59 protein-coding genes (2 of these 59 cut by a window edge) are annotated in these 57,671 nt (G+C 38.6%); 33 read left to right on the top strand and 26 right to left on the bottom strand.

All coding sequences use genetic code 11. The features are described from left to right. Positions 1–558: the 5' portion of an SDR family oxidoreductase gene (locus K319_RS0115595; protein ID WP_027384438.1), read on the bottom strand. It extends 204 nt beyond the left edge of the window; only the first 558 of its 762 coding nucleotides appear in the window; its start codon is at positions 556–558; the stop codon falls past the left edge of the window. Between the two features lie 84 nt (positions 559–642). Then, entirely contained in the window at positions 643–1,203 is a 561-nt protein-coding gene (locus tag K319_RS0115590) for a Crp/Fnr family transcriptional regulator (RefSeq protein ID WP_027384437.1), read from the bottom strand. Positions 1,204–1,643: 440 nt separating this feature from the next. Here K319_RS0115590 and K319_RS0115585 point away from each other — a divergent pair, with 440 nt between their 5' ends. Continuing rightward, complete coding sequence (locus K319_RS0115585) at positions 1,644–2,507, top strand: T9SS-dependent choice-of-anchor J family protein (RefSeq protein ID WP_027384436.1); 864 nt, start codon at positions 1,644–1,646, stop codon at positions 2,505–2,507. Between the two features lie 138 nt (positions 2,508–2,645). On the opposite strand, the gene K319_RS0115580 is transcribed toward K319_RS0115585, so the two are convergent. Continuing rightward, entirely contained in the window at positions 2,646–2,987 is a 342-nt protein-coding gene (locus K319_RS0115580; protein WP_027384435.1) for a hypothetical protein, read from the bottom strand. Between K319_RS0115580 and K319_RS0115575 the strand changes: the two genes are divergently transcribed. The 5 genes from K319_RS0115575 to K319_RS0115555 all read left to right on the top strand — a co-directional run bounded on the left by K319_RS0115575 (position 2,987) and on the right by K319_RS0115555 (position 7,641). After that, positions 2,987–3,976, top strand: coding sequence for a helix-turn-helix transcriptional regulator (locus K319_RS0115575; RefSeq protein ID WP_027384434.1), 990 nt, complete (start codon positions 2,987–2,989; stop codon positions 3,974–3,976). The two genes, K319_RS0115580 and K319_RS0115575, sit on opposite strands and share 1 nt — an antisense overlap. 119 nt (positions 3,977–4,095) lie before the next feature. Next, on the top strand, positions 4,096–4,734 hold the full coding sequence (locus tag K319_RS0115570) for a hypothetical protein (RefSeq protein WP_027384433.1): 639 nt from the start codon (positions 4,096–4,098) through the stop codon (positions 4,732–4,734). Between the two features lie 75 nt (positions 4,735–4,809). Beyond that, positions 4,810–6,600: a hypothetical protein gene (locus K319_RS20605; protein ID WP_156907115.1), complete on the top strand. Its 1,791-nt coding sequence runs from the start codon at positions 4,810–4,812 to the stop codon at positions 6,598–6,600. 135 nt (positions 6,601–6,735) lie between these two features. Then, positions 6,736–6,978 carry a hypothetical protein gene (locus tag K319_RS0115560; RefSeq protein WP_027384432.1) on the top strand — a complete coding sequence of 81 codons (243 nt, stop codon included), beginning with the start codon at positions 6,736–6,738 and terminating at the stop codon, positions 6,976–6,978. A 99-nt stretch (positions 6,979–7,077) separates the two neighbouring features. Further along, a complete protein-coding gene (locus tag K319_RS0115555; protein ID WP_027384431.1) occupies positions 7,078–7,641 on the top strand; it encodes a hypothetical protein in 564 nt (187 codons plus the stop codon). 207 nt (positions 7,642–7,848) lie between these two features. Here K319_RS0115555 and acs read toward each other — a convergent pair whose 3' ends face one another. The 9 genes from acs to K319_RS0115510 all read right to left on the bottom strand — a co-directional run bounded on the left by acs (position 7,849) and on the right by K319_RS0115510 (position 17,698). Continuing rightward, positions 7,849–9,756, bottom strand: a complete 1,908-nt coding sequence (gene acs, locus K319_RS0115550; RefSeq protein ID WP_027384430.1) for an acetate--CoA ligase — start codon at positions 9,754–9,756, stop codon at positions 7,849–7,851. Positions 9,757–9,868: 112 nt separating this feature from the next. Next, on the bottom strand, positions 9,869–10,231 hold the full coding sequence (locus tag K319_RS0115545) for a response regulator transcription factor (protein ID WP_027384429.1): 363 nt from the start codon (positions 10,229–10,231) through the stop codon (positions 9,869–9,871). 113 nt (positions 10,232–10,344) lie between these two features. Beyond that, the gene (gene tnpA / locus K319_RS0115540) at positions 10,345–10,791 is read right to left on the bottom strand and encodes an IS200/IS605 family transposase (protein ID WP_027384428.1); all 447 of its coding nucleotides are present in this window, start codon (positions 10,789–10,791) and stop codon (positions 10,345–10,347) included. Positions 10,792–10,893: 102 nt separating this feature from the next. Continuing rightward, positions 10,894–13,599, bottom strand: a complete 2,706-nt coding sequence (locus K319_RS0115535; protein WP_027384427.1) for an ATP-binding protein — start codon at positions 13,597–13,599, stop codon at positions 10,894–10,896. Beyond that, complete coding sequence (locus tag K319_RS0115530; RefSeq protein ID WP_027384426.1) at positions 13,592–13,786, bottom strand: hypothetical protein; 195 nt, start codon at positions 13,784–13,786, stop codon at positions 13,592–13,594. The genes K319_RS0115535 and K319_RS0115530 overlap by 8 nt, the downstream gene beginning before the upstream one ends. A 75-nt stretch (positions 13,787–13,861) precedes the next feature. Continuing rightward, positions 13,862–14,089: a DUF6814 family protein gene (locus tag K319_RS0115525; RefSeq protein WP_027384425.1), complete on the bottom strand. Its 228-nt coding sequence runs from the start codon at positions 14,087–14,089 to the stop codon at positions 13,862–13,864. A 36-nt stretch (positions 14,090–14,125) separates the two neighbouring features. Beyond that, complete coding sequence (locus K319_RS0115520; protein WP_027384424.1) at positions 14,126–15,706, bottom strand: MFS transporter; 1,581 nt, start codon at positions 15,704–15,706, stop codon at positions 14,126–14,128. A gap of 28 nt (positions 15,707–15,734) precedes the next feature. Beyond that, positions 15,735–17,114, bottom strand: a complete 1,380-nt coding sequence (locus K319_RS0115515) for a hypothetical protein (protein WP_027384423.1) — start codon at positions 17,112–17,114, stop codon at positions 15,735–15,737. 167 nt (positions 17,115–17,281) lie between these two features. After that, on the bottom strand, positions 17,282–17,698 hold the full coding sequence (locus tag K319_RS0115510; protein WP_027384422.1) for an IS1/IS1595 family N-terminal zinc-binding domain-containing protein: 417 nt from the start codon (positions 17,696–17,698) through the stop codon (positions 17,282–17,284). 161 nt (positions 17,699–17,859) lie between these two features. Between K319_RS0115510 and K319_RS20600 the strand changes: the two genes are divergently transcribed. The 8 genes from K319_RS20600 (at position 17,860) to argH (ending at position 26,938) form a co-directional block, all read left to right on the top strand. Further along, the gene (locus K319_RS20600) at positions 17,860–18,438 is read left to right on the top strand and encodes a GNAT family N-acetyltransferase (protein ID WP_034671966.1); all 579 of its coding nucleotides are present in this window, start codon (positions 17,860–17,862) and stop codon (positions 18,436–18,438) included. Next, a complete protein-coding gene (locus K319_RS0115500) occupies positions 18,431–19,624 on the top strand; it encodes an argininosuccinate synthase (RefSeq protein WP_027384421.1) in 1,194 nt (397 codons plus the stop codon). The genes K319_RS20600 and K319_RS0115500 overlap by 8 nt, the downstream gene beginning before the upstream one ends. 100 nt (positions 19,625–19,724) lie before the next feature. After that, entirely contained in the window at positions 19,725–20,690 is a 966-nt protein-coding gene (gene argC, locus K319_RS0115495; RefSeq protein ID WP_027384420.1) for an N-acetyl-gamma-glutamyl-phosphate reductase, read from the top strand. Between the two features lie 375 nt (positions 20,691–21,065). Then, positions 21,066–22,235 carry an aspartate aminotransferase family protein gene (locus K319_RS0115490; RefSeq protein WP_027384419.1) on the top strand — a complete coding sequence of 390 codons (1,170 nt, stop codon included), beginning with the start codon at positions 21,066–21,068 and terminating at the stop codon, positions 22,233–22,235. A 125-nt stretch (positions 22,236–22,360) separates the two neighbouring features. Further along, a complete protein-coding gene (locus K319_RS0115485; protein WP_027384418.1) occupies positions 22,361–23,314 on the top strand; it encodes a Rossmann-fold NAD(P)-binding domain-containing protein in 954 nt (317 codons plus the stop codon). Between the two features lie 104 nt (positions 23,315–23,418). Then, entirely contained in the window at positions 23,419–24,210 is a 792-nt protein-coding gene (argB, locus tag K319_RS0115480; protein ID WP_027384417.1) for an acetylglutamate kinase, read from the top strand. After that, positions 24,185–25,267, top strand: a complete 1,083-nt coding sequence (locus K319_RS0115475) for a M20 family metallo-hydrolase (protein ID WP_027384416.1) — start codon at positions 24,185–24,187, stop codon at positions 25,265–25,267. Before argB ends, K319_RS0115475 begins: the two co-directional genes overlap by 26 nt. Before the next feature lie 366 nt (positions 25,268–25,633). Beyond that, positions 25,634–26,938, top strand: coding sequence for an argininosuccinate lyase (argH, locus tag K319_RS0115470; RefSeq protein ID WP_034671963.1), 1,305 nt, complete (start codon positions 25,634–25,636; stop codon positions 26,936–26,938). 149 nt (positions 26,939–27,087) lie between these two features. Here the strand turns inward: argH and K319_RS0115465 are convergent, their stop codons facing one another. Further along, positions 27,088–27,549, bottom strand: a complete 462-nt coding sequence (locus tag K319_RS0115465) for an Lrp/AsnC family transcriptional regulator (protein ID WP_034671959.1) — start codon at positions 27,547–27,549, stop codon at positions 27,088–27,090. 253 nt (positions 27,550–27,802) lie between these two features. Here K319_RS0115465 and K319_RS0115460 point away from each other — a divergent pair, with 253 nt between their 5' ends. The 4 genes from K319_RS0115460 to carB all read left to right on the top strand — a co-directional run bounded on the left by K319_RS0115460 (position 27,803) and on the right by carB (position 33,596). Further along, positions 27,803–28,705 carry an aspartate carbamoyltransferase catalytic subunit gene (locus K319_RS0115460; protein ID WP_027384413.1) on the top strand — a complete coding sequence of 301 codons (903 nt, stop codon included), beginning with the start codon at positions 27,803–27,805 and terminating at the stop codon, positions 28,703–28,705. A gap of 131 nt (positions 28,706–28,836) precedes the next feature. After that, positions 28,837–29,910 (top strand): carbamoyl phosphate synthase small subunit, encoded by a 1,074-nt coding sequence (locus K319_RS0115455; RefSeq protein ID WP_027384412.1) that lies wholly within the window; start codon positions 28,837–28,839, stop codon positions 29,908–29,910. Positions 29,911–29,952: 42 nt separating this feature from the next. After that, entirely contained in the window at positions 29,953–30,306 is a 354-nt protein-coding gene (locus tag K319_RS0115450) for a four helix bundle protein (RefSeq protein WP_027384411.1), read from the top strand. Between the two features lie 110 nt (positions 30,307–30,416). Beyond that, positions 30,417–33,596 (top strand): carbamoyl-phosphate synthase large subunit, encoded by a 3,180-nt coding sequence (gene carB / locus K319_RS0115445; protein WP_027384410.1) that lies wholly within the window; start codon positions 30,417–30,419, stop codon positions 33,594–33,596. Positions 33,597–33,647: 51 nt separating this feature from the next. Here the strand turns inward: carB and K319_RS0115440 are convergent, their stop codons facing one another. Both K319_RS0115440 and K319_RS0115435 read right to left on the bottom strand, forming a co-directional pair. Beyond that, positions 33,648–33,941, bottom strand: a complete 294-nt coding sequence (locus K319_RS0115440; protein WP_027384409.1) for a type II toxin-antitoxin system RelE/ParE family toxin — start codon at positions 33,939–33,941, stop codon at positions 33,648–33,650. Further along, the gene (locus K319_RS0115435; protein ID WP_034671956.1) at positions 33,931–34,170 is read right to left on the bottom strand and encodes a hypothetical protein; all 240 of its coding nucleotides are present in this window, start codon (positions 34,168–34,170) and stop codon (positions 33,931–33,933) included. Before K319_RS0115435 ends, K319_RS0115440 begins: the two co-directional genes overlap by 11 nt. A 77-nt stretch (positions 34,171–34,247) precedes the next feature. On the opposite strand from K319_RS0115435, the gene K319_RS0115430 reads away from it, so the two are divergent. From K319_RS0115430 to K319_RS0115400, 6 genes are all read left to right on the top strand, one after another. Beyond that, the gene (locus K319_RS0115430; protein ID WP_027384407.1) at positions 34,248–34,550 is read left to right on the top strand and encodes a hypothetical protein; all 303 of its coding nucleotides are present in this window, start codon (positions 34,248–34,250) and stop codon (positions 34,548–34,550) included. A 153-nt stretch (positions 34,551–34,703) separates the two neighbouring features. After that, positions 34,704–35,480: an SDR family oxidoreductase gene (locus K319_RS0115420; RefSeq protein WP_027384406.1), complete on the top strand. Its 777-nt coding sequence runs from the start codon at positions 34,704–34,706 to the stop codon at positions 35,478–35,480. A gap of 5 nt (positions 35,481–35,485) precedes the next feature. Next, on the top strand, positions 35,486–35,932 hold the full coding sequence (locus K319_RS0115415) for a DUF2147 domain-containing protein (RefSeq protein ID WP_027384405.1): 447 nt from the start codon (positions 35,486–35,488) through the stop codon (positions 35,930–35,932). Positions 35,933–35,949: 17 nt separating this feature from the next. Further along, a complete protein-coding gene (locus K319_RS0115410; RefSeq protein ID WP_027384404.1) occupies positions 35,950–36,144 on the top strand; it encodes a hypothetical protein in 195 nt (64 codons plus the stop codon). Between the two features lie 7 nt (positions 36,145–36,151). Continuing rightward, positions 36,152–36,505, top strand: coding sequence for a hypothetical protein (locus K319_RS0115405; RefSeq protein ID WP_027384403.1), 354 nt, complete (start codon positions 36,152–36,154; stop codon positions 36,503–36,505). A 5-nt stretch (positions 36,506–36,510) separates the two neighbouring features. Further along, positions 36,511–37,425, top strand: a complete 915-nt coding sequence (locus K319_RS0115400; RefSeq protein WP_027384402.1) for a helix-turn-helix domain-containing protein — start codon at positions 36,511–36,513, stop codon at positions 37,423–37,425. Position 37,426: 1 nt separating this feature from the next. Here the strand turns inward: K319_RS0115400 and K319_RS0115395 are convergent, their stop codons facing one another. Together K319_RS0115395 and K319_RS0115390 are read right to left on the bottom strand one after the other, a co-directional pair. Then, entirely contained in the window at positions 37,427–37,618 is a 192-nt protein-coding gene (locus K319_RS0115395; RefSeq protein ID WP_027384401.1) for a hypothetical protein, read from the bottom strand. A gap of 43 nt (positions 37,619–37,661) precedes the next feature. Further along, on the bottom strand, positions 37,662–39,251 hold the full coding sequence (locus tag K319_RS0115390) for a class I SAM-dependent methyltransferase (RefSeq protein WP_027384400.1): 1,590 nt from the start codon (positions 39,249–39,251) through the stop codon (positions 37,662–37,664). A gap of 133 nt (positions 39,252–39,384) precedes the next feature. Here K319_RS0115390 and K319_RS21885 point away from each other — a divergent pair, with 133 nt between their 5' ends. From K319_RS21885 to K319_RS0115365, 4 genes are all read left to right on the top strand, one after another. Then, complete coding sequence (locus K319_RS21885; protein WP_027384399.1) at positions 39,385–40,428, top strand: bifunctional transcriptional activator/DNA repair enzyme AdaA; 1,044 nt, start codon at positions 39,385–39,387, stop codon at positions 40,426–40,428. Between the two features lie 175 nt (positions 40,429–40,603). Next, on the top strand, positions 40,604–40,966 hold the full coding sequence (locus tag K319_RS0115375; protein WP_027384398.1) for a nuclear transport factor 2 family protein: 363 nt from the start codon (positions 40,604–40,606) through the stop codon (positions 40,964–40,966). A 146-nt stretch (positions 40,967–41,112) separates the two neighbouring features. After that, on the top strand, positions 41,113–41,625 hold the full coding sequence (locus K319_RS0115370) for a GNAT family N-acetyltransferase (protein WP_027384397.1): 513 nt from the start codon (positions 41,113–41,115) through the stop codon (positions 41,623–41,625). Positions 41,626–41,628: 3 nt separating this feature from the next. After that, a complete protein-coding gene (locus K319_RS0115365; RefSeq protein ID WP_027384396.1) occupies positions 41,629–41,991 on the top strand; it encodes a cupin domain-containing protein in 363 nt (120 codons plus the stop codon). Between the two features lie 14 nt (positions 41,992–42,005). Here K319_RS0115365 and K319_RS0115360 read toward each other — a convergent pair whose 3' ends face one another. The 7 genes from K319_RS0115360 to K319_RS0115330 form a co-directional block, all read right to left on the bottom strand. Then, on the bottom strand, positions 42,006–42,215 hold the full coding sequence (locus tag K319_RS0115360; RefSeq protein WP_027384395.1) for a hypothetical protein: 210 nt from the start codon (positions 42,213–42,215) through the stop codon (positions 42,006–42,008). Positions 42,216–42,272: 57 nt separating this feature from the next. Next, positions 42,273–42,506 carry a hypothetical protein gene (locus tag K319_RS0115355; RefSeq protein WP_027384394.1) on the bottom strand — a complete coding sequence of 78 codons (234 nt, stop codon included), beginning with the start codon at positions 42,504–42,506 and terminating at the stop codon, positions 42,273–42,275. Between the two features lie 82 nt (positions 42,507–42,588). Beyond that, positions 42,589–43,107, bottom strand: a complete 519-nt coding sequence (locus K319_RS0115350) for a hypothetical protein (protein WP_235696119.1) — start codon at positions 43,105–43,107, stop codon at positions 42,589–42,591. A 64-nt stretch (positions 43,108–43,171) separates the two neighbouring features. Beyond that, positions 43,172–48,295, bottom strand: coding sequence for an Ig-like domain-containing protein (locus tag K319_RS0115345; RefSeq protein ID WP_156907114.1), 5,124 nt, complete (start codon positions 48,293–48,295; stop codon positions 43,172–43,174). A 492-nt stretch (positions 48,296–48,787) separates the two neighbouring features. Further along, a complete protein-coding gene (locus K319_RS20595) occupies positions 48,788–49,438 on the bottom strand; it encodes a DUF4469 domain-containing protein (RefSeq protein ID WP_262487833.1) in 651 nt (216 codons plus the stop codon). Positions 49,439–49,548: 110 nt separating this feature from the next. Continuing rightward, complete coding sequence (locus K319_RS21800) at positions 49,549–51,516, bottom strand: autotransporter outer membrane beta-barrel domain-containing protein (RefSeq protein ID WP_027384391.1); 1,968 nt, start codon at positions 51,514–51,516, stop codon at positions 49,549–49,551. A gap of 151 nt (positions 51,517–51,667) precedes the next feature. After that, complete coding sequence (locus tag K319_RS0115330) at positions 51,668–52,252, bottom strand: hypothetical protein (protein WP_156907113.1); 585 nt, start codon at positions 52,250–52,252, stop codon at positions 51,668–51,670. A 406-nt stretch (positions 52,253–52,658) separates the two neighbouring features. On the opposite strand from K319_RS0115330, the gene K319_RS21155 reads away from it, so the two are divergent. Beyond that, entirely contained in the window at positions 52,659–54,329 is a 1,671-nt protein-coding gene (locus tag K319_RS21155; protein WP_084403461.1) for a helix-turn-helix domain-containing protein, read from the top strand. Positions 54,330–54,332: 3 nt separating this feature from the next. Here the strand turns inward: K319_RS21155 and K319_RS0115320 are convergent, their stop codons facing one another. Then, the gene (locus tag K319_RS0115320; RefSeq protein ID WP_027384389.1) at positions 54,333–54,716 is read right to left on the bottom strand and encodes a DUF3037 domain-containing protein; all 384 of its coding nucleotides are present in this window, start codon (positions 54,714–54,716) and stop codon (positions 54,333–54,335) included. Continuing rightward, positions 54,694–55,482 carry a HipA family kinase gene (locus tag K319_RS0115315; protein ID WP_027384388.1) on the bottom strand — a complete coding sequence of 263 codons (789 nt, stop codon included), beginning with the start codon at positions 55,480–55,482 and terminating at the stop codon, positions 54,694–54,696. Before K319_RS0115315 ends, K319_RS0115320 begins: the two co-directional genes overlap by 23 nt. Before the next feature lie 56 nt (positions 55,483–55,538). Here K319_RS0115315 and K319_RS0115310 point away from each other — a divergent pair, with 56 nt between their 5' ends. The 4 genes from K319_RS0115310 to K319_RS0115295 form a co-directional block, all read left to right on the top strand. Further along, on the top strand, positions 55,539–55,721 hold the full coding sequence (locus tag K319_RS0115310; RefSeq protein WP_027384387.1) for a hypothetical protein: 183 nt from the start codon (positions 55,539–55,541) through the stop codon (positions 55,719–55,721). A gap of 266 nt (positions 55,722–55,987) precedes the next feature. Then, positions 55,988–56,971, top strand: coding sequence for an NAD(P)H-dependent flavin oxidoreductase (locus tag K319_RS0115305; protein WP_262487831.1), 984 nt, complete (start codon positions 55,988–55,990; stop codon positions 56,969–56,971). Positions 56,972–57,082: 111 nt separating this feature from the next. Beyond that, positions 57,083–57,511: a DUF4268 domain-containing protein gene (locus K319_RS0115300; protein ID WP_027384385.1), complete on the top strand. Its 429-nt coding sequence runs from the start codon at positions 57,083–57,085 to the stop codon at positions 57,509–57,511. A gap of 79 nt (positions 57,512–57,590) precedes the next feature. Further along, positions 57,591–57,671: the start of a hypothetical protein gene (locus K319_RS0115295; protein ID WP_027384384.1), read on the top strand. It continues 156 nt past the right edge of the window; the window shows 81 of its 237 coding nt (coding positions 1–81); the start codon lies at positions 57,591–57,593; its stop codon lies beyond the right edge, outside the window.

Genomic DNA, 57,671 nt, shown 5'->3' with positions numbered 1-57,671 from the left:
GGCCAGATTCACAGTGTACATATTAAGAGCGGCTTTGGAAGAAAGATAGACCGCGCCTTTGAAGTTGTAATATTTGTAGGTTAGGTCGCTGTGTAGCGTAATAGATCCCTGGCTGGAGCTGACCATCACAATTCTCGGCGCGTCCGATTTTTTCAGCAGGTCCAGGAATGTCTGGGTCACCCTTATCACACCATACACATTGATCTCGTAAACTTCTTTAAAGACTCCGATACTTGTATGTTCGGCAGTCTGCGGGATGTAATCGCCATTTTCATCAAACTGCGCTCCCGATATTCCCGAATTGTTGATGAGAACATCCAGAACATCTGTTTTGCTTCCGATTTCTTTTCTGGCATTTTTCACCGATTCTTCGTCAGTGACATCGATTTGGATAACTTCTACATTAACTAAACCTTCTGACTTTAGCTGCTCAACGGCTTGCTGTCCATTTTCCAGGTTTCTGCTTCCGAGATAAACATAATATCCTTGTTGCAATAGTTGTCTTGCGGTTTCGAAGCCGATACTTTTGTTGGCTCCTGTTATGAATGCTTTTTTCATTTTTTCTGATGATTTAAAATTGATATTGCAAAGTTGTCACAATCAGAGATGACCTTATTTACCATTTGGTAAAAAGCACTTTTATTAGCGGATGTTTTTTCGGATCCTGCTCAGGGATTGTTGTGTGATGCCCAGATATGATGCGATATAAGATAGTGGAACACGGTTGGCAAGGGTCGGGAATTTCTCCAGAAATTCCAGATAACGCGTAGTGGCATCTTCGGAAACCAGAGAACTTCTTCTGTCCAGTTTTTCCATCATCGCTTTCTGGAAGATCTTGTTGACAATAACATCCCAGCCGATAATGGTGTTGGAAAGTTCCTGCCAGTCTTTCTGCGAAAAGATCAGAAATCTGCAATCTGTGGTCGCTTGGATATATTCTGTCATCGGTTCCCCTTGGTATGGATTGGCGAGGAGATGGTTTTCATCTACGAAATACTTTGTGATCTCGTCTCCTTCATTATTGTAATAGCAGATACGCAAAATACCTTCCAGAATGAAGATCACATCATTGAACATCCTTCCTGCCTCCACAAAATAGTCATCTTTCCGAAGTTCCTTTTCAACAGCTTTTTGAGCGATGAGGTCGATCTGCTGCGGGTTCAGGTTCCCAAATTGTAAAAGATAATTAATAAGTTCTTTCATGCTGCCAAATTAAAGAACTTAATTGAAGATTGATTTACCAATTGGTAAAAATAGTCGAAGGTTGGCCTCAGTTTTTTATGATGCTTTTTTATACTTTTATATAGAAGATAATGCGGTTTGGCAAATCTTGGTTTTGATACTTAAAAAATTACACTTCCTAAAGTATGCTTTGCTTTTGCGGGTATGGATTGCAGATTCTCGCTATATATATATCACAATTGATCAGAGATCTTTTAAGTTATTTCTTGATATCCTACTTTTCTACGAAATCCTTGATCTGATTAGCTCTCTATTTGTGATGTCTTTATTTTATAATTTGTTAATTAAAGTTAAAATTTAAAATAAAATTCAAATAATCAAATTGTTTTATAATAATAATTTGATTATAAATGTTTCTATTTAAAAATAATGTAAATTTGATATCAATAAAAAATTATATTATGAAAAAAATTTACTTAGTTCTCTTGGCGTTAATCGCTAATTTGTTTTCTTCACAAATCATTTTTCAAGAAGATTTTGATGGTATTGCCGGTCCCACAGCCGGAGGGGCGGGGACATATACTTTTCCTTCCGGCTGGTTACTTAGAAATGTAGATAATAGAACACCGGCTTCGGCAGTAGCATATGTCAACGATGCTTGGGAAAGGAGGGAGGATTTTTCCAACAACGTATTAGATTCGGTAGCAATAAGTACCTCTTGGTATAACCCTTTTGGCGCAGCTAATGACTGGATGTGGACGCCGGAAGTTACCTTGCCATCAACCGGAAACTTTAAAATGAAATGGAATGCCATCGCCTATGATCCAGAATATAGGGATGGGTATGAAGTAAGAATCATGCTAAGCCCCAATGTTCCCACAGGAGGTTCAGGAACTATAGGTAACCAGATTACAAATTCTACGGTTTTGACCAGTGTTGCAGCAGAAAACTCTGCCTGGACAGCGCGCGAGATCGATCTTACAAGCTATCTGGGAAGTACCTTTAGAATCGCTTTTAGGAATAATTCCAATGACAAATTCCTGTTATTGATTGATGATGTGGTCATTGGTGAAAATTCGACGTTGGATAATATGGAAGTGCCACGAAAGAATAATTTCTTTATATCACAAAATCCTGTAAAAAACAAGACTCTGATGGTTCATAGCTTAGAAGCTGCCAGTGCAACCTTATACGATGCAACAGGTAAAAAAGTAACCTCTTTTGATTTGATAAAAGGAAGCAATAGTATTAGCCTAAAAATACCCAAAGGCAATTATATCCTGAAAACTAATGGCGGATTCTCGTCCAAGCTCATTGTGGAATAATTCTTTGACTATCAACGTAAACGAAACCGCTCTAGCAGAGCGGTTTTATTGATTTAAAAGAAACTTATCTGGAAATTCTTAAGTTGATAGACTGTCTATTATCAGATCAATGTCAAGTGATTTTGTTTAACAGGATATTCAGTAAATAATTAAAATATTTTGAAAAGTTTTAAAACCAGATTTCTGACTAATATTTAATAAAATTTGATTCATAATGTAAATGGTTATCTTTGCAATACTTAAATTTATATAGTAATTTGAAATAAAATCATTTAAAATATAGCGTTTCGCTTTTGATCCTGTTGCGGAAATACGACCAAATTTTTCAAAGTGACACGGGAAGAAAAGTTGAAGTGCCTGCGGTATTCGTGGGCGTTCCTTTTGCTTTGTGTTATTGCCTTTGGTCGGGCTTCCGTAACAAGCAGGGAATTTGCCCACGTTTTTTTTGTGACTTTTCAGATAAATTAAATAATTGACCAATGAGTAAAATTTTTCTTCGTTTGTACGAGCGGGTTTCATATTGGGGACTAGAAGAATCGGGATTATCTCTTAAAAACAGGGATTCGATTATATTGACGAACCAGTATCTCTTTCTGCTTGCCATTATTTTTTCGGTCCAATGCTTTTTTAGCTTTTTGTTCATAGGTTTTGGCACAACTACATACATTCTTCTCGCTGTATCTTCGCTGTTTTATGCATCTTTTGCTTTTTTCAAATCACTGAGAACTAATAAATATGCAATCTCGTTTATATTTTTATTGTTGTGCAGTATTACGACCTACTATTCTTCTTTATGCGGACTGGAAAGCGGAATCTTCCTTTTCTATTTCCCTATGCTGTCTGCCGTATTTATCTTTTTCTCCATAAAGGAAAACAAAATGTTTGTTATCTTTATCCTTTTATTTATTCTTTCCAACCTGTATCTCTCTGCAGGAAGCAACTTCACATTGATAAGGAACAGTGAAAAATATTTTGGTTTCAGAAATACTTTATTACTTCTCAACATTAGTTGTATGCTGTCTATCCTGATGCTGAATTCCTATTTTTTTCAGGTCAAAAGAGAAGAATATTATTTTACATTAAACAGGAATCTTTACAAGCGGGAACAAATTGAGAATTTAAAAAATGAATTGGTTCGTGTAAGAGAATTAATCAGTGCGGATGACATTACTGAGGAAAGTCTCAAGCATCTTGTAGAATCGGCTCAAATAAATGATGCGCTTTTTGTCGAAAAGTTCAATAAATTCTTTCCGGATTTTTATAATAAAATAAACAATACTTCTTCCGTCCCCTTAACTCTTTCCGATTTAAAATACTGCGGTATGCTAAAACTTGGTTTCACAACAAAACAGATTGCTATCTATACAAACTCATCTATAAAATCGGTGGAAAGTAAAAAGTACAGGTTGAGGAAAAAATTGGCGATACAAATTGATGAAAATTCAAAGGATTGGTTTTCAAATATTTAAAAATGAAATAATCCCCTCGTTTTCACTCGCAAGCGTGACCGAGAGGGTTCCAGAGCCTCTTTTTATTCTGCCCTAAAATACTTTTGTATCAATCTTTATCAAAATAAAAGATTTAGGAATTGATACATCAGGACGATTTTAAAAATTACAGACACCAGCTACTCTTATTTGATGCATTTAAAATTGAGAGAACTTGTGCTGTATATATTTTTCTGTTCTTTCTCATCTACTTTCCAGGTCAATCCCAGATTTATCAAAGGGAAAATAACAGTATATACATTACAAAAGGGACAAAAATAATCTCTGAAAATCACCTAGATGATTCCGACTATTCCGATAACATCTATGTTTTAGACGGGACTACAACCACAGGATTACGAGAAAATACTAAGTCAAAAATACATTTTGCTGATTTAAGATATAAACATCCGAAGAAAAGTGCAAAACCTTTAATATCTAAGAAGCGCAAAACAATCGTTAAATCTAAAGATAATGAAATTAGTTTAAAATCTACTTTTAAAAACAATAATGACAGTGATAAATTTACACTTCTTACGAACCATTTTCTGACAGCTGTCGCACCAGCCAACAGTAATTGTGATAAACTGTTAGCCGTTTTAAAAAGTGACACAGTTCAGTTTGCTACTGATTTTGGAGGCAAAAGCATAGCTCACCAAAATAGTACTTCAACACAGATTCGATCTATACCAAATTTTCACAGCATCCGTCCGCCTCCCATATTTTCTAAATTCTCATAACCGTGTTATAAGTTCAAAAAATGTAATTAACACTTAGACAACAACCAATTTAACTTAATTTAAAAAACCAACAAGATGAAAAATATATATAATTTGTTCATATTGATGTTTTTGACAAGCATCAATATATATGGACAAGTGGGCATCAACACAGATAAACCTAATGCATATGCAGGACTACATATTTCTGAAAGAATGGACCCCGCAAGTGCTGATCCTGATAAATACAGCGGTATCATCATTCAGCGTTATACCGAAGCGCAACGGGATGCACAGCTCACTCCGAATATGGGGGCTTCACAAAACAGTCTGCTGATTTATAATACAACAGAAGACTGCTATAATTATTGGAATAATGCTGAACAGGAATGGAAAAGCCTTTGTGGTAAGTTGGGTAAATCTCAATTCACATTCGACTGTACAGCTCTGCAGGTTAATGGAACTTATGTGGAAGGAAGAGAGCTTACTGCCTCTAATTATCTTTCGATTCCTGTGACGGTCACCAAAGCAGGAGAATATACTTTTCTGGCAACTACAACCAATGGTTATAGTTTCTTTGCATCCGGCACTTTTCTTAACACAGGTTCTTACACCATACAGGCCACAGGACAAGGAACTCCGGTAGCTGTACAAACAGATAATTTGGCAATCAATGCAAACGGTATAGATGTTATTTGTACACCTGAGCGAACGGTAACCGTATTGTCAGCGGCAGGGACTTATACAATGAGTTGTGGTTCGGCAATAGTGAACGGAGTTTATAAAGTCGGCACAGCACTTACAACAAATAATACCATTACCTTACCGGTAAATGTGACGGCATTGGGAAGCTATACTGTTACTACTAATACAGTAGATGGGATTTCATTTAGTGGTTCAGGAACCTTTACAGCAACCGGTAATCAGAATATTACTCTAAACGGAACAGGAGCCCCTTCTTCTACCACAGCCAAAACATTAACGATAACTTCGGATAGTCAGGGTGGCGTTTCTACAACCTGTAATGTCAATGTGATCGTTGTTATCCCTAAAAAAAGATTATTAGCAATAGGGGCAGATGCCGATGGGTTTGGTTATAATTTGTCAGGTACCGCAGCTTCAAATAGACTAATTACAACTGCAACAAATTACGGTACTCTAGCAAATAGTGTAGTTAAATATGAAGGATGGGACCAGATTATAAACGGAACAGATTCACCATCGGCAGCTCAGCTTACCAGCTGGACCACAGGTAGTAATCCAGTAGATATTATTGTAATAGGATATGCTTGGGGAGCAAATGCTGCTGAAGCTCAGGTAATAGCAAACTATCTCGCAAAAGGAGGTGTCGTTTTAGCTTTTGTTGAAAGTCCTTCCGGTGCACAGAATATTTTAAGAGCCGTCTTTGATGCTTCAGTATCTACAGGGGTCGTAAATAGTGCAGGAGCATTATACAAATTACCATTGACAAATGATTCTATTTTGAATGGTCCTTTTGGTGATATCAGAGGGTTACAATGGGGAGAAGATGCTTCCTCAACAGCTTATGCCACGGGATTGCCTTCCAGCGAAATCACTGTTTATACAGGAGATACTAATATTTCAACGGCATCACCTTCTGGAACTGTTGGTCGTGTTACTGCATTCAGGCATAATACTCTCAATTTTATCTGGGTAGGTGACGGTGGTTTCAATTCAAATAATGGTGGAACTTCAGATACCGTTTGTCCATTCTTTTTAAACGCCAGCAATTTTCCGGTTTTTAAACCTAATTACGGAAATGGTGCCGCTGCATATGAGATGAATGTATATAATTCAATATTCACAGCCAATGCTTTTGCCTGGGCTCTTGAAAAAGCTGAGCATAATGGTATTAACAAACATTAATTTCAATTAATAAATGGATTTTAAAACATCCATATCGGAAGCCTGATCAAGCAAGCCGTTACAGAGCGCGGGGTAGAAATATCCCGCATCTGTAATTTTTTTGGAATAGTAATTTCCTAAAGCAACACTTTACAGATGGATAAGCAAGTACAATCAGTTCGGATAAAAAACTTAGATGGTTTTCTGGATTCAATTTCTGCGATTTTAAATAACTTAAAAGGGCAACGTCTAAAAATGAAAGAACTTCAGTCCCTTATAGATTTAGATACTAAGGACTACCAGTCTATACAATCCATAGTTGATATTGTAATATCATTACCGGATAATGATGTTTTTGCACCATTTACAGAGATTAAGAAAGAACTGATCCTTACTTAAACATGAAAGATATTGCGGATTTACGATTTAATAATCAAAATTGATTATTTAACTAGATACGATTTCAAATATTTTATTAATCCTTTAAAATCACAAACGATGGCAGAAAGTAAAAATAACATCATCACACATGGGCTTAGTGGCAAAGTAGGCGACCTGATCGTCTTCAGCCAGAGAAACGGCAAAACCATTGTCTCCAGAGCACCAAGAGAAAGAGTCGGAGATTATACAGAGAATCAGAAAGAGCATCAGCGCAAATTCCAAAAAGCGACCCTCTACGCCAAATCGGTTATGAAAGATCCGGATCAAAACCAAATGTACTCTGCCGCAGCAGACGCATCCAAAGGCATCAGTATATATAATGTAGCGGTTGCCGATCTCCTGAAGGCACCGGACATAGAAAGCATAGACCTGTCTGGTTATACAGGTGAAAAAGGAGATGTCATTAGAATAAAGGTACTGGATGATTTTGCAGTAAAAGCGGTCACTGTAACAATAGAAAATGAAGATGGCAGTCTGGTAGAAGAGGGTTCAGCGGTAGATTCCGGCTTCGAGTGGATCTATACAGCAACAGAAGGTAACAAAGATCTTGCAGGGGATAAGATCACAATTAAGGCAACCGACAACCCTGCCAATGTGACAGAAATGACCCAAACGCTTTAAAAACTAAAACAAGCTTAGCGTATAGAATGCGTATACCGACCCTATACCGATAGCCACCCAAAATCAACTGACAAAATGACAAAAGCCACCCAAGTTCAGGTGGCTTTTGCTTTATAGTTTAAGGTCTAAAGGATTGATCTTTTTATAACGGCTTCGAGAGCCTCAGCCAGACACCCCTCAACTAATTATTAATGATTTATAATTAACCTAAATTCTCTCATCCTTGATCTCATCCACGATCTCAGGGTTCAGCAGTGTAGAGGTATCTCCAAAATTACTGAAATCGCCTTCTGCGATCTTTCTCAGGATTCTGCGCATGATCTTCCCGGAACGCGTCTTCGGTAACCCGGATACAAACTGGATCTTGTCAAGCTTTGCAATTGGTCCGATCTGTTCGGATATCAATTGGTTGATCTCTTTTGCCAGGTTCTCTTTGTTTCGGTCTTCACCGGATTCTTTCAGGATCACAAAACCATACAATGCGCTTCCTTTGATATCGTGCGGGTAACCGACAATTGCAGATTCTGCCACTGCAGGGTGCTCGTTGATACTGTCTTCTATTGGTGCTGTCCCCAGATTGTGCCCGGACACGATTATCACATCATCCACACGTCCAGTGATCCTGTAATAGCCCACTTCATCTCTCAAAGCGCCGTCACCAGTGAAATATTTCCCAGGGAAAGCTGAGAAGTAGGTTTCCTTATAACGCTGATGGTCTCCCCAGATCGTTCTGGCTATTCCCGGCCAGGGAAAACGGATACAAAGATTCCCCGTTACTTGATTTCCTGTGATCTCATTTCGTTTTTCGTCCATCAAAACAGGCTGTATCCCAGGTAAAGGTAAAGTTGCGTAGGTTGGTTTTGTAGGCGTTACAAAAGGAATCGGAGAGATCAGGATCCCGCCGGTTTCGGTTTGCCACCAGGTATCTACAATCGGGCATTTCTTCTTTCCGACATGGTCATTGTACCAATGCCAGGCTTCATCATTGATAGGCTCACCAACGGAACCGATCACTTTCAAAGAACTAAGGTCGTGCTTTTCTACCCATTCAACACTTTCTTTGGCTAAGGAGCGGATGGCAGTCGGCGCCGTGTAGAACTGGGTTACTTTATGCTTTTCAATCACTTCCCAGAATCTTCCCGCATCAGGGTAGGTCGGGATTCCTTCAAAAATAACGGTTGTCGCGCCGTTCAATAATGGTCCGTAAAGAATGTACGAGTGTCCTGTGATCCACCCGATATCTGCCGTACACCAATAGATATCATTTTCCTTATAATTAAATACGTTTTTGAAAGTATAGGCCGTGTAGACCATATACCCTGCACAAGTGTGAAGCATTCCCTTCGGTTTTCCCGTGGAGCCGGATGTATAAAGAATGAACAATGGATCTTCTGCATCCATAATAACGGTTACGAAATCTGCAGAGGCCTTGTCGTAATACTCCGACATCCAGTGGTCTCGCCCTTCCTTCATCTTCACATCGTTGTGCGTTCTTTTGACAACCAAAACACTTTCTACGGTTGGCGTTTTTTCCAAAGCTTCATCCACGATGCTTTTTAGGTCAAGAACTTTGTTCCCTCTGTAACTTCCGTCTGAGGTGATGACCATTTTTGCACCACAGTCATTCACCCTCGATGCCACAGCCGAAGCGGAAAATCCTGCAAATATTACGGAGTGGACCGCTCCTAATTTGGCACAAGCCAACATTGTAACGGCCAGTTCCGGAATCATAGGAAGATAGATGCAGACTCTGTCGCCTTTCTGGATTCCCATTTCAAGAAGGACATTCGCAGTTTTATTGACTCTTTCGTAGAGTTCGTTGAAGCTGATGTGCTGTGCTTCTTCTTTCGGGTCGTTTGGTTCCCAGATAATGGCGGTTTTATCACCCCTTACAGATAGATGTCTGTCCAGGCAGTTTTTGGTAATGTTAAGTTTGGCATTTTTGAACCACTTGATATTGGCTTCCTCCATATTGTAATCTACGACCTTGGACCAGCGCTGGTACCACACAAAATTCTCATCCGCAATTTTATCCCAAAACTTCTTGGGATTTTTGATCGATTTTTTGTACTCCTTGAAATAATCCTGTAAATTCTGGATGTGATAATTTCTCATATTATTGATTTTTAATTTTAAAATCTTTATTACTTAACTATAATTTGTCGGGCAGAGGTTCTCGAAGCCTTTTGAATTTTTATCTTTTTACTTTGCCTTGTCTCTTGAGCCTTTAACCCAGCATTTCCTCGATCTGTTGAATCAACTTTTTAATTGAATAAGGTTTTGTCACGTAAGCATCGGCGCCCGATTCCAATCCTTTTTCGATGTCTTTCGGGTTGGTTTTTGCACTCAGGAAAATCACTTTGGTGTGGTTGAGGCTTTCCATAGTCTTAATTTCATTCAATGTACTGTAACCGTCAAGATTTGGCATCATGATATCGAGTAGGATCACATCCGGGGTTATGGTTTTCAATAATTCTAAAACTTCGGTTCCGTCTCGTGCGATAAAAACTTCATAACCTTGTTTCCTGAAACTGTATTCCAAAGACATCAGGATCTTGTGTTCGTCGTCTGCTATTAATATTTTTTTCATTCTTAATTATTTTTGGAGAACCCGAAGGGTTCAATTTGAATAGCCGTAGGTGAAACCTATGGTTCATTAATGGAACGTTTGCCAACCCGTGAAACGGGTTGAATTCTATTAATTCAAAACAAATATTTCTCATCAAATTCAATTCCGTGTTCATTTAATAATCTTCTAAATTCATCTTCGAATGTTTGTTTCCTATGATGTTCTTTTTGATTTTTAATATAATTAATTACCATGTCTTTTTCTCTAACCGAATATGTAAATGCACCATAACTATCTTGCCAACCAACAAACTCAGGAAATAATCCTGATTGCTTTATCCAAATATTTGTTGCGACTTTTATATCTTTTACCAAATCGCTTAGATTGATGCTTGGATGAAGGTCACAAAAGATATGAACGTGTTCTGGCATCCCGTTGATTCTGTATAATTGACATTTTTTATTTTTAATAATTCCCCAGATATATTTATAAAGTTCTGATTCATTTTTCTCGTTGATTGTTGGTTTCCGATGTTTTGTTGCGAAAACAATATGATAATAGATTTGTCTAAAAGTTCCCATTTGTGTTTTGTTTTTAATATTGCACCACGGGTTTTACCCGAGGCTATTGTTGTTGAACCCTTCGGGTTCGGTATTTTTGTTTTGATTTGTTTTCCATAGGTTTCAACTATGGCTATTCAAGTTGAACCCTTCGGGTTCTCCACTGTCACTTTTTAATATCATCTGAAATTCCACGCCGATTTCCATATTTTTTGCTGATATGCTTCCTTGGTGCGCTTCCATTATTTTTCTGCAAATCGCCAATCCCAATCCACTTCCCAAAGGTTTTCTGATGTTTTGATTTCTGGATTGATAAAACTTATCAAATATCAGATTCAAATCATCTTCCGGAATTTGTTTTCCTGTATTGAAAATCGAAATTACAAGTTGATTACCTTTCTCCTGAAATTTCGCCTGAATTGTTCCCTGTATATCCGTAAACTTAAGGGCATTACCCAAAATATTCTGAAAAACCTGAATCAGCCTTGCTTCATCATATTCAAATTGAGTTTTTGTCAAAAGATTGACTTCACTGAGATGGATACTCTTTTGGTGTATAAGATGACTGATTGGGTTCAGCGCTTTTTGGTAGGTTTCAATAATATCATTTGTTTCGATATTCAAAGCGATTTCGCCGTGTTCAAGCTTATCGAGATAAAGAATGTCATTGATGATTTCGTTTAATCTATCAGATTCTGTAATAATATTATTAAGGAATTCTTTCTTGATGTCCTGCGGAATATCATCATCATCCGCCAAAATCTCGCCGGCAGAACGGATTGCAGTAATCGGAGTTCTCAATTCGTGTGCAACAGAATCCAGGAAATCATCTTTCTGCTTATCTTTGAAGATGAGGTTTTCATTGGCAGAGCTAAGCTCTTCGGAAAGTTGTCTTAATTCCCGACTTTGTTCCGTCAGTTTTTTATTAAGGCTGATATTTTCTTTGGATTCTTCAAGGATTTCCAAAACTTCCTTAAGAGATATTTTATCTTCATAAGTCACACCTTCAATCAGGATTTTGGCAGAAGCCGTTCCGATTCTTCCCGATAAAAGATTCTCAGAGAACTTAATAAATCTCGCATCAGCAGTTTCCGTTCGGGTATCGATGTTGTATTTGAGGTTGAAAATCCGCAGTGCCTGTTCGGTTTTCTTTTCGCCAAGGAATTTGACCAGGATATTCCGTATGTCAGAAACGTAAGCTTTACCTCTCCAGATAAAAGCATTTTCGTGATTTTGAATGTATCTGTCAACATCCACATAGATTTCGGCAAAATTCCGTTCCCGATAATCTCCTTTTTGACTTACAGAAATCACTGTAAACAAAATCATATTAACCAAAATCGACCAAAAGAAAACTTGTGAAATACTATCCAGATAAGGAATGTTGAAAAAGCTGAACGAATTATACATTTCCCTCAAAAAACCTTTGAATTCCTGATTGTAAGAAAAGTAATACTGCGGAATAATCAAACCGAAATAGCAGATGATCAAACCGCCAATCAAACCGAAAACTGCACCTTTATAACTTCCCCGTCTCCAGAAAATTGCTCCGAAAAATGAAGGTCCCAACTGGGAAATTACGACGAAAGAAATCAATCCGACAGAATATAAACTGTTCTGTAAAATGAAAAATTTATAAAAAATAAAAGCAGTTACAATCAGGATGAAAATACTGACTTTCCTAATATTTGTAATGTTTTTGGTGTTTTTTACATCATTATCAGATTTGAATTTATCCAGCCAACCATAAGGAATGATGAGGTTGTTGGAAAGCATAATCGATAAAGTAATACTCGAAATAATAACCATCGAAATGGATGAACTCAATCCGCCAAGAAAAACCAAAACCGTAATCAATTGATTACCGAAATGCTGTGGAATCAAAATTGAATAAAACTCAGGATTCACCGAATGTCCATCAAAAATAATTCGTCCGCCCCAAGCAATCGGAAATACAAAAACATTAAAAATCAAAAGATAAAGCGGGAAAAACCAAATCGCTGTTTTCAAATGTTTTTCCTGTCTGTTTTCAACGATTGTTGTGTGAAATTGTCTCGGCAAAAGGAAAATTGCCGAAGCTGAAATTAAACAAAGAATTATCCAGTTGATGCTTCCTTCCAATCCTGAAAATGTATTTTTAGCTTTGAAGTCTTGAAACTGACTTGCTTTTTCATAGATGTCGGAAAATCCGTCAAAAACAAAAAATGTTACGAAGATTCCGAGAACAATTAGGAAAATTAATTTCAAAAAACTTTCCAATGCTACGGCAGAAATTATTCCTAATCTTTTTTCTGATGCATCCACGTAACGCGTACCATAATAAGACGAAAAAAGTGCCAGTAAAATAACAACATAAGTGGCGTTGTCTGTAAACAAATCTTTCGAAATTGGTGTTTGTGTAACCAAATGAAACGTTTCTGATATCGCTTTGATCTGAAGCCCGATGTAAGGAATAATCCCGAAAATACAAACCAAAGTGATTATCGCTCCGAACGAACGACTGTTTCCGTAACGCAAAGAAATAAAATCCGCGATACTGCTGACTTTGTTGATTCTGGCGATTCGGATGATTTTTCTGTTGATATAAATCCATGCCGGAATAATGATAATAGGACCAACATAGATCGGAAGGTAATCCAGACCGTCATTCACAGCAACGCCGATGCTTCCGTAATAAGTCCATGCAGTACAATAAACAGCCAGTGACAATGCATAGATGTAAGGATTGTTCACCCAAATCTTGCTCTTCTTTTTTTCCGCACTGTGAGCCACGAGGAAAAGAAGAGCGAGATAGAGTATGACAACTGCAAATAAGGCAAAGCTATTCATCGTACTTTTTGAAAATGACAAACGAAATGATGATTGAGGTCATCCATACGCCGAAGATATAGATATAAATCATCGGAAACCCGAACAATTCTTTCTCGCTGTTGAACAAAAGAATCATCGGAGCACTGAATAAGATAAATAGTCCAAAGCTCAGGAGAATCAGTTTTTGTTCGTGTCGTTTCTTCATAAATGATCATTGATAAAAGATAATTGATGAACGAGTATCATTCATCAATTATCAAATATGAATTATAATTTAGTGTTATAATTTTTCTTCGGAATAATCTCCGCTCAAGGCATAATACCCGAATACACCCAATCCTCCGGAAACAATAGGCAAGAGGATGAATACAATAATAATCCCGAATACCAAATCTTCCTGTTTTCCTGATGTTAGTTTAGGGATTCCCATTACTGTCAGTCCGAAGTAGAGAACTACCAATGCCAGTAATATCCAAACTACACCTAATATTTTTTTTAGTCCGTCCATTTTTTCTTTGTTTTAAAATTAATAAATAATCTAGTATTACTCATGGATATTTTGATTTTTGTTTTTGATGTAAACCAAACCGATTACCAGACAGACTGCAGCAACACCAATCGGATACCAGAGTCCTTCCAGATACCAGCCTGCGTGTCCTGCGTCTTTTCCTGTTGTTACAAGATATGTTGCAACTGCTGGCAATAGTCCGCCAAATACACCATTTCCAATATGGTAAGGTAAAGACATAGACGTGTAACGGATTCTGACAGGGAACATTTCTACCAGGAATGCTGCAATTGGACCGTAAACCATGGTTACAAAAATCACCTGGATGAATACTAAAAATACCAGATACCATCTTGTATTATCATTGATGTGAATAGATTTGGTCACTTTCGGCTCTTCCGCTTTGCCATCCTTCATTACGGGACCTGCGGCTGACCAATGCACAATACTGTCTTCTTTCATTAATGTTCCGTCAGTGTAAGCAATTTCTTTATGAAAAGTGATCAAGCTGTCGGTTGCGATTTTGTCGTGAACTTTCACGGTTCTTTTTTCTGTGATTCCGCCTGCTGCAACTTCTTTTTTAGCAGTATCAACAGAGTTGAACATTGCGCTGTATATTGGTCTGTATGCTAAGATGGCAACCAGCATTCCGGTCATCATCACTGCTTTTCTCCCGACTTTATCTGACAGCCATCCGAAGAAAACGAAGAATGGTGTTCCGAGAAATAACGCCAATGCCATTAATGAATCGACTTGAGTGGTGTCGATGTTCATTACTTTTTGCATAAAGCTCATTGCGTAAAATTGTCCCGTGTACCAGATGACACCTTGTCCCATCGCTGCTCCGAAAAGAGCCAGTAGCACAAACTTGAAATTGAATCTGTTTCCAAAACTCTCTTTCAAAGGATTTGTAGAGGTTTTTCCTTCGCTTTTGGCTTTTGCAAAAAGCGGTGATTCTTTCATATTCTTTCGGATGAAATACGAAACAATAACCATCAAAATTGAAATCCAGAACGGAATTCTCCATCCCCAACTGTCAAATTCCTCCGCAGATAGTGAAGTTTTTGTAATCAGAATTACAATTAATGAAATGAATAATCCTGCCGTTGCAGTCGTCTGAATCCAGGATGTCCAGTAGCCGCGTCTTCCGGGCTGTGCATATTCTGCTACGTAAGTTGCAGCACCACCGTATTCTCCGCCAAGTGCCAAGCCTTGTAAAAGTCTCAGGATTAAAACTAAAACCGGTGCCATAAAACCAATGGTTTCATAACTCGGTATGCATCCGATGAGGAATGTCGAGAATCCCATGATCAGAAGTGTTACAAGGAAAGTGTATTTTCTTCCGATCAGATCTCCCAATCTTCCGAAAAATAATGCTCCAAAAGGCCTTACGACAAAACCTGCTGCAAAAGTTGCCAAGGTGGACAAGAACGCTGCTGTTGGATTATCTGCAGGGAAGAATTTTGTGGCTAAGACGACTGCCAGGCTTCCGAAGATGTAGAAATCATACCATTCTATAAGAGTTCCGAGGGACGAAGCCATGATCACGCTCCAGATGGTGCGGTTTTTCTGCTTGTCGCTCAGGTTTTCGTACTGTTCGTGATGTGAATCGCTCATTGTATTTAAGATTTGATGTTAAAAATTTTTATAGATAGATCTGGAACTGAAGGATGAATTCTCCTTTAGATTTTGGTTCAGCTGTTGCGCTTGTGTAGGTTGGTCTTGTGGAGTATTGAGTTGTCAATTTTGCGTGATGGCCGTCAATAAACCAGTTTGCACCGATGTCAAATTGCGAAGACGAATTCTCTAGGGCTTTAAAGTTTTTATTCGTGTAAGCTGCAAAAGGCTGAATTCTGATTTTCGGTTTGTCGGCATTGCTTGGTAGAAGTAAACCTGCCTGTAGATAATAGATATTTCCGGTTCCGATCATTGGCTGGAGGTTTCCTGCGCCTGCAATGGCTTTATCACCAACGAAATTGGGGTCAGTTGAGCCAATATTCATAATACCAAGATTTCTCAGGTAATTCGGTCCGAAATTATAATTGTAAAATCCTGCGTAAGCGGAAAGTGCCATTTTGTTTTTCGCATTTCCTAATGGCAAATCTGCAAATGCATCAATCGCATACAGAGCAATGTCGTGTTTCTCGATTTGAGAATTGACTGAAGTTCTGGTTCCGTCTTTCTGATGGTAAAAACCGGCGCCTACATTGAAAACTTTTTTAGTTCCCAAATACGAGCCCACTTTGAAAGGCAAAAGATTGGATTCCGAGTCAAGGAATTGATATTCCACATAACCGGCCTTTGAGAATTCCGGGTTTCCGTTGTTGTCAACTGCCACTCTCGCTGCCGGATTTGTAACATCAACTGGTGTAAGGTTAGTTGCAAAAGGTTTGTTTAAACTAAAACGATATTCGAATTTGCCGTATTTTCCTTTGGCAAACATTCCCATTTGTCTGGCGAATTGGTCAGAGTTGTCAATCAATGGCCAAGTAAAAATCGGGGAATCAACAGTCAGGAAATTGAGTGTTGAGGCCATTGTCATTCTGGAAAGTCCCATATAATAATGAAGACCGGCTCCCAGACTCAAACTGAATTTTCCGGCTTCTCCTGGTAAAACCACGGCATACTCGTTCCAGGCATCGTGAAAAAACATTTGCGGTTTTTTACCGTTTCCATAACCGCCTGTTCCTGTCGTTCCGGAGCCCCCGCCATTGATAAAAGTCTGATTGTTAATTCCGAAATGCATCAAAATCATATATCGCTTCGTGATTTGTGCATAAGCGAGTGCTCTCAGTCGTCGGTTTCCGATGTTCCATGAATTTTTGGTGGCTTCATCAGAAACCATTGTTCCGGGATTCATTTCTGTATTTCTTAACCATATCTGGTTCCAAAGAATAAATCTTACATACTTATCGCCTTCAGGATTCAGATTTAATTTTAATCCATTCCCGTAATCAGGCGAACCTTGCGAATATAGGCTGGAGCTTAAAAACGCCAATCCTATAAAAGTGAGAAATTTCTTCATAAATTAATAATAATTTGGTGTTTATTTTATCATTGCCAAATTGTTATTAATATTTTGTTTACAAAAATTTAATATATATTAATGGAAAGTATATAGTTTTATTTATAATTGATGAATGATAGCTGATAAACGACTGTCTTGATTATTTATAATTTATCAACTATCATTTATTTTTTGAACCGCTCCCACTTGATCAGCATATACTTATCGGCAAATTGAGTGATGATCAATCCCGAGTTTTCAAGATTGTTTTCCTGAGAAATGTATTCTATCAATTCGTTTTGTTTCAATACTTTATAAACCGGATGGAATCCTGAATGTGGGGGTCTTGTGATATTGTATTTCTTAATCCAGGAACTGATGCTGACGTGAGAAACGCCTATGATTCTTTCAATTTCCCGGAAACTTAATCCTTCAAGATAGAGTTGTAAGGCTTTGGTGACATAATAGTCGTCAATTTGTTTCCCTAATTTTTTAACCGTAAAATTATAGTTGCAATTCCTGCAGTAGAATCTTTGTTTTCCTTTGATAATTCCACTTTTTGAAACGTTTTTGTTATTGCATTTAGGACATTGGTTTTCCATAACTATACCTTTTTAGCAAATATATAATAAATTAGCAATATTTGAATTTTACTTAAAGATAATATTATTGTTAAAATAAATTTAACAGATAAAATTATCTGAATTATTTGTTTTATAAAGTAAAATAATTTTATTTTTGCATCTTAATTTAGATAATATCAATGAAATTAGAAGTTTCTTCAGAGAAACATTTGGTTTATGTAGAAGAAATCAGAAACGAAATGGAGGATTCCGCTAAAAAACGCGGAACTGGTATCGCAAAACGTTCTTCCGAATATCTGGGCAAAAAAATCTCAGAAGGCAATTCTATTATCGCCATTGACGAAAATGGTATCTGGGCAGGCTTCTGCTATATAGAAACATGGACAAACGGTGAGTATGTAGCCAATTCCGGATTGATAGTTTCGCCTCAATTTAGGAATGCCGGTCTGGCAACTCAGATTAAGGAAAGGATTTTCCAATTATCCCGTGAAAAATATCCGAATGCGAAAATTTTTGGATTGACAACAGGAATGGCGGTGATGAAAATCAACAGCAGTTTAGGTTACAAACCGGTTATTTATTCTGAACTGACTCAGGACGAACAATTCTGGAATGGCTGTAAAAATTGTGTGAACTACGATATCTTGATGATGAAAGAACGTAAAAACTGTCTTTGTACGGCAATGCTTTTCGTTCCCGAAAATCTGAATAAAGAGAAAAAGAAAAATTTTGAATCCATAAATAATAACAATGAGTAAGAAAGTAGTTTTGGCATTTAGCGGAGGTTTGGACACTTCTTATTGCGCAAAATATCTGAGTGAAACTTTGGGTTACGAAGTTCACGCAGTTACGATTAATACAGGAGGTTTTGATAAGGAAGATGAGGTTTCGCTTAAGGCAAAAGCGGAAAAATTAGGTGTGGCTTCTTACAGGTTTGTTGATGCTTCGGAAAAATATTATAATGATTGTGTTAAGTATTTGATTTTTGGTAACGTTCTGAAAAACAATACTTACCCGTTGTCTGTAAGTGCGGAAAGAACGATTCAGGCGCAGACGATTGCGGAAGTTGCTTTGGAAATCGGAGCAGCTGCCATTGCGCACGGGAGTACAGGAGCAGGAAATGACCAGGTTCGTTTTGATTTGATGTTCCAGGTCATGTGTCCAAAAATCGAAATCATCACACCAATTCGTGATTTGAGTTTGTCGCGTGAAGATGAAATCCAATTCCTGAAAAATCACAATTACGAAATGGATTTTGACAAGGCAAAATATTCCATTAACAAAGGACTTTGGGGAACTTCGGTTGGCGGAAAAGAAACTTTGACATCTCAGAATTACCTTCCGGAAGAAGCGTTTCCGTCACAAGTTGAAAAAACAGAACCTACAAATCTGGAAATCGAGTTCAAAAACGGAGAACTGTTTTCCGTGAATGATGAAGTGTTTTCTCATCCCGTTTTAGCAATTCAGAAGATTGAGCAATTGGCTTCACCTTACGGAATTGGTCGTGATATTCACGTTGGGGACACAATTGTCGGCATCAAAGGACGTGTCGGTTTCGAGGCTGCTGCAGCGTCAATCATCATCAAAGCGCATCATTTGCTGGAAAAACACACGTTGTCAAAATACCAGCAGACGATAAAATCGCAGTTGTCAGATTGGTATGGGAACTGGCTTCACGAAGCACTTTTCCTTGACCCGGTGATGAGAAATATCGAATCATTTTTGCAGGATTCTCAGAAAACCGTTAATGGAAAGGTATTCATCACGCTTCATCCGTATCGTTTCATTCTGAACGGAATCGAGTCTGACAATGATTTGATGTCTTCAAAATTTGGAAGTTACGGCGAAGAAAATCTCGCCTGGAGTGGTGAAGATGTGAAGGGATTTACCAAAATCCTCAGCAACTCACTCAATATATATCATCAGGTTAATAAATTGAATTAACCAGAGAACTCGAAGAGTTCAATATGAATAGCCGTAGGTGAAACCTATGGAGAAAAATAAATCAAAATTTACCAGAACCCGAAGGGTTCAACAAAATAATATGAAAAAATCAGTCGGAATTATCGGAGCCAACGGTTACACAGGAAGCGAACTTGTTCGATTGCTGGCTTTTCATCCGAATATAGAATTAAAGTTTTTGTTCAGTCGTTCCAATTCCGGCGTGAAGATTTCAGAATTATATCCGGATTTGGATTCAATTTGCGATTTGGTTTTGACGAATGAAATTTCACAAACCGACATTCTTTTTCTTTGCCTTCCACACAAAGAAAGTCAGAATTGGCTGAATGAAAATCTGGTGTCAGATGAAACTTTGATTATTGATTTAGGTAATGATTTCCGATTGGAAGGAGATTTTAAAAACAGAAATTTCATCTACGGTTTAACGGAAATTTATCTTGGTGAAATCCAAAATTCTAAAAGTATAGCCAATCCTGGATGTTTTGCAACTGCGATTCAGTTGGCGTTATTGCCTTTAGCGAAAGAAAATCTGCTGAAAGATGTTTACACAACGGGAATCACTGGTTCTACCGGAGCTGGACAATCTTTGCAACCAACCACGCATTTCACTTGGAGAAATGATAATATTTCTGCTTACAAAACTTTGAATCATCAGCACGTTGATGAGATTTTAAAACAAGTCAATACGCTGAATAATCAAGAAGTTGAACTCAATTTTGTTCCGTGGCGAGGTGATTTCGCAAGAGGGATTTTCACAAGCTCTATTATCGAATGTGATTGGGAGTTGGAGAAGATTTACTCTTTATATAAAGACTTTTATAAGGATTCATTTTTTGTGAAAGTTTCAGAAAAACCGATTGATATGAAACAGGTTGTTAATACCAATTTCTGCGTTATACAAATCGAAAAACAAGGAAATAAAATAGCAGTTCATTCCGCAATTGACAACCTTCTGAAAGGTGCATCCGGACAAGCTGTCCAAAATATGAATATTGCCAATGGCTGGGAACAAAATTTAGGTTTGAATTTAAAACCTTTAGCATTTTAAAATTAATAGTCTTCGAGAGCCTCAGACTGACAATGTTTAGTAACAGAAGGTCTCTCTGAGACCAAATAAAGCTCCGGTAGGAGCAACCCTGTTAATAGCTAAGATTGTTTTAAAAAATTAAAGCTCCAGAGGAGCGACCGGTTAATTGTATTTATTTTCATCGACAATAATGATTAGAATAGAAAAAATATTGTGAGCTCGTGTTAAAAATAAGAGTTTAGGACAAAATTATTAATAAAAATTAAATTTAGGCTTCTCTAAGCGAAGCGGTTTTGCGAACTTAAAAACATTTAGTAGAATAAAAAACTTTGTGACCTTTGTGTTCAAAATAAAAATTAATCAATAATCATTTATCGATTATCAATTATAAAAATTATGAATTTATTCAACGTATATGCACTCTTCAACATCAATCCTGTAAAAGCACAGGGTTCTTTTCTCTGGGACGAAAACGGTCAGCAATACCTTGATTTTTATGGTGGTCACGCTGTGATTTCCATTGGTCATAATCATCCGCATTATGTTGAAAGGTTGAAAGATCAATTGGAGAAAATCAGCTTTTATTCCAATTCTGTGGAGAACAAGATTCAGGAAGAACTGGCTGAGAAATTGGGAAAATTGTCAGGTTACGAAGATTACTCGTTGTTCTTATGCAATTCCGGAGCGGAAGCTAATGAAAACGCTTTGAAGCTGGCTTCATTTCATAACGGGAAAAAGAAAGTGGCTTATTTCTCAGAAGCTTTTCACGGACGAACTTCCGCCGCAGTTGCCGTAACAGACAATCCAAAAATTGTTGCGCCAGTTAATGAATCTGAGAATTTCATCAAATGTGAATTCAATAATTCAGAAGAATTGGAGAAGATTTTTGCAGAAAATCAAAACGAAATTTCTGCTGTGATTGTAGAAGGAATTCAAGGTGTTGGTGGAATCAATTTATTGACGAAAGATTTCATTTTAAAGATTGAAAAATTGTGCAAGGAAAACAATTCGATTTTAATTTTGGACGAGGTTCAGTCAGGTTACGGACGTTCCGGGAAATTCTTTGCGCATCAGGAATTCAAAATCAAACCGGATTTGATTACGGTTGCTAAAGGAATGGGGAATGGTTTTCCGATGGGTGGCGTTTTGATTAGTCCAAAATTCGAAGCGAGTTACGGATTATTGGGAACCACGTTTGGCGGCAATCATCTCGCCTGCATTGCAGGATTAGCTGTTCTGGAAGTCATTGAAAATGAAAAATTAATCGAAAATTCAGAAAAAACAGGTGCTTATATTGAAGAAAAAATCAAATATTTTCCTCACATCAAAAACATCAAAAGGCGAGGTCTGATGATTGGAATTGAGCTCGACCAAGCTTGTGCAGATGTCAGGAAAGCATTGCTGTTTGAGCATTTTATTTTCACGGGCAATGCCAATGACAAGAATGTTCTGCGGATTTTGCCGGCGCTTAACATTTCGGAAAAAGAATCCGATTTGTTCATCAATGCTTTAGAAAAAATCTTGAAATCTATTGATGCGAAAAAAGAAATTATAGAATTTAAATAACGCAAAGGCGCAAGAATCAATAATTATAATGTTGAAAAGTCGCAAAAATCGTGCATTAAAATTTGCGACTTATAAAAGTCGAATTACATAAAATAATTTAGCGCCTTTGCGATAAAAAAAATAAGATGAAAAATTTCACTTCCGTTTACGATATAGCTCAATTGCAAAATACCATTGCAAAAGCTTTAAAAATAAAAGAAAATCCATTAGGAAATCCGACCAAAGGAAAGGGAAAGACAATTGGTTTGGTTTTTCTTAATTCCAGCCTTAGAACAAGATTAAGTTCACAAATCGCCGCTCAGAATTTGGGACTGAATGTCCTGGTTCTCAACGCTGCTCAGGAAGCTTGGAATCTCGAATTTGCTGACGTAACCGTAATGAACGGCGACACAGTCGAACACATCAAAGATGCGATAGAAGTTCTGAATCAGTATTGCGACATCATTGCTGTGAGATGTTTTGCAGGAATGAAAAACAAAGAAGATGATGTGAAAGAGAGTATTCTGAGCCAGTTCCTGAAACACGCCAAAGTTCCGGTTGTTTCTTTGGAATCGGCAACTCGACATCCGCTACAAAGTTTGGCAGATTGCATCACAATCACCGAAAATTGGACAGAAAATAGAAAACCAAAAGTCGTTTTGACCTGGGCGCCTCACATCAAACCGATTGCGCAGGCGGTCGGAAATTCGTTCACAGAATGGATGCAGCAGATGGATGTTGACTTTGTGATTACCAATCCGGAAGGTTATGATTTGGATAAAGGCTTCACAAAAGACACGCCTGTGATTCATAATCAGGATGAAGCGTTGAAAGATGCGGATTTCGTGTATGTGAAAAACTGGTCTTCATTTGATGATTATGCGAATATGCCAAAAGTTGAAGGGGATTGGATGCTGACGAATGAAAAATTAGAATTGACCAACCAAGCAAAGGTTATGCATTGTCTGCCAGTTCGTAGAAATCTTGAGCTGAGTGATGAAGTAATGGATGGCGAAAACTCAATCATCTATCAGCAGGCAAAAAACAGAATCTTTTCTGCTCAGGTAGTTTTTAGTGAAATTTTAGATGAATTAAAATAAAAATTAGAATAAATATTTGCTGAGCGTAAGCGCCTTTGCGAACCTTAAAATATTTTCAATAATTAATAAAAACCTTTGCGGACTTTGCGTTTAAAAAATCATCAATGCAAAAACTACACATCATAAAAATCGGCGGAACTCTTATCGATGACAAAAAAGCATTGAAAGCTTTTCTTGAGCAGTTTTCTGAAATCGAAGGAGCGAAAATCCTGATTCACGGTGGAGGAAAATTAGCAGAAACACTTGCTGAAAAACTGAAAATCACGCAGACAATGATTGACGGACGAAGAATCACGAATAAGAAAACTTTGAAAATCGTAACGATGGTTTATGCCGGACGAATTAATAAGAATTTGGTGGCAAAACTTCAAAGTTTCGATTGCAATGCGATTGGATTTTCCGGAGCGGACGGCAACGTTATCAAAGCCGAAAAAAGACAGCATCCAGAAATCGATTTTGGATTTGTTGGCGATATCGATGAAAAAAGTATCAATCACGAATTGATTATTAATATAATAAATCTGGGTCTGGTTCCGGTGTTTTCTGCAATCACTCACGATAAAAAAGGAAATCTGTTCAACACCAATGCAGACACGATTGCCGGAACTATCGCTCAGGCTTTATCAAAATATTTCGATACAGAATTGTTGTTCTGTTTCGATAAAAATGGGGTTTTGGAAAATATCGAAGACGAAAATTCGAATTTGAAAACGATCAACAAACAAGAATTTTCTGAATTAAAATCCCAAGGAAAGCTACACAAAGGGATTTTACCAAAATTAGAGAATGCTTTCAAGGCCAAAGAAAATGGCGTTCAGAAAGTGGCTTTAATCAAAGAAGAAAAATTATCAGACCAAATAAAACTACGAAATGAAGGAACTGAAATCTGTCTTTAGCAGAGAAGAATTAACGGAAAATGCAGTCAAATTGCTGAAAAAACTCATTGCAACGCCCTCTATGAGCCGAGACGAATATAACGTTTCGCTCATCATAGAAGGATTTTTCAATGAGCATCAATTGACTGTGAACCGATTCAAAAATAACATTTGGGCAACCAACAAACATTTTGATGCAGGAAAACCTTCGATTCTTCTCAATACACATCACGACACGGTAAAACCGAACAAAGCTTACACTTTGGACCCGTTTATTCCGGTGGAGAAAGATGGGAAATTATTTGGTTTGGGAAGCAACGATGCAGGTGCGTCTTTGGTGGCAATGGCACAGACATTTCTTTATTTTTATGAGGCTGAAGATTTGACTCATAATCTGGTAATTGCTTTAACGGCTGAAGAAGAAATCTCTGGTTTGGACGGAATTGAAGCTTTATTTCCTCAACTTCCGAATGTAGAATTAGCAATCGTAGGCGAACCAACCAAAATGAATCTTGCTATCGCTGAAAAAGGTTTATTGGTGATTGACGGGGAAATGACCGGAATACCTTCTCACGCAGCACATCCTAACAATGACAATGCGATTGTGAAATGTATGCAGGATTTGCAGAATATTTTGAACTTCAAATTTCCAAAAGTTTCGGATTATCTGGGTGAAGTGAAAGTGACTTTGTCGGTTATCAATGCGGGAACTCAGCATAACGTAGTTCCGGAAAAATGTAATTTCACTCTGGATGTGCGTGTCACAGACGAATATACGAACCGGGAAGTTTTCGAAATCATCCAGTCTCAGATGAAATCGAAACTCACGCCGAGGTCATTTCGTCTCAATTCCTCAAAAATAGAGGTCAATCATCCGTTTGTTCAGGCTGGATTGGCATTGGGAAGGACAACTTACGGTTCGCCGACATCTTCCGACCAGGCGATTATCCCATGCACGTCGGTCAAGTTGGGTGTTGGTGACAGTTTACGTTCTCACACTGCGGATGAGTTTGTTTATATCGACGAAATCCGCGAAGGCATCGATATTTACATCAGGATTTTAGAAAAGATATTATAGATATCAATAGCGGCGGGCTTTAGCCCGTCTTAGAAAGAAAGGTAGGAATTGGCTTTAGCCAAATTTATAGTTATAAAGTCAAGAAAATAAAAATAATTTGGGCAGCTTTCCCGTCTGTAGTTTATCCTGAGCTTGTCGAAGGGTTCCGCTAAAGTCGGGCTGCAGATTCAGCATAAAAACAAAAGAAGGTTATAAGCAATAAGTTTGTCATTCCGTAGGAAACCAGATTATTGAGATTCCTACCGGAATGACAAAAAAGCTTTAAAGTTTAAGTCTTCGCTAAGCATCGGCGCCTTTGTGAAACTTAAAAGCAGTTTGAATTTTAAAATAAACTTTGTGGACTTAGTGTTCAAAAAAATTAAGAAAATGAAAAAAATCTGGCAAAAAGACAACACAAAAACCAATGATTTGGTCAACAAATTCACAGTCGGCAAAGACCTGGATTTTGACGACAGATTAGCAAAATACGATGTGTTGGGTTCTATTGCCCACGCCAAAATGCTGGCAGAAGTTGGTTTGATTCGTTTAGATGAAGAGCAGGCGATTGTTGCAGTTTTGGAAGAAGTTCTTATCGACATCGAAAAAGGAAGCTTCGAAATTGATAAATCGGCAGAAGACATCCATTCACAAATCGAATCGATTCTCATCGAAAAACTTGGCGAAACAGGAAAGAAAATCCACACCGCAAGGTCAAGAAACGACCAGGTTCTGACAGATATTAAACTATATTTATTAGATGAAATCAGAGAGATTACAGAACTGACAGATTCTTTTTTTCAAATCTTGAAAGACAAAGCCAATCAGTACAAGAATGTTTTGTTGCCTGGCTACACACATTTGCAGGTTGCCATGCCGTCATCTTTCGGTTTGTGGTTTGGAGCGTATGCGGAATCTTTGGTGGATGATTTGGAATTGCTTTTTGCAACGAAGAATATCATTAATAAAAATCCACTCGGTTCGGCCGCTGGCTATGGCTCATCTTTCCCGATTGACAGAGAAAGCACAACCTATAAATTAGATTTCAGAACATTGAATTACAATGTGGTTTATGCACAAATGACTCGAGGAAAGTCGGAAAAGTTATTAGCTAATTCGTTGTCTGTTCTAGCTGGGACTTTGTCAAAATTTTCTTATGATGTTTGTTTTTACCTGAGTCAAAATTTTGATTTTATCAGCTTTCCGAAAGAATTTACAACTGGGAGCAGTATCATGCCTCACAAAAAAAACCCGGATATTTTCGAGTTGGTAAGAGCAAGATGCAACAGAATTCAGGCATTGCCAAATGAATTGATTTTGCTGACAAATAATCTGCCGTCAGGCTATCACAGAGATCTGCAACTGACAAAAGAAATTCTTTTCCCTGCGATTGACTCTTTGAAAGAATGCCTCGAAATCTTGATTTACACACTTCCGAATATCGAAGTGAAAGATAATATTCTGGACGACGAAAAGTATAAATATGTCTTCAGCGTAGAAAAAATCAACGAAGAAGTTAAGAACGGGAAATCATTCCGAGACGCATATATCCAAATTGGCCAAGAAATAGAAAATGGTTTGTTCGAGTATGATTACAAAGTATTAAATCATTCTCATCAGGGCAGTTTAGGAAACCTTTGCCTCGATGAAATCGAATATCAGTTCAATAAAGTTCGGGATAAATTGTTGGGGTAGTTTATCACAAAGGCACGAAGAATTAGACTATTGAACCGCTTTTTAAGACACAAAGTTTAACTTCGTTAAAATTGAGATAAATCGAAGATTTATCGTTTGAGACTTTGAGCATATTATAAGTAAAAGCTTGCGACTTTGCATTTAAAGCATTAATCCAACTTAAACTTAGTCGTTTTTTTAACTTCTGCAAGAACAATAGAACTGTGATATTGCCCAATGTGAGGACTATTTGAAATGATATTCACAGTAAAATCATTGTAAGAATTAATGTCGTTGGCAAGAATTTTTAATTGATAATCATATTCGCCGGAAAGACTTGTAATTTCCTGAATCTCATCATATTTAGAAATGTAATCTTCAAATTCTTTCAAAGTTTTTTGAGATTGCTCTTTCAGGCGGACATTACAATAAACAACAATGTTGATTCCGAGTTTTTCACGGTTCAAAATAGCTACGTATTTCTCTACAACGCCTTGTTTTTCAAGATTTTTGATGCGTTCGTAAGTGGGTGTGAAAGTAAGTCCGATTTTTTCGGAGATTTCTTTTACAGATAATGTAGAATCCTCTTGTAGAAGCGAAAGAATTAATTTGTCTTTTTTATCCAAACTCATAATGGGTGATCATTCTTTCAAAAGTAAAGAAAAAAATTGAAGGCAACAATTCAAGAATAGAAGTTCATTGATTTAACATAAAATATTTTGAATAGGATTTCATAATATCAAAAATATTGGTATCTTTGCACCCAATGAATCTGGTACAGAATTTAGCGACAAAAACAATTGGCAAGTTTGCCGACAACAACAATATTTTTTATATTTAACGAAGTCTTTTAGGCTTCGTTTTTTTTATTTAAAAATTTGAATTATGATTAAGCTTTCACGCATTTCTACTGATAGTATTGAGAAAATTTTACAAGAAGCACAACATTTTGCCGATGGTAAGATAAGTAAGGTCAAAGGTGACGTTTTCGCAGCGAACCTGTTTTTTGAGAATAGTACAAGAACAAAAACGAGCTTCGAAGTTGCTGAAAAGAGACTTGGACTTAAAGTTATTGATTTCGAAGCGGATAAAAGTTCGATTGCAAAAGGAGAGACGCTTTTGGATACTATCAAAACGCTGGAAGCCATTGGTGTGGAAGTTGCAGTTATCAGACATTCTGAAAAACGGTATTACGATGCATTGAAAGATGCTAAACTAAGTATCATAAATGCGGGTGACGGCGTTGGAAGTCATCCTTCGCAAGCGATTCTGGATGCACTGACCATCATTCAGGAATTCGGAAAGATCGAAGGGCTTAAAATCGGGATCGTAGGAGACGTGAAACATAGCCGCGTTGCAAATTCGGATGCAGGTTTATTCAGAAGATTGGGTGCGAAAGTATATTTCTCAGGACCAGAATTCTGGTTTGACGAAGGAATGCTGGTCAACGGAACTTATATGCAGTTCGATGATCTTGTGAAAGAAGTTGATGTTTTGATTCTGTTGAGGATCCAGCATGAGCGTCACGAGAGAAGTTTCAATTTCAAACCGGAAGATTATTTGAAGAAATTCGGTTTGACAAAAGAGCGTGAAGCGAAAATGAAACCGACATCAATCATTATGCATCCGGCGCCAATCAACAGAGGTGTGGAAATCGATTCAGAATTAGTTGAATGTGAAAGGTCGAGAATCTTCAAGCAAATGCAGAACGGCGTTTTTGCGAGAATGGCAATCCTTAAATATGATTTGGAAAACAAAGGATTCGAATTCATCGACTCCAAAAATTAAAATATTGATTCACGCTTTCGGGCGTGTTTTTTTTGAGTAAAAATTGAAATAAAGAAAAAAGATAGAAGAAACAAGAGCCAAGGGAAAGTCTAAAATCTGAGATCTTGGTTCTTGAATCTAAAAAAGTAAAAATGAAAAAGAAGTTAATATTAGAATCCGGCGAAGTTTTTTACGGAACGGGATTCGGAGCAGAGCAGGACACTGCGGGAGAAGTGGTGTTCAACACGGGAATGACGGGTTATCAGGAACTGATTTCTGACCCAAGTTATTGCGGACAAATCGTTTGTATGACTTATCCTTTGATCGGAAATTACGGAATTAATCGTGATGATTACGAAAGTATAGAACCTGCAATCAAAGGTTTGATTGTGAAAGAATTATGTGATTTGCCTTCCAATTTCAGAACTCAAATCACTTTGGACGAATTGTTCCAAAAGAAAAATCTATCAGGAATCTCCGGAATCGATACCAGAAGATTGACAAGAATCCTTAGAAACAAAGGCGTTGAAAAAGGAAAAATCGTAAATGCAGATGCAGACGAAAAAGCCGTAATCGAAGAACTAAAAGCAACCAATTTCCCTACAAATCAAGTAGAACAGGTTTCGACAAAAACATCTTATGCAAGTCCGGGAAGAGGTTTCAAAGTGGTTTTGGTGGATTTTGGTTCCAAATTGGGAATCATCCGCGAATTGTCTCAAAGAAACTGTGACATCATCGTGGTTTCTCACGACACAACTGCAGAAGAAATTCTACTAATGGACCCGGACGGAATAATGCTTTCCAACGGTCCCGGTGACCCGGAAGATAATGCGGAAGCTTTGGGCATGATTCAGAAATTGTTGGGGAAAGTTCCGATTTTCGGGATTTGTTTAGGTCATCAGTTGATTGGTCTGGCTTGTGGTGCAAAAACGTACAAACTCAAATTCGGACACAGAGGTGGAAATCATCCTGTTTTGGATTTGGAGAAAAACAAAGTCGCAATCACTTCGCAGAATCACGGTTATGCGATTGACCAGGAATCTTTGAAAAATACAGATTTAGTAGAAACTCACATCGCTCTGAATGACCGAACAAACGAAGGTGTAAAACACAAGATTCATCCTTGTTTCTCAGTTCAATACCATCCGGAAGCAAGTCCGGGCCCGGAAGATGCGAATTATCTTTTTGATGATTTCATCACTTTGATGGAGGATTTTAAGAAATAATAGATTGCAGATATTAGACATCAGATAACAGACTTTTATATTATGCATAATTTTGAAAAATTACTTTTCTGGCAAAAATCAATAGGACTTGCAAAAGAAGTTTACATCATTTGTGCTGATTTACCAAAAGATGAAAAATTTGGTTTGATTTCTCAAATCAAAAGGTCTGTAGTTTCAATTCCATCAAATATTGCGGAAGGAGCAGGTAGAAATAATGATAAAGAATTTTATCATTTTCTTGGAATTGCTAATGCTTCCTCATTTGAACTGCAAACGCAATTAATTCTCACAAGAGAATTAGGTTTGCTTGACTCGGAAAAAATAAATATTCTAATATTAAATCTAAATGAAATTCAAAGAATGATTTATACATTCAAAAACAATCTAAAAAAATAAATTTTCTAAGTGAGAAATTTAAATATCTCGCATTTGAAATACAATAATAAAAATATTTTCAAAGAGAGCGTCTAAAATCTGATGTCTCACATCTGAAATCTAATAAAAAAATGAAAAGAACAGACATAAAAACAATTTTAGTAATAGGCTCAGGCCCAATCATTATTGGTCAGGCTGCGGAATTTGATTATTCGGGAACACAGGCTTGCCTTTCTTTGAAGGAAGAAGGCTATAAAGTGATTTTGATCAATTCCAATCCTGCAACCATAATGACGGATGTGGAGATTGCCGACAAAGTTTATATTGAACCGATTTCTTTGGAATTCGTTTCCAGAATCATTCGCAAAGAACGTCCGGATGCGCTTCTTCCGACTTTGGGAGGACAAACCGGACTCAATATGGCGGTTGAATTACAGAAATCCGGAATTCTTGAAGAATGTAAAGTGGAAGTTTTAGGAACCAAACTTTCAGCCATCAATCAGGCGGAAGACAGAGATCTGTTCCGTGAACTGATGCGAGAACTGAACGAACCGGTTCCGGAATCCGACATCGTAAACACAGTTCAGGGGGCTTTGGATTTTGCAGATAGAATCGGTTATCCTGTGATTGTCCGTCCTGCCTTTACAATGGGCGGAACAGGCGGGGGAATAGCTTCCAACGAAACGGAACTGAAAGAAATTGCTGAATTGGGCTTGAAATATTCACCGGTAACACAATGTCTGATTGAAAGGTCAATCGCCGGATTCAAAGAAATTGAATATGAGGTAATGCGTGATTCCAACGACAACGCTATCGTGGTTTGTAATATGGAAAACATCGACCCTGTTGGAGTTCATACAGGAGATTCTATTGTGGTCGCGCCTTCGCAGACGCTTTCTGACAGAGAATATCAGTTGTTGAGAAATGCTTCTCTGAAAATCATCAGAGCTTTAGGAATCGAAGGTGGATGTAATGTTCAGCTGGCATTAGACCCGCATTCTTTTAATTATTATATCATCGAAGTAAATCCGAGAGTGTCGCGCTCATCTGCTTTGGCAAGTAAAGCAACAGGTTATCCGATTGCCAAAATCGCAGCGAAAATCGCGGTCGGTTTAACCTTGGACGAAATCAAAAATCCGGTAACAGGAACTTCTTATGCTTGTTTCGAACCAGCGTTGGATTATGTGGTGACTAAATTCCCGAGATTCCCATTCGATAAATTCGAAACAGCTGATAGAAGGTTATCAACGCAGATGAAAGCGACTGGGGAAGTAATGGCTATCGGTAGAAACTTCGAAGAATCATTGCAAAAAGCCATTCGTTCTTTGGAAACAGGAATCCGTCATTTAGGATTAAAGAAAAAACAAGCCGAAGCTTTAACAGCAGAAGAAATCGAAAGAAGAATCCGGGTTTGTGATGACGAAAGATTGTTCATTATCGGTGATGCCTTACGAAGAGGTTACGATTGGGAACAGATTGTGGAATGGAGCAAAATCGATAAATTCTTCATCTGGAAAATCAAGAAACTGATTGACTTCGAAACGACAATCAAAGAAAATAAATTTGATAAAGAAATTCTTCTTGAGGCTAAGAAGTTAGGTTTCGCAGATTTGAATATCGCACATCTTTGGGAAACAACCCAGAAAGAAGTGTTCCAGTTCAGAAAAGATAATGGAATAATGCCGGTTTACAAAATGGTGGACACTTGCGCTGCTGAATTTGAATCGGAAACGCCTTATTTCTACGGAACTTATGAAGAAGAAAACGAAAGCGTGGTTTCTGACAAAGAGAAAATCATCGTTTTGGGTTCAGGACCAATCAGAATTGGACAAGGAGTTGAGTTTGACTATGCAACGGTACATTCGGTTTGGGCAATTCAGCAGATGGGTTACGAGGCGATTATCATCAACTCAAATCCTGAAACTGTTTCCACAGACTTTTCGATTTCGGATAAATTATACTTCGAACCTTTGGCGGAAGAAGATGTAATGAACATCATTGAACTCGAAAAACCAAAAGGTGTTGTGGTTCAGTTCGGAGGACAAACAGCAATTAATTTGGCTGATAAATTAGCTGCTCACGGCGTTCAGATTTTGGGAACTTCTTTGGAAGATTTGGACAGGGCTGAGAATAGAGATAAATTTGAAAAAGCACTTCAGGATTTAGGAATTCCACAACCGTTAGGGAAAACTTCGACTTCCAAAGAAGAAGCGATTGTGATTGCCAACGAAATCGGTTATCCGGTTTTGGTTCGTCCGAGTTATGTTTTGGGAGGAAGAGCGATGGAAATCGTTTATTCAGAAAAAGAACTCGCTCACTATATGGAAAATGCGGTGGATGCAAGTCCGGAACATCCGGTTTTGATTGACCGTTATCTGACAGGAAAAGAAGTGGAAGTAGATGCGATTTCCGACGGTGAAACCGTTGTGATTCCAGGAATTATGGAACATATCGAGAGGGCAGGTGTTCACTCCGGAGATTCTATTGCGGTTTATCCGCCTCAGACTTTGACGGAAACTCAAATCAAAACTCTTGAAGATTATACCCAAAGATTAGCAAAAGGATTGAATGTCATTGGATTAATGAATATTCAGTACGTGATTTCTGGCGGGGAAGTTTTCGTCATCGAAGTGAATCCGCGTTCGTCCAGAACCGTTCCTTTCTTATCGAAAATCACAGATGTTCCAATGGCAAATTTGGCAACAAAAGCAATTCTTGGAACAAAACTGAAAGACCTTGGTTACCAATCAGGATTGATTCCAAATAAAGAAGGGATCTTCGTGAAAGTTCCGGTCTTCTCTTTCAGCAAATTGACGAAAGTTGATATCCAATTAGGACCTGAAATGAAATCCACAGGAGAAGTAATGGGGAAAGATTCTACCTTCGAAAAAGCTTTGTATAAAGGACTAATCGGAGCAGGAAGAAAAGTTCCAACACATGGTTCTATTTTGTTCACAGTTGCGGATGCAGATAAGGAAGAAGCTTCTGAAATTGCCAGAAGATTTCATACAATCGGTTTCAGGATCTGGGCAACGGAAGGAACGGCGAAATACTTCGAAGAAAAAGGGATTCAGACGAAAATCGGTTACAAAATAGGAGAAGAAGATGTGAATCTTATTGATTTGATTCAGAAAGGTAAAGTTCAATATGTTGTGAATACGACGACAAAAGGAAAACAATCCGAAAGAGACGGTTTCCAGATCCGAAGAATGTCCGTAGAAAACGGCGTTCCTTGTCTGACATCAATGGATACGGTGGAAGCGATTCTGAAAGTGATCGAAAGTATGAGTTTCAAGATGGAAACGATGTAGTTTCCTAACTTTATAAAAATGAAAAACCGAAAGATGAGTCTTTCGGTTTTTTTATGGATATTTTTCAGGGTTTTGTGAAGTGTGGAAAACTCTTGCAATTACAATTGTACTTTCTTTTTTGTCAACAGAGAAAAATACTAAGAACGGATATTTTCCTAATGGTTTAGCTCGGAATTCTTCAAACCAAATTTTAAAATAAGGATTGTCAGAAATTATTTTTATTGATTTTCTTAAGTCCTTAATAAAATTATCTGCAACTTTTTTGCTTGCGTTTTCCTGATAATATAAATATGAATTTTCTAGGTCTAATTTTGCTTCGTCTGAAATAATGACTTTAAATGCCATATTTTTCACTCATTTCGTTCAGAAAAATATTGATTTCTGTATGTTCAGAATAAGGACGTTCTTTTATTTTGGAAAGACTTTTTTTTTGTTCTTCAGAAAGTTCGAAATTATGTTCTTTATTATCATCAATTTCAGATAAATAAGCCGAAATCCTTTCCAGGACTTCTTTTGGAACATTTTTTAATTTGTCTGTAATTTCTTGATAAAGCGTTTGTTTAGAAATATCCATCATTTATAATTTTATCAAAGTTAGTAAAATCATTATAATATGATAATTTATTGTACTTTTAAATCAAATAAAAATCTATGAAAATATCACACATTTTATCTTTAGGGATTTTCTCAATGTTATTATTCTCCTGCGCAACTGTTCACGACAGGCTGAACACAGGGACTATTGTACGAGACTGTACAGGAACATACCTGAGAGTAGCCGAGAATGAAGATTATTTGGTTTGTAATGCCGAAATTCTGGAATCTAAAAAAGACGGCGAAAAAGTATCTTTGGTCTATGACAATACGGATAAATGTCCGGAAAGAGACGGCAAAATTATGTGTATGATGTATCATGAGAACAAAGGAATGATCAGGGTCAAAAGCCTAAAATAAACTTTTAAACTAAATAAAAAACCTCATCTATCTGATGAGGTTTTTTTTGTTGAAAACAGATCGATCACAGACTTTCAGCTACAACAACATGACTTTTGGATACATCGTTTTTCTTGCGCTTGCGGAACTTTGCAATAACAAAAAGAAAAACAAATGCAACTAAAAAACAGCACCGTTCTCATCACAGGCGGAACCAGTGGGATAGGGTTGGAACTCGTAAAACAATTGACCGAACAAGGTGCAAACATCATTGTCACCGGTCGAAATATCAAAGCATTGGAGAATACGAAGGCAAAATTCCCAAACATTCATACCTTCCAAAGTGATGTAAGTAATCCCAAAGATATCAAAGATTTATATGATACGGTTACTACACTGTTCCCGGATCTGAATATCATTATCAACAATGCCGGTTTGATGCGTCTCATTGATTTGCAGGACAGAAGTCTCGACCTCGAAAATATCAATCGTGAGATTACCACCAATCTTTCCGGAACTATCCAAATGGTTCACCAGTTCCTGCCACATTTGCTCAAAAAGAAATCGGCAGGGATCGTCAATGTATCTTCGGCGATTGCTTTCATGTCCTATTCTTCTGCCCCGATCTACAGCGCAACAAAAGCAGGTGTTCATGCTTATACGCAAGCTTTGCGATTGCAATTGGAAAATACCAATGTGAAAGTTTTTGAGATGATTCCTCCCGGTGTAAATACGAATCTGCAAAACGATTGGGCGGTAAAACCTAACCCAAAAATGATGATGGATGTTGATAAAATGGTGAATGTCGCGATCCAGGGATTACTGAAAGACAAAAAAGAACTGAAACCTCCGATGGTGGGTATCATCAAACTTGCATCCAGGCTTTTTCCGAATATGTTGCTGAAATTCGGACATAGCGAATTCAAAAAAATGAAAAATATCCAAAATTAATTGATATGAAAAAGTTATTTCTTTTATCGATGATGATTCTGATATCATCTCTATCATTTGCTCAAAAACTCTCGGCAGATAAGATTATTGGAAACTGGCAAAGCATTGACGGCGATGTGAAATTGAAATTTGAGATCTTCCCACAGAACGGAAAATATTTCGGGAAACTTCTCTGGGCATCCAATATGTTTGAAGCTGACGGAAAAACCCCGAAAAAAGATCTTAAAAATCCTGACGCAAAGTTAAGAAACCGTTCCCGTCAAAATATTATTAACATCACCAATCTAACATTTGATGATGGTGAGTATTCCGGAGGGAAACTATATAATCCAAGTGACGGAAATTCTTATAGCCTGAAAGCAAAGCTTACCGACATCAATAATCTGCAGTTCAGAGGATATATGGGAGTTTCCCTTCTAGGAAAAACGATGAAATTCAGAAGAATCCAGTAATATTTAAAAATTAGAAAATGAGCAATAACGAAAAACTGGCAACACATTGGACTTTATTATCTCAAATGTTGCCTCCATTGGGTATTATTTTATATTTCAGACATAGAAATTCTTTTCCCAAGAAAGCAAAACAAGCCTTGAGGTCAGCATTGATAGGAATTCCTGTCGGATTCGCAGTCAATTATTTATTTTTTAAATTTATCCTAAAATAAAAATACAATGATTAAAAGTATAATTTCTTTGATATTACTGATTACTTCGGTCTTTCTGAATCTGAAACACGGCTGGGATAGTTTTAATTATAAAAGCAATCCACAATCTCTCAAGATGATGAACGAGTTGGGAATCAGCGAAACGTATATTCCCGTTCTCGGGGTTTCAATTATATTGATTACCATTTTGTTACTTATTCCTAGGACTTTTTTCCTCGGAAATGTCCTTAACGCAATGTCAATCGTTTTGATTATGGCTTTGGCTATGAGAGTGGGAAATTTTAAAATGGTTCTGATGGAAATTCCTTTCCTGATGATTCCTCTGATCATGATCTGGCTGAAATATCCTTTTAAAAACTGATTGTTATGAATTCGAAACCCGTTCGTTTTAAAACCATTACAGAAGCGCATCGTGCATTCGGTTTGCCAAGTCCCGAACATCCGTTGATAAGTGTTTTGAATTATGCCGATTTGAACGTTCCGAATAACAACAGCGAAATCAGTGCAACATTTGATTTCTACTATATTTCGCTAAAAAAAGGCTTTACCAACAAGCTTTTTTACGGTCAGCAGACATACGATTTTGATGAAGGAATGCTCTATTTTGTTGGTCCTAACCAGGTTTTGAGAGGAGCCGGACCGGAACCGGATGACGACCTTTCCGGCTGGGTTTTGCTCATTCATCCTGATTTCCTTTGGGGAACTTCTTTAGCCAAAACAATAAAGAAATATGAGTTTTTTGGCTATTCTGTGAACGAGGCCTTATTCTTATCGGAAAAAGAAAAAAATATTCTGAATGGAATAGTAGCCATTATTCAAAACGAATATCAGTCGAATATTGATAAATTCAGCCAGGATATTATGATTTCGCATCTGGAAACTTTGCTTAATTATTCGGAAAGGTTTTACCAGAGGCAATTCCTGACCAGGAAAAAGAGCAATCATAAAATTCTGGAGCAGATGGAAGAGCTGCTGCAGAATTATTTTAATGATGAAGATTTAGTATCGAAAGGTTTACCGAGCGTTCAGCTTGTAGCAGATTCACTCCATATTTCGGTAAAATATCTGGGAAGCCTTCTGAAGCAGCTGACAGGTCAGACGACACAACAGCACATCCACGAAAAACTGATTGAAAAAGCCAAAGAAAAACTGTCGACCACCGGATTATCGGTAAGTGAGATTGCATACGAACTCGGGTTTGAGCATTCGCAGAGCTTCAGCAAATTATTTAAAAGTAAAACTAATCAAAGTCCGTTAGAATTTCGGGCGGCCTTCAACTGAATTATTGGATCTTGAAATAAGGTTCATTAAAATATTGACTTGGCTTGATGTAAACGCGTTCCGTTTCCGCATCAAAGATCCAATTGAATCTTCTGATCAGATCAGCTCCAAAGTAACTTGTGGATTGATTTTTAATTTCCCCACTAAAAAATCCGGCCGAAACAGCGCATAAAAAGAAAAAGATTGTTTTCAATGTCTTAAAGTTCAATGATTGTTGTCTCAAATTTAGAACAAATTTATTTCTTCAGAAGATTGATGCTCACTGTCGCCAATTCAGAATCCGGAAATTTCTTGAAGAGATTCGTGTCAGGTTCCAATCCGGATTCTTTACAAATCCTGTGGAAAACGTCCACTTCTACAATGTATTGGTCGGAAAATCCATGTGTAGCATCGTAAGCTGTCGCTGCAGTCAATCCCAGATTTTTCGAAGTGATTTCCGGCGACAGTGTATGAAGTTCGATCAATAACAATCCGAATTTTTCTACGTAAGGTGTCCATTTTTGGAGATGATTCAGCAGGTTTTCTTCCACATCTCTGTTGGACAATCGTTTTCCTCGGAAAGCAAAAGCGCCGGTTGACGTGCTGATTCTATCAGAATTAATTTCCAAAGTGTCTTCCCAAATCCTGTTGTGGTCAAGGAAAGTTCGGATGTTAAGCAGATCTCCGAGCTCGATGTTGTAATCGGAATATAAATCTTCCGCCAACTGTTTCGGATTACCGATGTCGCCCCAGATCACTTTTGCCCAGATGTCATTTTTGATGAGATTGGCTCTTGTCACTTTCAACGCAGCTTGATTGTAATCTGCACCTACCAAAAACAAAGGATTTTCTTCAAGATGTTTTCCTCGCAAAGTCTGCCTTTCGATGACTTCGTAAAGATGTTGCAGAAGCGCTCCGTTTCCGCAGCCCATATCCAGAATTCCTTTTGGCTGTTCATTCAAAGGACGGTTGAAAATCTCAATAATAAATTCATCGATCACTTTGAAATAGGTCAAATGGGCGCCACCGCTTCCCCAGACGTTCATTTCCCGGTTCACGTGGATCTCGTCCTCACCATCTTCAATTTCCCGGATTTCAGAAGCTTTCCCAAAGATCAATTGATTCAGCTTTGAAAACATCGGAAGATAAGAAACTGTTACGCCATAAGCGGTTGCCCTTCTTGCAAAGAATAATCCGGTTTCTGTGAACTGGAAGTTTTTTCCTTTCTTTGAAAACCAACCGAGTTCTGAAAGGTAATCAAGGATTTTTCCAAAATATTCAGGGTATTTATGGAATTCTTCTGCGCTGAAACTCGCTTCCATAAAATATTTGTGGAACATTCCGCTCATTCCCAATTTGATGATGATTGGTCCTACCAAAGCACCTTCGATATGTTTTTGGATCTGATAATCCAAGGCAGATTCGTCTGTATTGTCGTTCAGAAATGACTTGTATTTCTCAAAAAGTTGGATCCATTTTTTACAAAGGCTTTCCGTCAGTTCTTTAGAATTGATGACTTCAAAATCTGCCAAGAACTCAGCTAGATCAACATAAATGTTCTGATGAGAAAAAGCGTCTTCAGTATTAGAATTAACAGAGATTTTGATAATATCAGATCGATTGTCTAATTCATAATTCAGAAAACCTTGTGAGGCCAAAACCCGCAACGCAACATTCAGATAACCTTCGTTAGCCTCAAATTTTTCATTGATCTCGGAAAGTTCCAGATTATCATTAGTAAGGATGAAATCCAAAACTTTTTTCCTTGACAAAGCTGAGATTACCGGCGCTGTAACGATGCCGTCCAAATGTCTGAAAATAGATTCACGAAGTTTTCTCTTGTCCATAAAACGGTTGATTTTGTGCTTTGGAAGATAAATATTTTCCGTTAATCTTGACAAAGAAAAAATACTTGTTCATTTTTCGGTTGTTGATTGCATCTGAAAACATCTAAATTTGTATCATTCAAGACAATCGGTTATGGAATTGAGTAGCGAAATAATGTATCAGGCATCTTTTGATAAGAATCCCGAATTCGAAGGGGTTTTCTGGATGGGCGTGAAAACAACAGGGATTTTCTGTCGTCCAACTTGTACGGCAAGAAAACCGAAACCTGAAAATGTGGAGTTTTTTGATAATATAAAAGATGCCATACAGAAAGGATATCGTCCTTGCAAAGTTTGTAAGCCATTGGAAAATCCGGATGAAACACCAGTCGAAATTCAAAAACTGTTGGACGAATTATCTGCTGACCCAGGTCTGAAATTCAAAGATGTTGATTTGATAAACCGAGGAATAGAGCCTGCAACCGTAAGACGTTGGTTCCTGAAACATCACGGTATGACCTTTCACACTTTTCAAAGAACGTTCAAGATCAATTCGGCTTTCAAGAAACTTCAGCAAGGCGAGAATGTGCTGAATGTGGCTTTGGAAAACGGTTATGAAAGTTTGAGTGGTTTCAGTGACAGTTTCAAATCGATAATCGGAGCTTCTCCAAAAAAATCGAAATCGGAAAAGATAATTGATCTTAAAAGAATTGAAACACCACTCGGAACTATGATTGCCTGCGCCAATGAAAACGGAATCTGTATGCTGGAATTTTCCGACAGAAAATCACTTTCAAAGGAGTTGGACGATATTTCAAAATACTTCAAAGCCAATATTATTCAGGGAGAGAATCCTCATTTTAAAATATTAGAGAAAGAATTGGAAGAATATTTCGAAGGCAAAAGACTGGATTTCACCGTTCCGCTTGCGCCTGTTGGTACGGACTTCCAAAAGAACGTTTGGGAGATCCTGAGAACTATCCCTTACGGAACTACGAGAAGTTACCAGCAACAAGCCGATATTCTCGGAAATCCAAGAGCCGTAAGAGCTGTTGCCAATGCGAATGGGCTTAATAAAATATCAATCATCATCCCGTGTCACAGGGTCATTGGAACCAATGGGACTTTGACAGGTTACGGTGGTGGGATCTGGCGAAAACAGAAACTATTGGAACTGGAGAAAGCAATCCTTTTCTAAATTCCCCTTCTCTGAAGAGGTGGATTTCGAACTTTTTCAAAAGACGGGGTAGTTAAAAAAATAGGCGTAGAGAACCTTTGCCTGAAATATAATATCTCGCAGATTAAGTTGATCTTGCAGATTTATTAAAGATTCCTTTAATTTGCCAAATCAGCGAGACTTTAAAATAGAAACTATGAAACCAGAAGAATTGAAAAATATAGCCAACCTTTGGTTCAAAGCATTTAATGAACAGAATTTGTATGATCTGCTCGATCTATATGATGAGTCCGCACAACATTATAGCCCGAAACTAAAAGCCAGAGAGCCTGAAACTAATGGCCTGATCAAAGGTAAGGAGACGCTGGGACGTTGGTGGAAAGGCTGCTTCGAAAGACTTCCAACACTCAAATATGAAGTCAATAAACTAACAGCAGATTCTGAACAGGTTTTTATGGAATATACCAGAAAAGTAGAAGGAGAGGAGGATATGGAAATCGGAGAAGTATTGGAGATCAAAGATGGTAGGATTGTTTTCTCAAGAGTCTATCACGGTTGAAAGAAACAAGATAAAAGAACAAAGAATCAAGAAAGACTTCCCTTCGTCAAGCTCAGGATAAACTTCACCTCAGCCTGACACCGTACAGACAAAAATTATTCATCAGTCTATTCTCTATCTGTCCATCATCTATTAGTCTAAAAATTATGAACATCCAGCTCATTATAGAGAACGAAAACGTAAAACTCATTCCTTTGAAAACAAGTGATCTTGAGAAATTGTTCGCAGTTGCATCTGACCCTTTGATATGGGAACAACATCCGAACAAAGACCGCTACAAAAGAGACGTCTTCGAAACTTTCTTTCGGGGCGCAATGGAAAGTAGGGGAGCTTTTAAGATCATTGATAAAGAATCCAATGAAATTGCAGGAAGCACAAGATTCTATGATTATAATCCGGAAGAAAATTCTATCTTCATTGGATATACATTCTATGGCAGAAAATTCTGGGGCTCAAAACTAAATCCTCAGGTCAAAAAATTAATGCTGGATCATATTTTCCAGTTTGTGGATAAGGTCAATTTTCACGTTGGGAAGGATAACATCCGCTCTCAAAAAGCGATGGAAAAACTGGGTGCAAAGAGAGTTGATGAGGTCAATGTTGCCTATTACGGAGAACCTGAAAAACTGAATATTGTTTTTGAAATCAATAAACTATAAAAAATGAAAAAATACAGAGTCCAGACCAGACCATTTGTCGTCCCGACAACAGACGGTAAGCTGATTGAAGAACATTGGGGAAATTCCACCAGAACATCCGATATCTCCATTGCTCATATGATTGCACCACCAGATTGGGGAGAGCCGCATCAGACACCGGAATTTGATGAGTTCACGGTCATTCTTTCGGGAAAGAAACATTTTGAGATAGATGGTGATTCTATTATTCTGGAAAAAGGACAAAGTATCTTGATTGAGAAAGGAGCGAGGGTCCGTTACTCCAACCCGTTTCATGCACCTTGCGAGTATATTGCCATCTGCCTGCCCGCTTTTTCTATGGAGCTTGTGAATAGAGAACCAGAATAGATCAATTGACTGATTTACAAGGAAAGCTGACCAAGAATACTTGTGAGTCTTTCACTTCTACTGATTGCGGGAATTGATACCAAGATGTTGATGATTGTCTGCTTAGAGTGATGGTTCATCTTGTCTTTGTCAAGATAGGCTTTGATCTCTATGGCTTTTTCCTCGGGGATCGCTATGTTGGACAATTCATTTTCCAATTCGGAGATAAGGTCTCTTATTGTCATTATTTTTTCAGTGGTTTATTTATTTTAAGTTTTTTAGAGTGTGGGGATTTTAAGACATTATCCCGCTTTAGATATTTCGATATCATAGACCGGTTCTGCACTTTCGACGGTATCGTCTGTATCCAATTCCAGTATCAGGGCATTTCTTCTGAACCAGTTCCTTATTATATAGATCAGTTGTGTCCCTTCAAGTTCCAAATAGTCGGGAGTGCCCAGAAGAGTGTATATCTCTTCTTTGGTCTTTCCTATTAGTTGATAGGCATTTTCCATCAATTGCTTTGTGATCTTCATATTTCTAATACTTTTTAGGCGTAAGAAAAATACCGTTTTACTATAGGGCTTTAGCATCATAGTAAAACGGCATTGTGATACCTTATGGTTTCCAGAATGTCCAGACACTGCCATTGTATACGGCCAATTGTCTTTTGTTCGTATCATAGGCAATCATTCCCGGTGCGGGATCGATGATGTTCAGGTGTGGGCTCGCCACTTTTGGTAGTATCATGGCCTTGTTGGTATCAGAAAGGACAAGGATGCCAGATGTATTATTGGTTGCCCCGTCTGCTCCGATCACGGTCTTTGCGGTTGCCTGCTCGGTTTTTGTGGATTGTATGGACAGGTCAGCTTGTCCTGTCGTATCTACCGAAAGGTCAAACCAGCTTCCGTCCTTTAGATATTTTACCTTATGGTCTGTGATGTCATAGATGATCGATCCGTTCTCTGTGATACCGGTTTTGGTTTCCACATAGGGGAGTATCACTCCTTTGTTTTCCGTATTGGCAAATTCCAGAGAGACATCAGGATTGGAGATCTCGGTTTTGCCTATAGCGACTTGTGCACTTGTAGAAATTGCAACCAACAGAGAGGTTGTGGTTATAATATTTTTTATCATTTTTTTTGTTTTTTGATTTAATATCCTGAGATTGTTTAACAATCTCAGGATGATAAATAATTTATTAGTCTGGGCACGCTTGTGTGGTTACACAATGCCAAGCCATTGCAGGGTCTCCTTCTTTCTGGGTATATACCTTAAGACATTTGTTTGTGATGTCATATACCATCATTCCTTCTACAAAGTTGGCCGGTGCAATTCCCACAGGATTACCTCTTGAGAAGGCTACCCTGTTCGGAACAAAAGCTTTGGTCTTAGATTCTAAAGCCAACCAGCCTCCTTTTCTAACCATTGGCCAGTTGTCGGCATCTGTAGATCCGGCTCTTCCCATTGCAGAGATGCCTACTTTAGTATCTAATGCCGTCCCTGATGTCATACCAGGCTTGTAACAAGCAGTTGCTGCTATGATTGCTAATCCAAAGTTATTTGAACAGCTGGTTTTATAACCGCTAAATGCCACTGCATAATCTTTCTGCGGCAATACAGGCAAAGTCTGATAGCGGTTGGCAGGCAGAGGCTCTGCAAGCTGCACAATATAATTAACAGTAGGTATAGACTGTACCGCTACATTATCAATATAGAAGAAATGATTGCCAGCTCCTGTTGTTCTAAAACGAATGGTCATACCTGCACTTACAACCGAGGACGGAATATTATAAACCTTTTTCCCGTTTGTATACCCTGTAGTAGTATATAAGTAGCCAAGAGTTGTCCAGGGGCCGGTAGCAGCTGGAGCTACCTCTACTAACAGTGTTTTATATGGGAGACCATCCAGGTTGGCAGTTCTGTAATCAAATGACAACAAGGCATTAGTAGTTGGTGCACTAACAGATCTTCTGACAGCTACGGCGGTATTACCTGTAATACGAAGCTCACCTGACACTATTTGTATGTTCCCTGCAGATGGAGATGTTGTTTCTCCTTCTTCTATCCAGTTTGTGGACCATCCTGTTCCAGCACTATAGCTGACTGTAGCAAAATCATGCAATGCCTGAGTAGTTGGTGCAGGCGTATCACGCTCGAATATGTAAGCACCGGTATTATCTGTCGTTACCGATTGTACCGGAGTGGTTTCAGAAGGATCTAAGATGCCATTACCATTAGTATCAAGATACAGATTAACGGTATGTGCAATTCCGTCTTCTCCGTTTTCATAGATACCATTCCTGTTAGCATCGTCAAATATCTTCCCTGTAAGGATATGCTTCATCTCAGCATCAAGACAGCCTACGGTTACGGTTACAACAGCGGTGCTGCATAATGATCTGTCCGAGTTACAAACCTGGTAATTAAATGTATCTGTCCCTGAAAATCCAGCATTCGGAGTATAGGTGACCGTCCCGTCCGGATTGGTTACCACTGTTCCGTTTGATGGTTGAGTTGTTATGGTAACGGTATTAGTTGATACCCTTCCTATATCATTGCCCAGAATATCTATAGTTACAGGGATGTTAGGATAGGTTTGAGATCTGTCATCGTTTGCAAATATTACAAAATCTATACATTGAGGGTCTAATGTAAATCCTGCATCCAATGTAGTAGTCCCGCTTACTGCAGCAACAGATGAATCCTGACCATACGCAGCGGAGATAGGTGTCCCGTCACAGGTAAAAAAAGACATACCGCTGTTTCCTGTGCTGGTAAAAACCTTCTGGGCTTGCAGTTCAGAGAGCGTATAGGCCACATCATACTTCAACCCGCAAGGACTTGTCAATCCCGGTGCTGTGGTAATGACGCTTCCGCTATACTTGACATATACTGTGGTACTCTTTGTTGGAGTGATCCATACCGGGTTAGCTGCTCCGCCAGAGGCCATACCGGGAGCCCACGCTGTTGTTGTAAAGTTGGTTAGCTGATTTTCCGGGATCATATTAAATGCCCAGTCATAAGCTAAACCATTAGCATCAGCATCTACTATTGTGACAGCTGTATAGCTTTTCCCGTTGACACTCTCAAACTTATAAGCAGTGGCTTGATTCATCTCCAAAGATGTATAACCCTTGGCAGGAATTATGATGCTGCCATTACCTCCAAGTCCATTTTTCCAATTCACTGTTATAGTTTCATTTAAACTGTTCGTGAATACGGCATATACCGGAGCGGAAGCTAAAGTTGTATAAACAGGAGAATAGTATGTACTTCCGTAGAAATCTCCTGGCAGCAACGGTATATTTCTGGTTCCATAATTGTCAATTCCTCCAAAAGCAAGGTCTACACCTACCGGTTTGTTGCTGGTGATCACCGCACCGGATTTGATGTCATTGGCCTTGTTTACATCTGCTGCTACGCCGGGCGAGGAAGCTGTCCCTTCATAGAACCATACCATTCCTTCGGAAAGTGTAGGAGATGTTATATCTACTGTACCGTCTCCATTATAATCCAGCTGTACTACAGTTCCGTCTTCTGCAGCTCTTACAAACAGAGAGGTATAGTTGAATACTGTAGTTGCAATGGCGGGATTCTGTAAAGTTGAAATATTTTCTCCAAAAGGAACCACGAATAAACGTCCGAACTTGTTTGTATCGATCACATTCCCTTTGGTGTTCTGTACTGAAAAAGTTGCGTCACCACCGGTAACTTTGGTAAGAGTCAGTAATTTGTTAGAATATATCTTGTCCCTGCCGTCATATTGTATTGCAACATCAGTAGGAGTTCTGCCATTACCCGTTCTGTATGCGTAGGTCTGATCTATTGTAATGATGGTTCCTTCCGTAAAAATGTCTGACGGGTACCCAGGCGCTACACCATTGGAGGTGTCTCCATCTCCCCAGACTTCTGTGGTAGGTTGAGTACGGCTTCCTGCTACAGGCTCATACCCATCTTCCCAATGGTCATAGTAGATAACTGTATTAGAGTAATTGGTTCTCACACCAATGATCTTTCTTGCGTTGGCGGTGTTAGTCGACACATTGCCTGCACTTAAGAGCGCCTTTTTTAATTCTGCATTTTCCGGAAATGGCAGATAATATGTTTTTGGCAAACCAGCAGTACTACATACATCAGTCAGGCTTGCCTCAATAGTGATAGTGACCGTAGCCTGACTGCATGCGCCTAAAGGATCTGTGCATGCCTGATAAACAAATGTATCTGTTCCTGCAAAATCACCATTTGGCAAGTAGGTCACATTACCATTTGTACCAATCTGCACAGTACCGTTCACTGGTTGCGTAACAATGGTTAAGGTAGTAGGGTCTGGGCTACAAAGGTCATTGGCCAGAAGATTGATTGCCAGTGGTGTGGCAGACTGTCCCGAAGCAGCATCTGCTACTGCCTGGATGGCTGCCGTACTTACAGTGAAAGTGGAAGATGCAGTTGTGCTACATCCGGTTGCTGTAGCAGTGATCGTTGAGGTACCGTTCCAGTTAGCGGTATAGGTTACCTCACCCGTGGCAGGGTTGATGGTTGGCTGTGTTCCTGTTCCTGTATTGGCAATGCTGTACGTGATGCTGTCTGCATTGGCAGATGTGGCTGTATAAGTTACCATACCGACACCAGTACATCTTTGTGGTGACAACGCAGTATCAAATACCGGAGTAGCAGGCGTTGCGGCTACAGTTACTGTAAACGTTGCCGTTTCCGGCGTACCACAGCCACCATTGGCGGTTGCTGTTATAACAGCCGTTCCCGACCAGCCTGCGTTATAGGTAACTGCCCCTGTAGAAGTATTGATAGTACCTGCAGCAGCTGGCGAGAGGCTGTAAGAAACAGTACCGCCGGAAGACGTTGCGGTATAGGTTACCGTACCGGCACCACTACACCTGCTTGTAGGCAAGCCGGCATTGAATACAGGAGCACCTGCTGTTGTCATTGCATTTGCTCCACAGACATTGACAGGTGCTGTACTGTAGTTATAGGGAACTCTTGTTACATTGATAGTATTAGACCCATCACCCATACTGCCATAATACTGATTTCCTGCGAAACCAAAATTTTGTGTACAGGCTTTAATAACAATAGTTTGTGCACCTCCAGATTCTACTGCAAGCATCCGGTCTGTAGTAGGACTGCCCGGGTCAATAGTTGAAGAAGTTCCTCCACCAGACCTAAGCTTACTTTGATAGTTATGTCCCCAGTTATACACTTGTCCGGTAGTTGTAAGTGCATTGATTGATGGGTAACCGTCATGATGTTCAGTAGGTGAGATCCATTTAATGTTATTCATTGCCGCTCCCGAAGCCGAAGTGTATCTGGGTTGTATCCAGGTTGATCTGGTTGTAGTTGTCCAATCACCTAATTCTCTGGAAGAGTTATTTCCCATAGAATGTAGATTGCCATCGGTATATAATACATAATAAGAACCACTATTTGCCATACCAATCATTTTGATGGTACCGGAAGCATTTGGCAAAGTCATTTGCTCTGCTCTGCTCCTGGTTGTAGAGGCTGTACCATCTCCTAAAAAGCTAACTCCCCATGTCCATAGCGTACCATCAGCGCGTAAGGCCATCAAAGAAGACATTGAACCTCTAAAGGCAATCACATTATCCAGTGTAGGGTTACCTGGAGCTGAGATAGTAACACGATTCCAATTATTATTTGCAGTTGTCAGCCCTGCGCCTGCTAAAGCAGCATTTTTTGTCAATACCCATGCCTCTCCGCTGCAGGTCAATAATGCTAAAGCTGATTGTGTACCCATAAGGCTTTTAACCTGCTGTGGCTCTACACCTGGAGGCAGACCATAAGTACTGCCTGATGTGTTCACCCTGCCAAAAGCAGCATTAGGTTGAAGAGCAGTTGGTATAAAATTGCCAGCAGTCCCCCAGGCATATAAACCTTCCGTTGTTAGTAAAACGGATTGGTTAGAAGGCCCGGATGTTCCCCCTAAAGCGACTTTCAGAACAGTACCCTGCAACCCCGGATAATTAGTGCTGTTTATAATAGTGGGACTGAGTAAATTCGCCGAACCATTAGCAGCCGTACCGTATCCCCATATCTTAAAAGTACCATCAGACTCTCTGACTGCGTTAGTAACCGAGGCTGATATTATATTATCATACTCAATAGTGGAGGCGTCATTGTTGGAATTGAGGCCATAATTGCTGTTGCATACCGTATTGCACTGTGCCCGGACATATGATATACCTGCGAATAGCAGCATCGAGAATAACAATAATTGTAATTTGGGAATCCCGCTATGTTTACGATGGGATTGCCCAAATAGATTGAGTTTAAAAAAATTGTTCATCATATATTGTGTTTATTTAGATTTTTAATAAGACGTAATGTACCAATGGTCTTGCCGTCTATAGTTAGCAGGAATAGCTTTTTGTTTTTGAAACTCCGTTGGAACTTATGCGGGAGGTCGTTTTTCATAATTCATGTTTTAATGGACTATTTATTTTTTCATTGTTCTAATAATTGATTTTTTTTACTTGCAGGATTTTGCGACAAGAGCCTGCAATCCGGTACTATTCATCATGTTTTGATTATCTCACCTGGGTAAGCCGTTTGATCCTTAAAAGATACTTTTATTAGACTGGGTCTGTTAATAATTAACGTAATCACAGCCGAAATGTCTTCTTTAATTTCCGGCTGCTCAACACAAGTGAATATGATTACGTTCAGTTATTCTTCTGTTCTCTATTGGTATGTACAATAGCCTCGTATTGTATACACCAATACGAGCGTATGAAATACACTAATAGCCTAGTATTGTGGCAGCCAATAAGGAGGCTCATATCTATGCTACTGTAAGGATCTTGTCAAAAGCAGCCGTTCTGGGCTCTTTCAACAAAATACTGTTGGATGTGAATTGCGTCACTACTTCCAACCTGTATGTACCCGCAGAGAGGATAGGGACGATGATAATGAGCTCAGAAGGATTGTTGTTTACCACATCGCTTAGTTCTACCTGCGTACGGTCATCGGTATCTGTGTTCACGAAATAGATGCCGTTGGCTTTGTCTTCTCCTGCCACTTTGATCTTGCTTCCTGATATCTTCAGGTTACGCCCTGGTGTCAGAAGGTCGTTTATGGTGCCGCTCTTCACATCTTTTACCTGCAATATGGCAGATGTAGCATCGGCCACACCCAGGATACTGATTTCGATATTCGGGATTTCTGCTCTCAGCTTCTCGCCTTGGTTGAACTGGAACAGGATGCTGTGTTTCGGATTGCTGAAGGTCTCCGTAGGGCTGTCAAACACTCCACGGATCTGTGTTCCGGCTGTGAAGTAACCCGTGTTTATGGAATAGCCGTCACATAGCTGATAAGCCATCTCTTTCAGGAAGAGTTCTGTAGCATGTTCCATGGCTGCTGCCGTTACATCTGCACCACCACGGTTGACCGCTGCTTCGCATATCTGCTTTACAGAGAGTGAGCGCTCACTGATGCTAAACGCTGGTTGTTGGGTTATCTTTGGTCATAAAGGATCATAGAGATAGGCTTTGATCTTGTGTAAAATTGGCATAATGTGTTTTTATTAATTGGTATTTTTTATACTTATTGAGCGATTTTTGTGATGGTAATACCACCATTCTTTATAATGTTGTCGGTGGTCGAATTGCAGTTGAGGCGAACCCTAAGCTGATCTCCTGCATTCAGAAAACCTGTCCAATACACGATATTACCGTTATCTACTATTGTACCCGCAAGATTAGAATAGGTATGCCTCATCAACTCGCTCCAGTTTGTTCCGCCATCAGTACTTTTTTCGTAAAAGGCGATTGTGGACCATGTGGGAGTTGCAGTTCCGGTACTTGTATGTGAACTTGAGTTTTGCATTACAACACTATAAAGACCAGTTAAATTGGCAGGAACTGTAAAGACATTGTTGGTCCAGGCATTATAGGTGTCTATGCTTTCATTGGTAAATTGTCCGGTAACGGGAGGGCTAAATGCATTCATCAGATTTTGGGTTCCTGGCACACTTACATTTACGATGACTTTGGTGGTTCCTGCATCAGAGGGAAGGGCATTTACATATCCCAGCACCCCATTGGCGTCTGCCACCACAGTTCTGGTAGCTGTGAAGGTCTGATCCTGGTTAGTAGAGGCCGCACCTCCCGGCATGGTATAGATGGCATTAGCTGTCCCGTTCTGCGGAAGATTTCTCAGTCTTGTGATACCGTTGTTATCAAGTTTTTCCGTTGGCGTACCTGTTGCTACGCCTATATTTCCTTCCCCTGTTATCCGCATTTTTTCGATGCTGTTAGCACCTCCTCCTGCGCTCGTTTCAAATTTTATTGGTGCTGATTGAGTTGTAAATCTCGAGCCTATGGTTAACCCACGGGAATCACTTCCGACAATGATTTGTCCAGCGCTCTCGGCATCCTGATATATACTCATGGTAGAATTTGCCGCATCTCCATTATTGTCATTTGCTGTCAATACTATATCAGCTCTTTTGATCCCTGCCGTACCAAATTGCCGAATACCCCCTGCACTTGAAAATGTTGTAGACTGGTTGCTCCCTAAAAAAGTAAGAGCAAAACCACTATTCGTCAATGTACGTGCACTTGTAAGGAAACCGTTGGCATTGTAGATGTTCACAGGGTTTACAGGTAAACCTGCCACGGACCCCAATACCCCGTTGGCATCTGCTACTACGGTTCTGGTTGCTGTAAAAGTCTGATCTTGTGCAGCAGAAATATCGCCATCAGTGGTTGTGTTGATGGCATTGGTTGCACCGTTTGTAGGAAGGTTTCTCAGTCTTGTGATACCGGCGTTATCAAATCTTTCTGTTGGATCGGGAGTATCTACACCAATATTTCCTTCTCCTGTAATCCGTATTCTCTCTATTCCGGGAGTATTGCCTCCCGGGCTTGTCGATAGAGTGATCGGCGCCGGGTCGTTGGTATAGTGAGTGGTCAACCCAAGCTGGGTAGTGGATCCGGTTGCTGTTATCCAAGCATCGGCATCGTGCCATTGTTGTATCCATAGATTGGCATTTCCCGCACGAAATCCCATCACAGCATCGGCTGAAGGATCATTGGATTTTTGATATATTCTTCCTTCGGAATCCCAAGAAGTCGTTCGTTCTGCTCCTACAAAATCCAATGATTTTCCGTTCAATGTAAGTGTGCGGGAAACTCCCGGACCGGTCAGTGAGCCATCCGAGTTATAGATGTTCGTGTCTCCTCCTCCTCCTGCTCCTGACCCAATGCTGACCCATTTGATCCCGTTGAAATAGTAATAACCAGTAGTGATAACATCAATGGTTTGTCCATCGGGAGCTGTGTCTGCCACTGTGACATATACCAGTGCTCCTGTTTGCTCAGGGGTATAGGTCTTGGCCCTTAACTGTGCTCCTTCTATCCTTGGGGCAATAATTCCATCCATAGTAGAGACTTCCGTAGGTTTTCCCATTACATCCAGGGTAGCGGAAGGTGTATCGGTATTGATACCTACTTGGGCGAAAACGGCACCGCATATGATGAGTGCTGTTCCGGTATATATTTGTTTGATCATTTTATAGCGTTTATATTTGTAATTGTGTTTTTTACTCCGTCGCGGAGTTCTTTCTGTACGGTATTCATGCAATGCCTTATGTCACATGATATGACAGAGGCTTGGTCATTAGATCATAAGTAGGGCAGAGCAGAATCTTGTCAATACATAGTTACGCTACTGAAGGTGGAGGGCGCTGAAAATTAGTTCCTAGAAGTAATGTTTTGAGAATATGTCTCTGATAGACCACTGTCAATATGGCTATGAATATTAATATCACATTAATGAATGTAGCATCTGGTACAGCAGCAACGTATTTGAAGCTGATATTGGAAGTTGTGGACACCTGTTTGCTTATGATTCTCCAGTGGTCCCAGCTATGTTTGGGTATGGTTGGTGAAATAGTCTCAACAGATGGTAAAGAAGGGTGATGCTTAACTTTTATTGTCCGTCTTTTAATGGCTTTTGGTTTTTCTGCATTCTTTCTTTTAATGGCCTTTAGTTGGACCTTGCTTACCTTATCATTATGTACACGTACTTGCAGGGATGTGATTGTGCCCTCTGCGACAAACAATGTAGTACCTTCTGAGACATAGATCGTTCCTTGTTTTTCTTGTTTGTTGGTGTCATTGTAACATACATCTTCCGGCTTGCAAATCGCCTTTGACATCACAGAAATCAAAAGAAAGAAGACCAAAAAAAGAAGGTGCATCCTTCTTGTAAGAAAAGGAAGTACCTTCGAATTTTTTTTGATCATTTGTGTTTTTATATTATTTGTTTTTAATAATAAGAGAATTGATATCGGAGCTTTTTCATGGATATCAAGTTTATGAATCGAGTGCAATAATAGAGAAGGTTCGTAGGTCGAAGCAAAACACACCATTCATAATTTGTGAAATTATTAATGTAAGTCAATCTTCTTATATTTACTTAAATGTGTATTTTACAATTTAGTAATATTGATAATCAGTGTTTTTTTTATTTCTGTGCGTATTTTCGAGTGTGTAAAATGCGGAAATTATTCTATCTCTTTTTTTGTTTTTAATATTTCCGAATATTGTACTTTTAAGGCGCTTTAATAAGTTCTTTATATCAACGCTGGTGTTTGTAATTTAAAATAAAAATATCTCTTATCATTTTAAATTAATTGTTAATAATTATCTATGATTCTAAAATTATCCTTTCCAAAGTTTCATTCAAAAATGGGAAAAATCAGTAGTACAAGCTTTCAACGATTATCTTATATATGTATATTTTTACTGTTTTTCTTTTTATCAATAATGATAAACGCAAATAACATTTTATGTCCAGGGAATGAGAAGGTCACAAAAATGATGGATAAGGCTATTTCTCTTAATAGTGATGGGAAAAGCAAAGAGGCGATTGACGTGCTTCAAAAGATTGTTAACCTTTCAAGATCGATAGGCTGTGAGAAAGGCGAATTAGTAGCCACCAAGAATATGATGCTTGTATTTTCTCAAACATATGATTATAAAAAAGCTTTGGAAATTTCTGATAGGGTTAGAGATTTGGCTCTCAACCAGAAGAATTATAAGATATTATCTACTTTATATGGAACCAGAGCCACTTTATATGAAAACCTTGGGCTAAATGAAGAAAGTTTGAAGGAGTATGAAAAGGCTTTAAAATATGCAATGCTTATTCCTAACGCCGATACAAGGTATTATGAGGTTTCTTTGATATATTATAATTTGACCCCGTTTTATCAGGGCCGGGATAATGGTAAAGTTTTATACTATTTAGAAAAAAGTAAGGAGGAGGTTCAGAAGGTCAGCGACAATAATGAAGAAGTCTCCTTAAATAAAAAACTAGATATGCTGATCTCTGTAAATATGAATCTGGGCATATACTACAGGGATTCAAAAAATAAGAATAAAGATATAAAATTATCCGAGTTTTATTTCATGGAGGCATTAAGACAACTTGGCAATTCTAAAGGTGAAATAAACCCTGATACAAAAATAGACTTGTACCAAGCCCTTCAAGAATTTTATCAAGAAAAAAAAGATTATAAAAAAGCGATAGGGTATGGGGAGGATATGCTTGTAATGGAAAGGTCCAATAGTATGCCCTATAACAGAAGGGTGGCATATATGGTTTTGGCAAAATCTTATTTGGGCATTGGTGACAGCAGGACCTCAAAAAAATATCTTGACCTTTTCACAAAATTGAATGACAGTATCCTAACAATAGAAAAAGAAGCCGTTGAAGCGCCTGTGAAAAAAATAATCTCCGAAAACAAGACAGATGGTGAAAAAAGAATTAAAAACATCATTTCTATTTCCTCCGGAATTCTTATGTTCTTTATTGTCATTATTATTGGAATGCTATTTTATCGAAAAAGAAGTAATATGATAGTCCACAAAAAATATGAACAGATTATTGAACAACTAAAAAAAGGTACAATACAGAATATAAGACAGGTTCCTTCCTCTGTCCAAAATAACATTTCTAGTGACACGGAAAGAAAGATACTATCGAAGCTTGAAGAATTTGAGGCTTCGGGCAAATTTCTTGAAAAAGATGTTACACTTGGTTTTCTTGCCAATCAGTTCGGTACCAATACGAAATATCTGTCAGAGGTCATTAATAAGAATAGGTCCCAAAAATTCAGCAACTATATCAATAGCTTACGGATTGACTATATAGTACACAAATTGTATAATGAACCTAAATACAGAGAGTATAAGATCAGTTATCTGGCAGAAGAAAGTGGATTTGCCTCGCCTCAGGTATTCATTATGGCCTTCAAGAAGGTCTATGATGTGACACCTTTCTATTTTATTCAGAATCTTAAAAAAGATCAGATATGATTGTTATAATACCAATTCCTCAAACAATCTCTCAAAAGTCTTCTCCAGATCTTGGCTGGATCCGGGATGCGGGCGCGAGGTCTGTATGATGCTGCTCTTAACAGCCGTTAGCCAACGGAAACGTTCCGGGATCTCCAGTTGAGCAATAGAACCCGCAGATCGCTCCCCTTTTGCGATCTTCTCAAATGATTCCAGGTGTTTCTGGACTTCTTCATATTCCGTTTTAGAATGCATCAGCCTGAATTTGTCTTCACAGAGATGGATCCTGACTTTGATAAATTTCTCTTTCTTTGAGAACATGATCAGCCCAACATTGAAAAATTCTTCACGCTCGGGTCTTGGAACCAAACGGATCACTGCATACTCATATAACTTTTGCTCTTGCATTTTTGGCTTCGTTTAAAAAGTTATCGGAATTGGCTAATCGTCTGGTAAGAAACTGGAAATAGACTTCTTTGATCTCTTCGGGAGAAAGTTCTGTATCGTTCCATAGTAGCCAATCGGTCGGGATCAGTTCTACGATTTCTCTTAGGATTTCATCTGTCAAAATAGCTTTGAATCTTTCATTCGCAATATCCAGTTCGGAAGCTTGGGGTAGCAGAACGTGATCTTTTATCATTGCAAATGGGCTTACGGCATTCTTCTCCCAATTGTCCCAGGAATGATGAAAGTAAAGAGAGGCACCATTGTCGATCAGCCACAATTCTTTATGCCATATCAGCATGTTGGTGTTACGAAAAGTTCTATCGATATTGGTAAGGAAGGCATCCAGCCATACTATTTCTGATGCGGTTTTCGCATCGGTCTTAACCGCTCCCGGATCATAGGTGATTGCTCCGGAAAGATAATGCAAAGCTAGGTTTAGCCCGCAGCTGTTCTTTAATAGGTCCTGTATTTCTTCATCCGCTTCAGTTCTACCAAAATCTACGGAAAGATTGGCAAATACCAATTCCGGAATACGGAATCCCAAAACCTGAGATATCTTTCCACCGATCAATTCAGAGATCAAAGCTTTCACACCATGTCCTGCACCACGGAATTTCAGTACATATTTGAAGTCGTCATCCGCTTCCGCCAAAGCTGGTAAAGATCCACCTTCCCGCAGGGGAAGTATGTACCGTGTGACTGTGACTGTTCTTAGAGATAGGTCCAATTGTAATTTTTTGTAAAAATAGGTATTTATATAGATTTTTAATAATTGTTTTGTTTATGAATTACAGAACAGGAAACAGTGGTTCTGCCATTGCCAATTCTTCCAGATCGAATGTTCTGAATTACAAAGGCGATGTTTTTCTGCAAAAAAGTGAGATCATGGAAAAGCTGAACAAGCCCGATTCGGCTCTGCACTACTATAAAATTGCTTCGGATTTTTATCAAAGATTCAATGGATGAACAAAGGAGTCTAAAAGTGAGTGAGTTGGCAATTCAATATAACTTTGATAAAGAAAAATAGGAGAAAAAATTGCTGGAAAAGAATATCCAAGGAACTCGGATGTTACATTGTTTGTTTCAGTTACTTTACAATGTTTTACCGGTAAAGGAACGCAAACGATTAAATTTATTAAAGATCGGTGACCTTTTTATTCAAAGTAAACCTGCTATTTTGCAGGTTTTTTTATTTTTAAGAAATGAATTGTTATTTTTGAAAAAAATAAAAAATGTCAGGTTTCATAGATTTTGGAATTGCCCAAAAACAATACAACAGGATGAATAGGATCACACAGCTTTTCGGTATCAAATATCCAATCGTTCAAGGTGGTATGATCTGGCACTCCGGGTGGCGATTGGCTTCTGCTGTTTCCAACAATGGAGGATTGGGGCTTATAGGTTCTGCAAGTATGTATCCTGATATCTTGAGGGAAAATATCAGAAAATGTAAAGAAGCTACGGATAAACCTTTCGGGGTCAATGTGGCATTGCTATACCCAAATCTCGAAGAGATCATCAATATCATTCTGGAAGAAGATGTGAAAATCGTTTTTACATCTGCGGGAAATCCAAAGACTTATACAGAGACTTTGAAAAAAGAAGGCATTAAAGTGGCCCACGTTGTGTCGAGCGCGAAGTTTGCGGTAAAGTGCCAGGAAGCTGGCGTTGATGCGGTTGTTGCGGAAGGTTTTGAGGCGGGTGGGCATAATGGAAGAGATGAGACGACAACACTTTGTCTCATCCCGAATGTAAAGAAACATATCGGTGTTCCATTGATTGCAGCGGGAGGAATTGCGCTGGGAAGCCAGATGAGAGCTGCAATGACTTTGGGTGCGGACGGCGTTCAGATCGGTTCCCGTTTTGCGGCGACAATTGAAGCTAGTTCCCATGATAATTTCAAAAATAAAATTGTTGAACTGAAAGAAGGTGATACACAATTAACTTTAAAAGAATTAGCGCCGGTCCGATTGGTTAAGAACAAATTTTTCCACGATTTGGAAGGTTTATATGAAACAGGCAGGAATGTAGAAGCTTTGAAGGAAACTCTTGGAAGAGCCCGTGCAAAACGCGGAATGTTTGAAGGTGATCTGGTTGAAGGCGAGCTGGAAATCGGACAGGTTTCTGCTCTAATTGATGAGATTCTTCCAGTCGAAAAAGTGTTTGAAAACTTGATTAAAGAATTCAACGAGGCAAAAGTAGATTTGTCTTTGTAAAAAAGTAAAGGAAACCAGTATTAAAGGGCTTCGAGAGTCTCAGCCTAACAACGGATAACCACAAATTGAGCCAACTCATAATTGATCATTCATAACTCATAACTAAAATAAGTGTTCTCAAAACAAGAAGCTCAAATATTAAAAAAAGAATTCTGGACCGCTTTCGGAAGGGCTTTTCCGAGAAAATGGCTGCTGTATGATACCAAAATCAAGGATTTTTCTTTCAAGTTCTATGCAGATAACAAAAAAGCTGAAGTTTCTTTGGATATCGAGATGAAAGATGAACTGTTCCGCAATGCCTATTACGAGAAGATCTGGTCTTTGGAATCAATTTTAGAGGACGAGATCGGAGAATTTACGAAGGATGAATTTTATGTTTTGGAAAATGGAAAAGTCATCAGCAGAATTTGGGTTGAAAAATCGGGAGTTAGTATTTTCAACAAGCAAACCTGGCCGGATATCTTCGAGTTTTTTGTGGAGAAAATGGATGGTTTCGAGAGATTCTTCTATGAGTATGAAGATTTTATAAAGGATGTTTAACTATTATAGTTTTGAACACAAAGTGCTATAGTCCACTTTAAGTTCACAAAGCTCAGGATAATAAAATTTTAAACTTACAATGAAAAATATTACAATAAAGGCCAATGATTTTTTTGAATTATTAAAATTGAAAGACCAATCGATGTGGGATATATTTGCA

The organism is Epilithonimonas caeni DSM 17710, assembly GCF_000426465.1.
GTDB lineage: Bacteria > Bacteroidota > Bacteroidia > Flavobacteriales > Weeksellaceae > Epilithonimonas > Epilithonimonas caeni.
Note: the sequence above shows the minus strand (reverse complement) of the source record. Positions and strands in the feature narration are given on the sequence as shown.

Bases quoted from the DNA above. Each gene is read 5' to 3' on its own strand.
- K319_RS0115440 (WP_027384409.1), bottom strand. From the start codon at position 33,941: ATGGCATTTAAAGTCATTATTTCAGACGAAGCAAAATTAGACCTAGAA.
- K319_RS0115485 (WP_027384418.1), top strand. From the start codon at position 22,361: ATGAAAAATTTCACTTCCGTTTACGATATAGCTCAATTGCAAAATACC.
- K319_RS0115590 (WP_027384437.1), bottom strand. From the start codon at position 1,203: ATGAAAGAACTTATTAATTATCTTTTACAATTTGGGAACCTGAACCCG.
- K319_RS0115400 (WP_027384402.1), top strand. From the start codon at position 36,511: ATGAATTCGAAACCCGTTCGTTTTAAAACCATTACAGAAGCGCATCGT.
- K319_RS20600 (WP_034671966.1), top strand. From the start codon at position 17,860: ATGAAATTAGAAGTTTCTTCAGAGAAACATTTGGTTTATGTAGAAGAA.
- acs (WP_027384430.1), bottom strand. From the start codon at position 9,756: ATGAGAAATTATCACATCCAGAATTTACAGGATTATTTCAAGGAGTAC.
- K319_RS0115405 (WP_027384403.1), top strand. From the start codon at position 36,152: ATGATTAAAAGTATAATTTCTTTGATATTACTGATTACTTCGGTCTTT.
- K319_RS0115500 (WP_027384421.1), top strand. From the start codon at position 18,431: ATGAGTAAGAAAGTAGTTTTGGCATTTAGCGGAGGTTTGGACACTTCT.
- K319_RS0115575 (WP_027384434.1), top strand. From the start codon at position 2,987: ATGAGTAAAATTTTTCTTCGTTTGTACGAGCGGGTTTCATATTGGGGA.
- K319_RS0115490 (WP_027384419.1), top strand. From the start codon at position 21,066: ATGAATTTATTCAACGTATATGCACTCTTCAACATCAATCCTGTAAAA.
- K319_RS0115460 (WP_027384413.1), top strand. From the start codon at position 27,803: ATGATTAAGCTTTCACGCATTTCTACTGATAGTATTGAGAAAATTTTA.
- argC (WP_027384420.1), top strand. From the start codon at position 19,725: ATGAAAAAATCAGTCGGAATTATCGGAGCCAACGGTTACACAGGAAGC.
- K319_RS0115410 (WP_027384404.1), top strand. From the start codon at position 35,950: ATGAGCAATAACGAAAAACTGGCAACACATTGGACTTTATTATCTCAA.
- K319_RS20605 (WP_156907115.1), top strand. From the start codon at position 4,810: ATGAAAAATATATATAATTTGTTCATATTGATGTTTTTGACAAGCATC.
- K319_RS21155 (WP_084403461.1), top strand. From the start codon at position 52,659: ATGATTCTAAAATTATCCTTTCCAAAGTTTCATTCAAAAATGGGAAAA.
- K319_RS0115370 (WP_027384397.1), top strand. From the start codon at position 41,113: ATGAACATCCAGCTCATTATAGAGAACGAAAACGTAAAACTCATTCCT.
- tnpA (WP_027384428.1), bottom strand. From the start codon at position 10,791: ATGGGAACTTTTAGACAAATCTATTATCATATTGTTTTCGCAACAAAA.
- K319_RS0115320 (WP_027384389.1), bottom strand. From the start codon at position 54,716: ATGCAAGAGCAAAAGTTATATGAGTATGCAGTGATCCGTTTGGTTCCA.
- K319_RS0115345 (WP_156907114.1), bottom strand. From the start codon at position 48,295: ATGATGAACAATTTTTTTAAACTCAATCTATTTGGGCAATCCCATCGT.
- K319_RS0115520 (WP_027384424.1), bottom strand. From the start codon at position 15,706: ATGAGCGATTCACATCACGAACAGTACGAAAACCTGAGCGACAAGCAG.
- K319_RS0115535 (WP_027384427.1), bottom strand. From the start codon at position 13,599: ATGAATAGCTTTGCCTTATTTGCAGTTGTCATACTCTATCTCGCTCTT.
- K319_RS0115365 (WP_027384396.1), top strand. From the start codon at position 41,629: ATGAAAAAATACAGAGTCCAGACCAGACCATTTGTCGTCCCGACAACA.
- K319_RS0115450 (WP_027384411.1), top strand. From the start codon at position 29,953: ATGCATAATTTTGAAAAATTACTTTTCTGGCAAAAATCAATAGGACTT.
- K319_RS0115330 (WP_156907113.1), bottom strand. From the start codon at position 52,252: ATGATCAAAAAAAATTCGAAGGTACTTCCTTTTCTTACAAGAAGGATG.
- K319_RS0115375 (WP_027384398.1), top strand. From the start codon at position 40,604: ATGAAACCAGAAGAATTGAAAAATATAGCCAACCTTTGGTTCAAAGCA.
- K319_RS0115310 (WP_027384387.1), top strand. From the start codon at position 55,539: ATGAATTACAGAACAGGAAACAGTGGTTCTGCCATTGCCAATTCTTCC.
- K319_RS0115585 (WP_027384436.1), top strand. From the start codon at position 1,644: ATGAAAAAAATTTACTTAGTTCTCTTGGCGTTAATCGCTAATTTGTTT.
- argH (WP_034671963.1), top strand. From the start codon at position 25,634: ATGAAAAAAATCTGGCAAAAAGACAACACAAAAACCAATGATTTGGTC.
- K319_RS0115510 (WP_027384422.1), bottom strand. From the start codon at position 17,698: ATGGAAAACCAATGTCCTAAATGCAATAACAAAAACGTTTCAAAAAGT.
- K319_RS0115350 (WP_235696119.1), bottom strand. From the start codon at position 43,107: ATGATAAAAAATATTATAACCACAACCTCTCTGTTGGTTGCAATTTCT.
- K319_RS0115360 (WP_027384395.1), bottom strand. From the start codon at position 42,215: ATGACAATAAGAGACCTTATCTCCGAATTGGAAAATGAATTGTCCAAC.
- K319_RS0115430 (WP_027384407.1), top strand. From the start codon at position 34,248: ATGAAAATATCACACATTTTATCTTTAGGGATTTTCTCAATGTTATTA.
- K319_RS0115355 (WP_027384394.1), bottom strand. From the start codon at position 42,506: ATGAAGATCACAAAGCAATTGATGGAAAATGCCTATCAACTAATAGGA.
- K319_RS0115515 (WP_027384423.1), bottom strand. From the start codon at position 17,114: ATGAAGAAATTTCTCACTTTTATAGGATTGGCGTTTTTAAGCTCCAGC.
- K319_RS0115525 (WP_027384425.1), bottom strand. From the start codon at position 14,089: ATGGACGGACTAAAAAAAATATTAGGTGTAGTTTGGATATTACTGGCA.
- K319_RS21800 (WP_027384391.1), bottom strand. From the start codon at position 51,516: ATGATCAAACAAATATATACCGGAACAGCACTCATCATATGCGGTGCC.
- K319_RS0115420 (WP_027384406.1), top strand. From the start codon at position 34,704: ATGCAACTAAAAAACAGCACCGTTCTCATCACAGGCGGAACCAGTGGG.
- K319_RS0115455 (WP_027384412.1), top strand. From the start codon at position 28,837: ATGAAAAAGAAGTTAATATTAGAATCCGGCGAAGTTTTTTACGGAACG.
- K319_RS0115305 (WP_262487831.1), top strand. From the start codon at position 55,988: ATGTCAGGTTTCATAGATTTTGGAATTGCCCAAAAACAATACAACAGG.
- K319_RS0115555 (WP_027384431.1), top strand. From the start codon at position 7,078: ATGGCAGAAAGTAAAAATAACATCATCACACATGGGCTTAGTGGCAAA.
- K319_RS0115465 (WP_034671959.1), bottom strand. From the start codon at position 27,549: ATGAGTTTGGATAAAAAAGACAAATTAATTCTTTCGCTTCTACAAGAG.
- K319_RS0115475 (WP_027384416.1), top strand. From the start codon at position 24,185: ATGAAGGAACTGAAATCTGTCTTTAGCAGAGAAGAATTAACGGAAAAT.
- K319_RS0115560 (WP_027384432.1), top strand. From the start codon at position 6,736: ATGGATAAGCAAGTACAATCAGTTCGGATAAAAAACTTAGATGGTTTT.
- K319_RS0115415 (WP_027384405.1), top strand. From the start codon at position 35,486: ATGAAAAAGTTATTTCTTTTATCGATGATGATTCTGATATCATCTCTA.
- K319_RS21885 (WP_027384399.1), top strand. From the start codon at position 39,385: ATGGAATTGAGTAGCGAAATAATGTATCAGGCATCTTTTGATAAGAAT.
- K319_RS0115390 (WP_027384400.1), bottom strand. From the start codon at position 39,251: ATGGACAAGAGAAAACTTCGTGAATCTATTTTCAGACATTTGGACGGC.
- K319_RS0115435 (WP_034671956.1), bottom strand. From the start codon at position 34,170: ATGGATATTTCTAAACAAACGCTTTATCAAGAAATTACAGACAAATTA.
- argB (WP_027384417.1), top strand. From the start codon at position 23,419: ATGCAAAAACTACACATCATAAAAATCGGCGGAACTCTTATCGATGAC.
- K319_RS0115530 (WP_027384426.1), bottom strand. From the start codon at position 13,786: ATGAAGAAACGACACGAACAAAAACTGATTCTCCTGAGCTTTGGACTA.
- carB (WP_027384410.1), top strand. From the start codon at position 30,417: ATGAAAAGAACAGACATAAAAACAATTTTAGTAATAGGCTCAGGCCCA.
- K319_RS0115545 (WP_027384429.1), bottom strand. From the start codon at position 10,231: ATGAAAAAAATATTAATAGCAGACGACGAACACAAGATCCTGATGTCT.